Annotated in this window: 56 protein-coding genes, 1 tRNA gene and 3 pseudogenes (1 of these 60 only partly in view); 33 read left to right on the forward strand and 27 right to left on the reverse strand. The window is 71.1% G+C overall.

The window, feature by feature from the left end; genetic code table 11:
* Window positions 1-99 precede the first annotated feature (99 nt).
* Entirely contained in the window at window positions 100-1,371 is a 1,272-nt protein-coding gene (locus IE198_RS01880; RefSeq protein ID WP_189881897.1) for an ROK family transcriptional regulator, read from the forward strand.
* On the opposite strand, the pseudogene IE198_RS34880 reads toward IE198_RS01880, so the two are convergent.
* From IE198_RS34880 to IE198_RS01900, 3 genes and pseudogenes are all read right to left on the reverse strand, one after another.
* Window positions 1,372-2,077: pseudogene (locus IE198_RS34880) on the reverse strand (3-hydroxyacyl-CoA dehydrogenase family protein); the annotation flags it as partial.
* Between the two features lie 28 nt (window positions 2,078-2,105).
* Window positions 2,106-2,876, reverse strand: coding sequence for a CoA-transferase subunit beta (locus IE198_RS01895; protein ID WP_189881903.1), 771 nt, complete (start codon window positions 2,874-2,876; stop codon window positions 2,106-2,108).
* A 76-nt stretch (window positions 2,877-2,952) separates the two neighbouring features.
* Entirely contained in the window at window positions 2,953-3,870 is a 918-nt protein-coding gene (locus tag IE198_RS01900; protein WP_189882774.1) for a CoA transferase subunit A, read from the reverse strand.
* Window positions 3,871-4,004: 134 nt separating this feature from the next.
* Between IE198_RS01900 and IE198_RS01905 the strand changes: the two genes are divergently transcribed.
* Both IE198_RS01905 and IE198_RS01910 read left to right on the forward strand, forming a co-directional pair.
* A complete protein-coding gene (locus IE198_RS01905) occupies window positions 4,005-4,922 on the forward strand; it encodes a LysR family transcriptional regulator (protein ID WP_189881905.1) in 918 nt (305 codons plus the stop codon).
* A 106-nt stretch (window positions 4,923-5,028) separates the two neighbouring features.
* On the forward strand, window positions 5,029-6,252 hold the full coding sequence (locus IE198_RS01910) for an acetyl-CoA C-acetyltransferase (RefSeq protein ID WP_189881907.1): 1,224 nt from the start codon (window positions 5,029-5,031) through the stop codon (window positions 6,250-6,252).
* A 246-nt stretch (window positions 6,253-6,498) separates the two neighbouring features.
* Here the strand turns inward: IE198_RS01910 and xylB are convergent, their stop codons facing one another.
* Entirely contained in the window at window positions 6,499-7,986 is a 1,488-nt protein-coding gene (gene xylB, locus IE198_RS01915; protein ID WP_189881909.1) for a xylulokinase, read from the reverse strand.
* A gap of 167 nt (window positions 7,987-8,153) precedes the next feature.
* Between xylB and xylA the strand changes: the two genes are divergently transcribed.
* Window positions 8,154-9,323: a xylose isomerase gene (xylA, locus tag IE198_RS01920; protein WP_189881911.1), complete on the forward strand. Its 1,170-nt coding sequence runs from the start codon at window positions 8,154-8,156 to the stop codon at window positions 9,321-9,323.
* An 88-nt stretch (window positions 9,324-9,411) separates the two neighbouring features.
* Here xylA and IE198_RS01925 read toward each other — a convergent pair whose 3' ends face one another.
* The gene (locus IE198_RS01925; protein ID WP_229833683.1) at window positions 9,412-9,897 is read right to left on the reverse strand and encodes an ATP-binding protein; all 486 of its coding nucleotides are present in this window, start codon (window positions 9,895-9,897) and stop codon (window positions 9,412-9,414) included.
* Window positions 9,898-10,122: 225 nt separating this feature from the next.
* Here IE198_RS01925 and IE198_RS01930 point away from each other — a divergent pair, with 225 nt between their 5' ends.
* Window positions 10,123-12,939 carry an ATP-binding protein gene (locus IE198_RS01930; protein WP_189881914.1) on the forward strand — a complete coding sequence of 939 codons (2,817 nt, stop codon included), beginning with the start codon at window positions 10,123-10,125 and terminating at the stop codon, window positions 12,937-12,939.
* Between the two features lie 225 nt (window positions 12,940-13,164).
* Here IE198_RS01930 and IE198_RS01935 read toward each other — a convergent pair whose 3' ends face one another.
* The 5 genes from IE198_RS01935 to IE198_RS01955 form a co-directional block, all read right to left on the reverse strand.
* Window positions 13,165-14,214, reverse strand: coding sequence for a YeiH family protein (locus IE198_RS01935; RefSeq protein ID WP_189881915.1), 1,050 nt, complete (start codon window positions 14,212-14,214; stop codon window positions 13,165-13,167).
* Complete coding sequence (locus IE198_RS01940; RefSeq protein WP_189881917.1) at window positions 14,214-14,795, reverse strand: cysteine dioxygenase family protein; 582 nt, start codon at window positions 14,793-14,795, stop codon at window positions 14,214-14,216. The genes IE198_RS01935 and IE198_RS01940 overlap by 1 nt, the downstream gene beginning before the upstream one ends.
* A 96-nt stretch (window positions 14,796-14,891) precedes the next feature.
* A complete protein-coding gene (locus tag IE198_RS01945; protein WP_189881919.1) occupies window positions 14,892-15,797 on the reverse strand; it encodes a LysR family transcriptional regulator in 906 nt (301 codons plus the stop codon).
* Between the two features lie 105 nt (window positions 15,798-15,902).
* The gene (locus IE198_RS01950) at window positions 15,903-16,715 is read right to left on the reverse strand and encodes an SAM-dependent methyltransferase (protein WP_189881921.1); all 813 of its coding nucleotides are present in this window, start codon (window positions 16,713-16,715) and stop codon (window positions 15,903-15,905) included.
* A gap of 228 nt (window positions 16,716-16,943) precedes the next feature.
* A complete protein-coding gene (locus IE198_RS01955; protein ID WP_189882778.1) occupies window positions 16,944-17,849 on the reverse strand; it encodes a helix-turn-helix domain-containing protein in 906 nt (301 codons plus the stop codon).
* Between the two features lie 127 nt (window positions 17,850-17,976).
* Between IE198_RS01955 and IE198_RS01960 the strand changes: the two genes are divergently transcribed.
* From IE198_RS01960 to IE198_RS01970, 3 genes are all read left to right on the forward strand, one after another.
* A complete protein-coding gene (locus IE198_RS01960; RefSeq protein WP_189881923.1) occupies window positions 17,977-19,482 on the forward strand; it encodes an alpha/beta hydrolase in 1,506 nt (501 codons plus the stop codon).
* 192 nt (window positions 19,483-19,674) lie between these two features.
* Window positions 19,675-20,826, forward strand: coding sequence for a serine hydrolase domain-containing protein (locus IE198_RS01965; RefSeq protein ID WP_189881925.1), 1,152 nt, complete (start codon window positions 19,675-19,677; stop codon window positions 20,824-20,826).
* A 75-nt stretch (window positions 20,827-20,901) separates the two neighbouring features.
* Entirely contained in the window at window positions 20,902-21,555 is a 654-nt protein-coding gene (locus IE198_RS01970; RefSeq protein ID WP_229833684.1) for a hypothetical protein, read from the forward strand.
* A 15-nt stretch (window positions 21,556-21,570) separates the two neighbouring features.
* Here the strand turns inward: IE198_RS01970 and IE198_RS01975 are convergent, their stop codons facing one another.
* Window positions 21,571-21,987 (reverse strand): winged helix-turn-helix transcriptional regulator, encoded by a 417-nt coding sequence (locus tag IE198_RS01975; RefSeq protein ID WP_189881929.1) that lies wholly within the window; start codon window positions 21,985-21,987, stop codon window positions 21,571-21,573.
* Window positions 21,988-22,088: 101 nt separating this feature from the next.
* On the opposite strand from IE198_RS01975, the gene IE198_RS01980 reads away from it, so the two are divergent.
* A complete protein-coding gene (locus IE198_RS01980; protein ID WP_189881931.1) occupies window positions 22,089-22,934 on the forward strand; it encodes an NAD(P)H-binding protein in 846 nt (281 codons plus the stop codon).
* A gap of 103 nt (window positions 22,935-23,037) precedes the next feature.
* Entirely contained in the window at window positions 23,038-23,685 is a 648-nt protein-coding gene (locus tag IE198_RS01985; protein WP_189881933.1) for a hypothetical protein, read from the forward strand.
* Between the two features lie 289 nt (window positions 23,686-23,974).
* Here the strand turns inward: IE198_RS01985 and IE198_RS01990 are convergent, their stop codons facing one another.
* A complete protein-coding gene (locus IE198_RS01990; protein ID WP_189881935.1) occupies window positions 23,975-24,469 on the reverse strand; it encodes a hypothetical protein in 495 nt (164 codons plus the stop codon).
* Window positions 24,470-24,800: 331 nt separating this feature from the next.
* On the opposite strand from IE198_RS01990, the gene IE198_RS01995 reads away from it, so the two are divergent.
* From IE198_RS01995 to IE198_RS02005, 3 genes are all read left to right on the forward strand, one after another.
* Window positions 24,801-26,072, forward strand: coding sequence for a hypothetical protein (locus IE198_RS01995; RefSeq protein WP_229833685.1), 1,272 nt, complete (start codon window positions 24,801-24,803; stop codon window positions 26,070-26,072).
* A gap of 121 nt (window positions 26,073-26,193) precedes the next feature.
* Window positions 26,194-26,856 (forward strand): DUF4145 domain-containing protein, encoded by a 663-nt coding sequence (locus IE198_RS02000; protein WP_189881939.1) that lies wholly within the window; start codon window positions 26,194-26,196, stop codon window positions 26,854-26,856.
* A 180-nt stretch (window positions 26,857-27,036) separates the two neighbouring features.
* Window positions 27,037-27,891, forward strand: coding sequence for a tetratricopeptide repeat protein (locus IE198_RS02005; protein WP_229833686.1), 855 nt, complete (start codon window positions 27,037-27,039; stop codon window positions 27,889-27,891).
* Window positions 27,892-28,100: 209 nt separating this feature from the next.
* Here IE198_RS02005 and IE198_RS02010 read toward each other — a convergent pair whose 3' ends face one another.
* From IE198_RS02010 to IE198_RS02025, 4 genes are read right to left on the reverse strand one after another with little or no spacing between them, the layout of a single operon-like run.
* Window positions 28,101-28,496: a hypothetical protein gene (locus IE198_RS02010; RefSeq protein WP_229833687.1), complete on the reverse strand. Its 396-nt coding sequence runs from the start codon at window positions 28,494-28,496 to the stop codon at window positions 28,101-28,103.
* Window positions 28,497-28,522: 26 nt separating this feature from the next.
* Entirely contained in the window at window positions 28,523-28,786 is a 264-nt protein-coding gene (locus IE198_RS02015; protein ID WP_189881941.1) for a hypothetical protein, read from the reverse strand.
* A complete protein-coding gene (locus IE198_RS02020) occupies window positions 28,783-31,461 on the reverse strand; it encodes an SUMF1/EgtB/PvdO family nonheme iron enzyme (RefSeq protein ID WP_189881943.1) in 2,679 nt (892 codons plus the stop codon). Before IE198_RS02020 ends, IE198_RS02015 begins: the two co-directional genes overlap by 4 nt.
* The gene (locus IE198_RS02025; protein ID WP_189881945.1) at window positions 31,458-32,234 is read right to left on the reverse strand and encodes a class I SAM-dependent methyltransferase; all 777 of its coding nucleotides are present in this window, start codon (window positions 32,232-32,234) and stop codon (window positions 31,458-31,460) included. Before IE198_RS02025 ends, IE198_RS02020 begins: the two co-directional genes overlap by 4 nt.
* Window positions 32,235-32,668: 434 nt before the next feature.
* On the opposite strand from IE198_RS02025, the pseudogene IE198_RS02030 reads away from it, so the two are divergent.
* Window positions 32,669-33,969: pseudogene (locus IE198_RS02030) on the forward strand (hypothetical protein); the annotation flags it as partial.
* A gap of 257 nt (window positions 33,970-34,226) precedes the next feature.
* Here the strand turns inward: IE198_RS02030 and IE198_RS36020 are convergent.
* Entirely contained in the window at window positions 34,227-34,358 is a 132-nt protein-coding gene (locus tag IE198_RS36020; protein WP_268246455.1) for a hypothetical protein, read from the reverse strand.
* 10 nt (window positions 34,359-34,368) lie between these two features.
* Between IE198_RS36020 and IE198_RS02035 the strand changes: the two genes are divergently transcribed.
* The 5 genes from IE198_RS02035 (at window position 34,369) to IE198_RS02055 (ending at window position 37,893) form a co-directional block, all read left to right on the forward strand.
* Complete coding sequence (locus IE198_RS02035; protein WP_229833688.1) at window positions 34,369-34,938, forward strand: hypothetical protein; 570 nt, start codon at window positions 34,369-34,371, stop codon at window positions 34,936-34,938.
* 64 nt (window positions 34,939-35,002) lie between these two features.
* Window positions 35,003-35,302: a hypothetical protein gene (locus IE198_RS02040; protein ID WP_189881948.1), complete on the forward strand. Its 300-nt coding sequence runs from the start codon at window positions 35,003-35,005 to the stop codon at window positions 35,300-35,302.
* Complete coding sequence (locus IE198_RS02045; RefSeq protein ID WP_189881950.1) at window positions 35,299-35,697, forward strand: hypothetical protein; 399 nt, start codon at window positions 35,299-35,301, stop codon at window positions 35,695-35,697. The genes IE198_RS02040 and IE198_RS02045 overlap by 4 nt, the downstream gene beginning before the upstream one ends.
* A 1,142-nt stretch (window positions 35,698-36,839) precedes the next feature.
* On the forward strand, window positions 36,840-37,463 hold the full coding sequence (locus IE198_RS34885) for a hypothetical protein (protein ID WP_229833689.1): 624 nt from the start codon (window positions 36,840-36,842) through the stop codon (window positions 37,461-37,463).
* Entirely contained in the window at window positions 37,384-37,893 is a 510-nt protein-coding gene (locus IE198_RS02055) for a hypothetical protein (RefSeq protein WP_229833690.1), read from the forward strand. The genes IE198_RS34885 and IE198_RS02055 overlap by 80 nt, the downstream gene beginning before the upstream one ends.
* Window positions 37,894-38,030: 137 nt before the next feature.
* Here IE198_RS02055 and IE198_RS02060 read toward each other — a convergent pair whose 3' ends face one another.
* Window positions 38,031-38,360: a deoxyxylulose-5-phosphate synthase gene (locus IE198_RS02060; protein WP_189881952.1), complete on the reverse strand. Its 330-nt coding sequence runs from the start codon at window positions 38,358-38,360 to the stop codon at window positions 38,031-38,033.
* A 65-nt stretch (window positions 38,361-38,425) separates the two neighbouring features.
* On the opposite strand from IE198_RS02060, the gene IE198_RS36895 reads away from it, so the two are divergent.
* The gene (locus IE198_RS36895; RefSeq protein WP_444545421.1) at window positions 38,426-38,731 is read left to right on the forward strand and encodes a DUF397 domain-containing protein; all 306 of its coding nucleotides are present in this window, start codon (window positions 38,426-38,428) and stop codon (window positions 38,729-38,731) included.
* Between the two features lie 179 nt (window positions 38,732-38,910).
* Window positions 38,911-39,996 carry a hypothetical protein gene (locus IE198_RS02070; protein WP_189881954.1) on the forward strand — a complete coding sequence of 362 codons (1,086 nt, stop codon included), beginning with the start codon at window positions 38,911-38,913 and terminating at the stop codon, window positions 39,994-39,996.
* 421 nt (window positions 39,997-40,417) lie between these two features.
* On the opposite strand, the gene IE198_RS02075 is transcribed toward IE198_RS02070, so the two are convergent.
* Complete coding sequence (locus IE198_RS02075; RefSeq protein ID WP_189881957.1) at window positions 40,418-40,975, reverse strand: M23 family metallopeptidase; 558 nt, start codon at window positions 40,973-40,975, stop codon at window positions 40,418-40,420.
* Between the two features lie 349 nt (window positions 40,976-41,324).
* Between IE198_RS02075 and IE198_RS02080 the strand changes: the two genes are divergently transcribed.
* The 3 genes from IE198_RS02080 (at window position 41,325) to IE198_RS02090 (ending at window position 42,505) form a co-directional block, all read left to right on the forward strand.
* A complete protein-coding gene (locus tag IE198_RS02080) occupies window positions 41,325-41,849 on the forward strand; it encodes a nucleotide triphosphate diphosphatase NUDT15 (protein WP_189881959.1) in 525 nt (174 codons plus the stop codon).
* 108 nt (window positions 41,850-41,957) lie between these two features.
* A complete protein-coding gene (locus IE198_RS02085; protein ID WP_229833692.1) occupies window positions 41,958-42,287 on the forward strand; it encodes a hypothetical protein in 330 nt (109 codons plus the stop codon).
* On the forward strand, window positions 42,284-42,505 hold the full coding sequence (locus IE198_RS02090; protein WP_189881961.1) for a hypothetical protein: 222 nt from the start codon (window positions 42,284-42,286) through the stop codon (window positions 42,503-42,505). The genes IE198_RS02085 and IE198_RS02090 overlap by 4 nt, the downstream gene beginning before the upstream one ends.
* 78 nt (window positions 42,506-42,583) lie before the next feature.
* Here IE198_RS02090 and IE198_RS02095 read toward each other — a convergent pair whose 3' ends face one another.
* From IE198_RS02095 to IE198_RS02105, 3 genes are all read right to left on the reverse strand, one after another.
* On the reverse strand, window positions 42,584-43,288 hold the full coding sequence (locus IE198_RS02095; RefSeq protein WP_189881963.1) for an SMI1/KNR4 family protein: 705 nt from the start codon (window positions 43,286-43,288) through the stop codon (window positions 42,584-42,586).
* Window positions 43,285-43,734: a DUF6336 family protein gene (locus IE198_RS02100; RefSeq protein WP_229833693.1), complete on the reverse strand. Its 450-nt coding sequence runs from the start codon at window positions 43,732-43,734 to the stop codon at window positions 43,285-43,287. The genes IE198_RS02095 and IE198_RS02100 overlap by 4 nt, the downstream gene beginning before the upstream one ends.
* Window positions 43,735-43,884: 150 nt before the next feature.
* The gene (locus tag IE198_RS02105) at window positions 43,885-44,472 is read right to left on the reverse strand and encodes an isochorismatase family protein (protein WP_189881965.1); all 588 of its coding nucleotides are present in this window, start codon (window positions 44,470-44,472) and stop codon (window positions 43,885-43,887) included.
* A gap of 275 nt (window positions 44,473-44,747) precedes the next feature.
* Between IE198_RS02105 and IE198_RS02110 the strand changes: the two genes are divergently transcribed.
* Window positions 44,748-45,563: an N-formylglutamate amidohydrolase gene (locus IE198_RS02110; protein WP_229833694.1), complete on the forward strand. Its 816-nt coding sequence runs from the start codon at window positions 44,748-44,750 to the stop codon at window positions 45,561-45,563.
* 137 nt (window positions 45,564-45,700) lie between these two features.
* Here the strand turns inward: IE198_RS02110 and IE198_RS02115 are convergent.
* Window positions 45,701-45,820: transfer RNA gene (locus tag IE198_RS02115), tRNA-OTHER, on the reverse strand.
* A gap of 294 nt (window positions 45,821-46,114) precedes the next feature.
* Here IE198_RS02115 and bla point away from each other — a divergent pair.
* The 8 genes and pseudogenes from bla to IE198_RS34900 all read left to right on the forward strand — a co-directional run.
* Entirely contained in the window at window positions 46,115-47,044 is a 930-nt protein-coding gene (bla, locus tag IE198_RS02120; RefSeq protein ID WP_229833695.1) for a class A beta-lactamase, read from the forward strand.
* Between the two features lie 178 nt (window positions 47,045-47,222).
* Window positions 47,223-47,486 (forward strand): GlsB/YeaQ/YmgE family stress response membrane protein, encoded by a 264-nt coding sequence (locus IE198_RS02125; RefSeq protein WP_189881972.1) that lies wholly within the window; start codon window positions 47,223-47,225, stop codon window positions 47,484-47,486.
* Between the two features lie 180 nt (window positions 47,487-47,666).
* The gene (locus IE198_RS02130; RefSeq protein WP_229833696.1) at window positions 47,667-48,095 is read left to right on the forward strand and encodes a hypothetical protein; all 429 of its coding nucleotides are present in this window, start codon (window positions 47,667-47,669) and stop codon (window positions 48,093-48,095) included.
* Complete coding sequence (locus tag IE198_RS02135) at window positions 48,092-48,328, forward strand: helix-turn-helix transcriptional regulator (protein ID WP_189881976.1); 237 nt, start codon at window positions 48,092-48,094, stop codon at window positions 48,326-48,328. Before IE198_RS02130 ends, IE198_RS02135 begins: the two co-directional genes overlap by 4 nt.
* Entirely contained in the window at window positions 48,325-49,302 is a 978-nt protein-coding gene (locus IE198_RS02140; RefSeq protein ID WP_189881978.1) for an NAD(P)-dependent alcohol dehydrogenase, read from the forward strand. Before IE198_RS02135 ends, IE198_RS02140 begins: the two co-directional genes overlap by 4 nt.
* 681 nt (window positions 49,303-49,983) lie before the next feature.
* Complete coding sequence (locus IE198_RS34895) at window positions 49,984-50,268, forward strand: hypothetical protein (RefSeq protein WP_229833697.1); 285 nt, start codon at window positions 49,984-49,986, stop codon at window positions 50,266-50,268.
* 232 nt (window positions 50,269-50,500) lie between these two features.
* Entirely contained in the window at window positions 50,501-51,037 is a 537-nt protein-coding gene (locus IE198_RS02155) for a hypothetical protein (RefSeq protein ID WP_189881980.1), read from the forward strand.
* Window positions 51,038-51,159: 122 nt separating this feature from the next.
* Window positions 51,160-51,414 (forward strand): annotated as a pseudogene (locus IE198_RS34900) (hypothetical protein); the annotation flags it as partial.
* A gap of 38 nt (window positions 51,415-51,452) precedes the next feature.
* Here IE198_RS34900 and IE198_RS02160 read toward each other — a convergent pair.
* The 4 genes in view from IE198_RS02160 to IE198_RS02175 are tightly spaced (at most 4 nt apart) and all read right to left on the reverse strand, a layout consistent with a single transcriptional unit that may run on beyond the window.
* Complete coding sequence (locus IE198_RS02160) at window positions 51,453-52,349, reverse strand: galactokinase (protein WP_189881982.1); 897 nt, start codon at window positions 52,347-52,349, stop codon at window positions 51,453-51,455.
* 4 nt (window positions 52,350-52,353) lie between these two features.
* The gene (locus IE198_RS02165) at window positions 52,354-54,213 is read right to left on the reverse strand and encodes a class I SAM-dependent methyltransferase (protein WP_189881984.1); all 1,860 of its coding nucleotides are present in this window, start codon (window positions 54,211-54,213) and stop codon (window positions 52,354-52,356) included.
* Entirely contained in the window at window positions 54,210-55,379 is a 1,170-nt protein-coding gene (locus IE198_RS02170; RefSeq protein WP_189881986.1) for a glycosyltransferase, read from the reverse strand. Before IE198_RS02170 ends, IE198_RS02165 begins: the two co-directional genes overlap by 4 nt.
* On the reverse strand, window positions 55,376-55,963 hold the 3' portion of the coding sequence (locus IE198_RS02175) for an alpha/beta fold hydrolase (protein WP_189881988.1). Its footprint extends 228 nt past the window's final position; the window shows 588 of its 816 coding nt (coding positions 229-816); its start codon lies off the right edge, out of view; the stop codon is at window positions 55,376-55,378. Before IE198_RS02175 ends, IE198_RS02170 begins: the two co-directional genes overlap by 4 nt.

Raw genomic sequence — 55,963 nt, forward strand, 5'->3', positions numbered from 1 at the left:
ACGGGGTGGGGAAACGTCCCGCCGCAGGCGCACCGCCCGCGGCCGTGGGCCCCCGGGGGGCGGAGCCCCCGCCGCACATCCCATAGGCTCAGCCGCAGTATGAACGGCAACCGATCAGGCAGCGCCCGCCCCGGGACGGCCCGCCCCACCCCCTTGGGAACGAAGGCCGACCGGGAGACCGTGCGCAGGCACAACCTCAGCCTGGTGCTGCGGGCGGTCCGCGACCAGGGCGAGGCGACGCGCGCCGGGGTCGCCGCCCGGGTGGGACTGACCCGTGCCGCGGTCTCCTCCCTGGTGGAGCAGCTGCTCGACAGCGGGTTCCTGTCCGAGTCGGGCAAGACGTTCAGCGGCCACGCCGGCCGCCCCGGCACCGTGCTGAAGGTCGCCCGCACCGGGGTCGCCGGCATCGGGGTCGAGATCAACGTCGACTACGTGTCGGTGTGTGTCGTCGACCTGGCCGGCACCGACCGGGTGCGGCTCGTGGAGCATCTGGACAACCGGGGTGCCGCACCGGCCGAGGTGTTCGGCCGCGCGGCCCGGATCGCGGCGCGGGCCCTCGTGTCGGCGACGGAGCAGGAGCTGCGGCCGGTCGGCGCGCAGCTGGCCCTGCCCGGTCTGGTCGCCGGCGGCACGGTCCTCCAGGCCCCGAACCTCGGCTGGACCGCCGTCCACGCGGAGGCCCCGTTCGCCGAGGCGCTGACCGCGCTGCGGCCCGACGCGCCGCCGCTGCCGGTGCGTTCGGACAACGAGGCGAACCTGGCGGCGCTGGCGGAGCTGTGGTTCGGCGGCCTGGGTGACGTACGCAGCTTTCTGTATCTGACGGGCGAGATCGGTGTCGGCGGCGCCCTGGTGCTGAGTGGTGAACTGCTGCGGGGTGCGCACGGGTTCGCCGGCGAGATCGGCCATGTGTCCGTCTCCGACGACGGCCCCCGCTGCCGCTGCGGATCACATGGTTGCCTGGAGCAGTACGCGGGTCAGTCCGCGCTGCTGCGGGCGGCCGGCCTCGACGAGGACGCCGGCGCGGCGGGCGTGGCCGAGCTGGAACGCCGTGCCGGCGCCGGCGACGACGCGGCGCTCACCGCGCTGTCCGGGGCGGGCAGGGCACTGGGCCGCGCCTTGTCCGGCGCCGTGAACCTCTTCGACCCGGACGCGGTCGTGCTCGGCGGCATCTACCGTCCGCTGCTGCCTTGGCTGGCGGCCCCCGTGGGTGCGGAGCTGGAGATCCGCGTGGTCTCCGGTCTCTGGCCCGCCGCGGGCGCGCGCCTGAGGGCCTCCTCCCCTGCCGCGGACGCAGCGCGCGGTGCGGCCGCCCTGGTCGTCCAGGGCGTGCTCGCGGACCCGGTGGCGTACGCGCCGGGCGTCACCCACTGATCAACCGGCCGTGTGCGGCGGCGGGGTACCGGGCTCGGTGAGCGGCAGGCCCAGTTGCGCCCGTTCGGTGACCCAGCGGGTGGGCCGGCAGCGCGGATCGCCGGTCGTCGCGTACAGGGCGCGGTGCAGGGCGAGCATGCGCGCGGCACCGGTGTGCTCTCCCCAGGCGAGCGGATAGCCGGGGCCGAGGGTGACGGCGAGGTCGATGTCCGCGGGCGCCGCATGCCGCGCTCGGTGATCGAGGCCGCGACGGAGGCGAGCAACCGCTGGGCGATCGAGTCGGCGGTGTCGCGTACGACGGAGACGGCGGGCGGTTCGCCGGTGTCGACGGGCCGGGCCGGCACGGCGCGTGCGTCGTGTACCGCGTCCGGGTCCGCGTCCGAGCCGGGTGTCATGGACAGGACCCGGCGCGGGTGGGGAGGGAGAGCGGGTCCACGCCGGGGGTGCGCGCCGCGGGCCGGCCTGCCTGCGCGACGGCCGCCGCGACGGTGGTGCCCCCTACGGGCACGAGCACCAGTGAGTTGTCCGCCGGGCCCGTTCCCGTGCCGGGCACGACGCCGGCCTCGCCGAGAACACCGCGCAGCTCCTGCGCGTCGGGCGGGTCACCGGGCACGTGTACCGGCCGGTTTCCGTCGCCGGAGAACAAAGGCTCGTCGGCCAGGCCGGCGGTCACCGCCCACTGGGCGATCCCGCGGCCCATCTGTCGTGGCGACACATGGCCGGGCGTGTGCGCCTCAGCGCAGATAGACGCGACCGGGGTCCACGTCCTCGCGGAGCAGCCCGAGTTCGGCGGCGGTCGGCGGCTCGACGGTGCCGACCTCGTCGGCGGTCCGCAGGTCCCAGCCGGTGGCGGCGCGCACCTGGTCGACGGTGACGCCGGGGTGCACCGCGACCAGCTGCAGCTCCTCCCCCGCGCCGGCACGGGCGAGGATGCCGAGGTCGGTGATGACCCGGGTGACGCCCGCGCCGCGCGGGGTGATGCCGTCGGCCAGTGCGCGGTCGGGACCGGGCGAGGTGCAGAAGTCGAGTTCGGCCATGAAGGAGCGCGGGTCGTGGCGGCGCATGACCACGAAGACCTCGCTCGAGTTGGCCATGACCTCCATGGCACCGCCGGAGCCGGGGAGGCGGACCGTCGGCCGGTCCCAGTCGCCGATGACGGAGGAGTTGAGGTTGCCGTGGCGATCGATCTGCGCGGCGCCGAGGAAGCCGACGTCGATGTGTCCGCCCTGGAGTACCGAGCCGAAGAGGGTGGCCATGGAGAGCACGGCCTCCGCGCCGGTGATGAGCACCGCGTCGGCGATCGTCTCCGGCAGGTGCGAGGGGTGGGCGCCGCAGACCCCGGACTCGTAGACGATCTCGAGCGTGGGCGCGACGGTGAGGTGGGCGAGCGAGGCGGCCAGGGTGGGCAGGCCGATACCGGCGAAGACGGTTCGCTTCCCGGCGAGTTCGCGGGACGCGACCACGGAGAGCAGCTCCGAGGAGGTCGCGGTAGTGGTGGCTGTCATGTCCTTCTCCCGATGGCTCGGTCCGTCGTTCGCCCGTCGCTGCTTGCACCCGTCGGTGCGTCGAACTGTGGCACGGTCACAGCCGCCGTCCGTAGTTGACCGGAAGGCTCATGGCCTCGCCGACGGCCAGGCCGGCCCAGAACTCCTCGCCCTGCTTGGCGACGTACTCGGCGTGGTCGCGGGTCCCGTACACCCATTCGGCCATCCATTCCCGCAGCCGGGCGGGGTCCTTGCTGATGTGCGACCAGGCCCGGTAGAAGGCGTTGTCCCGGTCGTAGTAGCCCTGGGCGAAGGAGGGATGCGCGCCGCGCGGGCAGGCGACGACGGCGTGGACGGCGTGCGAGGGGATGACGGTGCGGTTGGGGTCGGAGCGTACGACCTCGTCCTCGACGATCTCCTCGACCACGACCACGGCCTTCTTCGCGGCATAGACGGCCTCGGCCTGTACCCCGGTGAGACCCCAGACCTGGGTGTTGCCCGAACGGTCGGCGCGCTGCGCGTGAATGATCGTCACGTCCGGGTTGACCGGCGGCACGACGTAGATCTGCTCCGGCTCGCCGTCCGCGCCGGGGTAGGGCGAGGTGACCTTGCGGATGCCGGGGTTGACCGAGGGGAGGTCGCTGCCCGCGTAGGAGCGCAGGGGATGGAAGGGGAGGCGCTGGGCGCCGGCGAGATAGCGGCAGATCATCCCGTAGTGGCTGTACTCCTCGAAGGCGAGCGGCTCGGGGTCCGCGTGCTCGATACGGCGCCGCAGTTCCCCGAGGGAGCCTGCGGAGGAGTTGCCCACGAAGGAGGAGACCAGCTTGGTGACGCAGCCGCCGGCCAGCAGCTGGTCCACCACGATGTCCGCCGTCATCCGGACCACGGTGAGGTTCCTGCGGCCCTGCCGGATGATCTCGTGCCCCGCGGCTGTCGGGATGAGATGGGTGAAGCCTTCGAGGGACACCGTGTCGCCGTCGTGCACGAACGAGGCGATCGCGTCCTTCATCGTCATGGTCTTGTCCACGGTCCACACGCTGCCAGCACCATTGATTACTGTCCAATACCGAATTAGGGTCGGATTGAGACGTCAGGACGAATAGATTCGGCGCTCATCCAGAAATCCGGACGGAACGGAACGGGACTCCCGTGGAACTGCGCCATCTGACCTCCTTCCTCGCGGTGGCCGAGGAGCTGCACTTCGGCCGGGCCGCCAAGCGGCTCCAGATGGCGCAGCCGCCGCTGAGCCAGCAGATCCGGCAACTGGAGAAGGAGCTCGGCGTGCAGCTGTTCGAGCGCAACACCCGCTCGGTGCGGCTCACCAGTGCGGGCCAGTCCTTCCTCAAGCCGGTGCGCACCGTCCTGGCCGATCTGGACATCGCCGTACGGGTCGCGAGGGCGGCGGGTCAAGGGGAGTACGGGCGGGTCACCGTCGGCTTCGCCGGCGCCTCGTCGCACGACACGCTGCCGCTGCTCACCCGGGCCGTGCGCGCCGCCCACCCAGGCCTGGAGCTGGTGATGCAGGGGCAGACGTACGCCGATGTCGCCCTGGCCAAGGTCGCGGACGGCTCCCTCGACCTCGGCTTCGTACGGCTGCCGGCGCGTCGGCCCGGCGTCGAGACGCGGGTGATCGGCCAGGAGGAGCTGCTGTGCGCGCTCCCGCAGGATCATCCGCTCGCGGACCAGGAAAGGATCTCGGTCGCAGATCTGGCCGCCGAGCCGTTCGTCACCTTCCCCGCCAACGCCGGATCCACTTTGCGCGACGCCACCTTCAGGGCCTGCGAGGACGCAGGGTTCCATCCGCGGATCGTGCAGGAGGCGCCGGACTCGTACACCATTCTGGCGCTGGTGGCCGCGGGCGTCGGCGTGACCCTCACCCTCTCCTCCTGTCTGCACATCCAGCAGACCGGTATGGTGCACCGGCCGCTCGCCGGGCCGCCGACCCGCCTCCAGGCGGCGCTCGCCTGGCGTACGGACAATCCGTCGGCCGCTCTGCGCAGCGTGCTGGCGGTGGCCGCAGAGGCGCTGCCGACGCCTCCGGGCATGGAGGCCGGGCAGCTGGATTGAGCTGCCTCGCGTCTCAATCACCAATCGATCGGATATTGGACCGGATGAGTCGGCCGGTGGAAAGGTCGGAAGACGTATCGTCCGCCCATACCGGAAAGGCCACGACATGCCAGGTCAGCCCGATGTCGTCATCTGCGAACCGCTCCGCACCCCCATCGGGAGTTTCGGCGGTGGGCTGGCGGGTCTGCGGCCCGCAGCTCTCGCCGCCCATGTGATCGCGGAGGTCGTGCGCCGCACGGGCATCGCGCCCGAGCAGGTCGACGAGGTGATCCTCGGGCACTCCTACCCGACCTCAGACGCCCCGGCGATCGGCCGGGTGGCGGCCCTGGACGCCGGTCTCCCCGCCTCCGTCACCGGCGTGCAGATCGACCGCCGCTGCGGCTCCGGCCTCCAGGCGGTGCTGGACGCGGCCATGCAGATCCGCGCGGGCTTCAGCGACGTGGTGATCGCCGGCGGCGTCGAGGTGATGAGCGCGGCACCGTACTACACGCACGACGGCCGCTGGGGCATCAAGGGTCCCGGCCTTCAGCTGCACGACTCGCTGGCGCGCGGCAGGGTGACCGCGGGCGGCGTCAACCACCCGGTGCCCGGGGGCATGATCGAGACCGCCGAGAACCTCCGCCGCGAGTTCGGGATCAGCCGCGAGGACCAGGACGCCCTCGCGCTGCGTTCCCAGCAGCGGGCCGGGCGGGCGATCCGGGCCGGGCTGTTCGCCGAGGAGATCGTGCCCGTGCCCGTACGCGCCCGCAAGGGCGAGACGCTGGTCTCCGCGGACGAGCACCCGCGCCCCGACACGACGGCGGTGAAGCTGGCCGCGCTGCGGCCCGTGACCCTCGGATCCGACCCCGAGGCGACGGTCACCGCGGGCAACGCCAGTGGACAGAACGACGCGGCCGCCGCCTGTCTGGTGACCAGCGCCGAGACGGCCGACCGGCTGGGGCTGACCCCGCTGGTACGGCTGGTGTCCTTCGCCAGGGCGGGAGTGCCCGCCGCGAGGATGGGGATCGGTCCGGTCCCCGCCACCCGAGCGGCACTTGAGCGCGCAGGCCTCGGGCTCGCGGATCTCGACCTGATCGAGGTGAACGAGGCCTTCGCCGCCCAGGTCCTGGCCTGCACCCGGGAGCTCGGCCTGACCGAGGCCGACCACGAGCGCATCAACGTCAACGGCTCCGGCATCTCGCTGGGGCACCCGGTGGGGGCCACCGGCGGCCGCATCCTGGCGACCCTGGCCCGCGAGATGCGCCGCCGCGAAGCGCGCTACGGCCTCGAGACCATGTGCATCGGCGGCGGACAGGGTCTGGCCGCAGTCTTCGAACGCGTCACGGGCTGACCTGTTCCGCCGGTCGGCCAACCCGGGCGACCCGGACGGCAGGCCTCTCACTGGGGCAGTCATTCAGTGTTGGACCCGTCTCGGTTCCGGCCGGCACCGTTACGCCCACAACGGGATGCCGGGGCGCCGGGACGGCGCCCCCTCCCACTCCCCCTTGATCACCGTCCCCAGCGGAGCCGCAGCACGAGTGCGTCCGCCGCACGCGCGCAGAGGAGAACCACCGACCGCGCAGCGGCCGGGCCCGCTTCACCCGCCGAGCAGCGACCCGCTCGCCCGCCCCAGCACCGACGAGACCCGCTGCCACGCCTCCACGTCCCGCTCCACCGCCGGCAGCTCCTTCCCGGACCCGGCCCCCCATCCGGCCGCCAACGCCACCGCGTCCTCCCCCGTCGCCGCCGCCGCGGCCAGCGCCGCGGCGCCCAGGGCCACGAGTTCGCCGCTCGACGGGATCAGGAGGGGGCGGCCCGAGAGGCGGCGGACGGTCTCCACCCAGTGGCGGCCCATCGCCCCGCCGCCGACGAGCCGGAGCGGACGCGCCGCCGTGTCCGGCGCGGCCGGGTCCTGGCCGCAGGCGCGCAGGACCTCGTCGAGCGCGCGCAGTACGGTCACGGCCGCGCCCTCGTACGCCGCGCCCAGGATCTGCTGACGGGTCGTCGTGTGCCGAAGCCCTGTCAGCAGACCGGACGCGCCCGGGAGATCGGGGGTCCGTTCCCCGTCGAGGTACGGCAGGAGGACCACTTCGCCGCCCGCCTCGGCGGCCTCCCGGTCCAGGCCGAGCAGGGAGGCAACCTTGTCGACGGCGAGCGTGCAGTTGAGGGTGCAGGCGAGCGGCAGGTACACACCGTCGGCTGAGGCGAACCCGGCGAGTGCCGCGGACGCCGGCCGCGTGCGGGTGGCGGCGAACACCGTGCCCGAGGTGCCGAGGCTGAGCACCGGATGGTCGAGCAGTCCGGCGCCGCCGAGTCCGAGCCCGACCGCCGCGGCCATGTTGTCGCCGGTGCCTGCGGCGACCGCGATCCCGGCGGGGAGGCCGAGCCGTTCGGCGGCCGCGGTGGTGAGGGATCCGACGCGTGTGCCGCCGGTCGGCGCGACGGGCGGGAGCAGTGCGGCGTCCAGGCCGACGAGGTCCAGCAGGACGGGGTCGTACGCACCGGTCGCGGTCGAGTACCAGCAGGTGCCCGAAGCGTCTCCGGGGTCGGTGGCGGCGACGCCGGCGAGGCGTTCGGTGAGGAAGTCGTGCGGCAGGCGCACCGCCGCTGCAGCGTCGGCGACGGCGGACTCGTTCTCACGCAGCCACTGCCACTTGGTGACCGTCATGGAGGCCACGGGGACGGAGCCCGTGCGGGCGGTCCAGGCGTCGTGGCCGCCGAGCGCCTCGGTGAGGGAGGCGGCCTGCGGGGCGGAGCGGGTGTCGTTCCACAGCAGAGCCGGCCGCAGCGGCGTGCCCGCGCGGTCGAGGACGACGAGCCCGTGCTGCTGTCCGGCGACGGCGATGCCGGTGACGGCGGGCGCCGCGACGCCCAGCCCGTCCAGTTCCTTGAGGCCGGCGGCGACTGCCTCGGCGAGGGCCGTCCACCACACCTCGGGGTCGGCCTCCCGTGCGCCCCCCGCGCCGCCGACACGGTGGGGTGCCCGGCCGACGGCGAGCAGCCGCCCGGTCTCGGCGTCGGTGAACGCCGCCTTTGTGGACTGAGTGGAGTTGTCCACCCCGATGACGACCGCGTTCGCCGGCATTGCCGCACCCTCCATCAGCCCTTGCGCGACCCATTTGGCCGAGCTGGAAACAAATTACGTCACACGCCCACGCGACAACAGGACCGGAGGGTCTTCTGTCATATGGAGTCCGCATGCATTATTAGTAAAGCAAGGAAACAAACCAGTGATCCAAGGCGGACATGGCCATGACGGAACGCTTCACCCCCACCCCCGAGGACAGGTTCAGCTTCGGCCTCTGGACGGTCGGCTGGCGGGGCCGGGACCCGTTCGGGGACGCGACCCGGCCGCCCCTGGACCCCGCGGAGTCGGTCCGGCGGCTCGCCGGGCTCGGCGCGTACGGTGTGACCTTCCACGACGACGACCTGATCCCCTTCGGTGCGAACGGGAGCGAGCGGGAGTCGCACATCAAGCGCTTCCGGCAGGCCCTGGACGACACCGGCCTCGTCGTTCCGATGGCGACGACCAACCTCTTCACCCATCCGGTGTTCAAGGACGGCGGTTTCACCGCCAACGACCGTGACGTGCGCCGGTACGCCCTCCGCAAGACCGTCCGCAACATCGACCTGGCTGCCGAACTCGGCGCGCGGACCTACGTCGCCTGGGGCGGCCGCGAGGGCGCCGAGTCAGGTGCGGCCAAGGACGTGCGCGTCGCGCTGGACCGGATGAAGGAAGCCTTCGACCTGCTCGGCGAGTACGTCACCGAGCAGGGCTACGACCTGCGCTTCGCCATCGAGCCGAAGCCCAACGAGCCGCGCGGCGACATCCTGCTCCCGACCGTCGGCCACGCGCTGGCGTTCATCGAGCGGCTGGAGCGGCCAGAGCTGTACGGAGTCAACCCCGAGGTCGGCCACGAGCAGATGGCCGGACTCAACTTCCCCCACTCCATCGCGCAGGCACTGTGGGCGGGCAAGCTCTTCCACATCGACCTGAACGGCCAGACCGGCATCAAGTACGACCAGGACCTGCGTTTCGGCGCCGGTGATCTGCGCTCCGCGTTCTGGCTGGTCGACCTGCTGGAGACGGCCGGGTACGCGGGCCCGCGGCACTTCGACTTCAAGCCGCCGCGGACCGAGGACCTCGACGGCGTGTGGGAGTCGGCGGCGGGCTGCATGCGCAACTACCTGATCCTCAAGGAGCGCGCCGCGGCGTTCCGGGCCGACCCCGAGGTACGGGAGGCGCTGCTGGCCTCGCGCCTGGACGAGCTGGCGCTCCCGACGGCCGAGGACGGGCTGGCGGCGCTGCTCGCGGACCGCTCCGTGTTCGAGGAGTTCGACGTGGACGCCGCGGCCGAGCGCGGAATGGCGTTCGAGCGCCTGGACCAGTTGGCGATGGACCACCTGCTCGGCGTGCGCTGAGCCGGGCCTTTCGCCGGTGGGCCGCTCCGACCGGGTCGGGGCGGCCCAGGGCCAAGTCCGGCCTCCGCGGCGGACATGGCCTGCTGTCTCACCGATGGTGCGGTTCGAACGCTTCGGCGGCGGCCCGTACGTCCGGCGCTTCCCCGTGGAGCGCGATCTCCGCCAGCACGACGCTGCCCTTCTCCATCCGCTGCGTCACGATCCGTGTCGCGTAGTGGTCGACCAGGCGCAGCCCCCGCCCGCACCGCACGTTCGCGTCGAGCGGTTCCTTCCGGCGGGTCACCCGGTGCTTCCAGCAGCCGCCGTCCATGACCTCGACCGTCAACGCGTTCCCCCGGACGCTGATCACCGTGGACACCCACGGGCTGCCGCTGTGCAGCACCACGTTGGTGACCAGTTCGGTGACGATGACGGACAACGCCTCGTCGCAGTGGTCGGCCAGTCGCCACCGGCGGGCGACTGCCCGGGCGAAGTGCCGTAGTGCCCCCGCGGCCTGCGGCGAAGCAGGCATGGCACAGTGCGCCAGGCTTCGTAGCGCGGAGGTGGGACGGGCCCGCTCGGAGGCACGGTTCACGGCACGTTTTATGGCAATCACTTGGGCTCCTGTTCGGCCGGGCGGCGTCGCCCTGACTCAGGTCCAGCGGTCCGGGAGCCTTGGTCACCGGGCCGTCGAAAGCCATGCAGATCTTCTGCGGCACCTCAACACTCATATCCGGACACCTCGGGTGCAATCAGGGACACTGAAACCCGTATACGTAAAGAATCGAAATGCCTTGGAAACACCGAGGAGAGTGGTTCGGTGGATACGCGGAGTGACGAGGCGGCGGACCGGTGGCTGGAGCGGGCTCTGTCCGACCCGCCCGCCGGAGGGCACGGCACGGGCGGCCCTGCGCTGCTGCTGGTGGAAGGGTTGGCCGGGACCGGCAAGACCCGGCTAGCGACCCGCCTCGTCGAGCGCGCAGAGGGGCGGCCTGTACGCAGCGTGACCGTCTCGTTCTCATCGTACGGCGTCGCGGTCGGTGTTCCGCGGCCCGCCGGTGCCAAGGCCCCGGGCGACGTACGGACACCGCGAACGCCGACGGCGCCCCCCTCCACCGCCGCCGATCCGCCGGCCGCTGACCTGCCCTCCGCCGTGGACGCGTTGCTCGAGCAGGACGACCGGTTCCTGCTCGTCGCGGAGGACGTCCATCGCGCCGACCGCGCGTCGCTCGATCTGTTGCGCGCACTCGTGGACCGGCCGCCGGACGGTCTGACCGCCGTGGTGACATACCGCCCCGAGGAGTTGCGGGAGCCGGGCCTCGCACTCGGCAAGGGCGCCCACTTCCCCGCGGCTCTCGCCGTGCTGCGGCTGCGGCTCGGCCCCCTCGACACCGGGCAGGTCCGCGCCCTGGTGGCGGAGGCGCTGGGCGAGAGCCGCTGCCCGTCCGACCTGATCATGCGGCTCTTCGAGTGTTCCGGCGGTGTGCCCCAGGTCGTCGCCGACCTTGTGGGGCTGCTGCGCGAGTCGGGCGACGGACGGGAACGCTTCTCGGTCAGGGACCTGGAGGCGGTGGGCGTGCCGCCCCGTCTCGCCGACCTGGCCCTCGGCCGTACCGCGGCCTTGGGGGAGCGAATACGGCCCGTCGCCTGGGCGGCTGCCGTGCTGGACGAGCCGGTGGAGGCCGAGGAGCTGTCGGCGGTGGCCGCTCTGAGGGGCGAAGAGGGCACCGACGCGCTGGTCGAGGCGCTGCGCGCGGGGGTGCTGCGCGAGGACGGCGAGGGCCGGTACGGGTTCTTCGTCCCGATGGCGGCGGCGGCCGTGTACGGGCAGGTGCCCGGCCCGGTGCGCCGGGAGATGCACCGCAGGGCGGCCACGGCACTCGGCCGCCGGAGTCCGGTGCCGTGGGTGCCGCTGGCCCGGCACCGCCGTCACGGCGGCCAGGTGAAGGCGTGGCTGCGGGCCGTGGAGCACGCGGCGCTGCAGTGCGCGGCGGACGGCGACCACCAGGCCGCGATCGACCTTCTGGAGCGGACCCTGTCCCGTCCGACGGTGCCGCTCTCCGCGCGGGCCCGGCTGGCGCCGCTGCTGGCGCACAGCGCGGTGCTGGGACTGCGCAGCGACCAGACGGTGACGGTGCTGCGGCAGATACTCGACGAGCAGTCCCTGCCGGCCGCCGTGCGCGGCCAGATCCGGCTCGACCTGGGGCTGCTGCTGTGCAACCAGGCGGTCGCCGGTATGCAGGGCTGGCTGGAGCTCCAGCAGGCGGTCGAGGAGCTCGAGGAGCGGCCGCTGATGGCGGCCAGGGCGATGGCGGCGCTGGCCATGCCGCTGCTGTCGACGGTCCCGCTGGAGCGGAACCTGTACTGGCTGGAGCGCGCGGAGAAGGCCGGCGCGGACAGCGGCGACGAGGAGGCCGCCACGGCGGTGGCCGCCAACCGGGCCGGCACGCTGATGTACATCGGGGACCCGTCGGCCTGGCAGGTGCTGGAGCAGTTGCCGAGGGAGACCGACGACCCCGCCTGCCGCCAGCACGTCGCCCGGGGCCTGTGCAACGCGGCGGACGGCGCGCTCTGGCTCGGTCAGCTCGGTCCTGCGCGCGGGCTGCTCGCCGAGGGGGTGGAGCTGGCGACCCGCAGCGGGGCCTCGTACGTCGAGCAGGGCGCCCGTGGGACCTTGCTGCTGCTCGACTGGGCCGAGGGCAACTGGGCGGAACTGGCGACGCGGGCGAGGGCGTTCGTGGCGGAGGCCGACACCATGCCGGGCCAGGGCGTCGACGGCCGTACGGTGCTCGGGCTGATGGCGCTGTCCAGGGGCGAGTGGCAGCAGGCGACCGCCTGGCTGGCCGGTGAGGGCTCGCGAGAGACGAACGGTTCCGCCGTACCGCACGTGGCGACGGCCTCCGGGGCGCTGATCCGCATGGCCCTGGTCCGCGACGACGTCGAGTCTGCCGTGGCGGAGGCGTCGATGGCCTGGGACCGGATCAGGGACAAGGGCGTCTGGGTGTGGGCGGCCGAACTGGCGCCGTGGGCCGTCGACGCGACGCTGCGCGCGGGGCGTCGCGACACGGCACGGGGCATGGTCCTCGAGTACGAGGTCGGTCTCGAAGGGCGCCAGGCGCCGGCGTCGGCGGCGGCCCTGAACTGGTGCCGCGCGCTGCTCGCGGAGGCGGAAGGCGAACAGCGGGAGGCCGCCGAGCTCTACCGGCGGGCGGCCATCCTGTATGCGGGCCTGCCTCGCCCGTACGCGACCGTCCTGGCCACCGAGGGGGCGGCGCGCTGCCAGTTGGCCTCCGGGGCCGACGCCGCAGCCGCGGTCGGCGAACTGACGTCCTGCGTAGAGCAGTTGACCGAACTGGGCGCAGTGTGGGACGCCGCCCGCATCCGTGCGGAGCTGCGGGCCCACCAGGGTGCGGACGAGCAGCGGCCGCGCGGCCGTCCCAGCTACGGCGATCAGCTGTCACCGCGCGAGCAGGAGGTCGCGGATCTGGCGGCGACCGGACTCACAAACCGGGAGATCGCGGCGACGCTGCATCTGTCGCCGCGCACGGTGGAGCAGCATGTGGCCAGGGCCCGTCGGAAGCTGGAGTCGCAGTCCCGGCAGACTCTGTCACGGACGCGCTCCCAGCGCCCGGACTGACGCCTGCGGACGCGGGCGGGACGGCGGCCCGATGCCTGGCTGATTCTTTGCGTATAGGTAAATCACCGGTTCCCTATTGGCGGCGCCGGTCCCGCGGCCCTAGCTTCCCTGTCGTGCCCGGGACAGCCGGGATGCCGACCGACCACGGCTCAACCCCACATACGGCCGTGATCGTGAAGCCATGGGAATCCCGGTCCCGGGCACCGCAGCAGCAGGGCCCGATCATCACGCCACCAGCAGCACCCCGGCGTACGAGACGCCCGCCACGACCAGCCACGCGGACAGGCCGAGGGCCGCCACACGGCCGCCGGTGCGGGTGAGCGAAGGCAGGTCGACGGCGCTGCCGAGCCCGAACAGGGCGGCGGCCAGCAGCAGTTCCTGACCGGTGTGCGCCACCTCCAGCGCTTCGACCGGAAGCAGCCCGGTGCTGCGCACGGCCACCGCGGCGAGGAAGCCGACGACGAACAGTGGCACCAGCGGCACCCGCCTGCGGCCGGCGCCGCGGGATCCGGCCTCAGCCTTCCTCCTGCGCCGCACGGACAGCGCCACGACGGCGACCAGCGGGGCGAGCAGCGCCACCCGCATCAGCTTCACCAGCACGGCCTCGCCGAGCGCGGGCCCGCCGGCGGTCTGCGCGGTGGCGACGACCTGGCCGACGTCGTGCACGCTCGCCCCGACCCAGCGGCCGAACTCCTCGTCTCCGAGCCCCAACGGGCCTTGGAGCAGCGGAAGTACGACGATGGCGAGGGTCCCGCAGAGCGTCACGAGCGTCACGGCCGTGGCCGCGTCCCTCTCGTCGCTCTCCGTCGCCTCGCTCACGGCGCCGATCGCCGAGGCCCCGCAGACGGCGTATCCGGTGGCGACGAGCAGCGGCTGGTCGCCGGGCAGTCCCAGACGCCGGCCGAGCCACCAGGTGCCGAGCATCGTGGCCACCACGACGACCAGCACCATGGCGACGGTCGCCCAGCCCAGGCGGCGTACGTCGTCGAGGCCGAGTTGCAGCCCGAGGAGCACGATGCCGGCGCGCATCAGCCGCTTCCCCGCGTACGACAGGCCAGGTCGGGCGGCTCCTCGTACGGCCGCCCTGAGCAGTGGCAGATGTGCGGCCAGGACGCCGAGTACGACGGCGGCGGTGAGCATGGGCACAACGGGCAGCAGCCGGTGCACGCACCAGGCGAGGGCGACGCCGAGCACGGCGAGCGTGAGCCCGTGGCGCCGTCCTGCCGCCGGGGCGCTGCGCGACGGGGCGGCGGGCCGCTCCCGCAGGAGGGCCATCAGCGGTCGGCCGGCAGGTCGTAGACGCGCCGGACGCTGGTGCGGAGGCGGGATATGTCGGCGCCGTAGACGTGCAGGGACACGGCGGCCCGGGGGCCGGCGTTCCACACGCGGTGGATGTCCCCCGGTGGTGCGAAGCCGCAGAACTCGCCCTGTGCGTTGACCACGTCGGCCGTGGCGACGAGCCGCGCCGTGTCGCCCGCGCCGGTGGCGGGGACGAGCCGGTAGCGCCGCTCGCGCTCCTGTCCCTCGTGCACCCCGGTGGTGCACCAGGAGACGTGGTCGTGCACGGACGTCCCCTGCCCGGGCAGCCAGACGAGCGCGACGACGGAGAAGCTGCCGTCGTGTTCGGCGTGCAGGAGGTGCTGGCGGTAGCGGGTCGGATCGCTCTCGCGCTGCTCGGCGGTGAGCAGGTCCGGGGCGCCCAGATACGGCGCGAGGCGTTCGCCGACCAGGTAGGCGGTCGGGTCGGGCGGCAGTCCGCGCCCGACGGCCTCGCGCACGTCGGCGATCAGGGCGTCGAGGCGTTCGGTGGTGCGGGCGGCGGTGAAGGCGCCCGGGGCGGTGGAGGCCGATGTCATACGGGCAGCGTCCAGCCGGTACAACCATTACGTCCAACGACGTTTTCTTCGCACTTCCCAAGCAGTGCTTATGGATGCGGGCGGGTACGTGGCAGGTCAGCAACCGGTCTTGTTCGCGGCGACCGTCCTCAGTTCGTCGAGCACGAGCGCCGTCGCGGGGACGCGCAGATGCTCCTTGAGCACGTACGCGGAGATCTTGCGCCTGGAGGCGGGCTGGAGCGGGCGTCCGGCCACCTTCGCGTGGCGCATGAAGTTCAGGACGAGCGCCGGGATCATGGCGACTCCCAGCCCTTCCGCGACCAGACTCTGCACGGCGAGGTTGTCGTCGGTCATGAAGGCGATGTCGGGTACGAAGCCCGCCTCGGCGCATTCGTGGAGGAGGTTGGCCCGGCAGCGTGGGCAGCCTGCTATCCAGCGTTCGCCCTCGAGGTCGGTGAGCCGTACGGCCCCCCGGCGGGCCAGATGGTGCCCGGCCGGCAGCAGTACGGTCAACTGGTCCTCGAGGAGCGGTATCTCCACCAGTTCGTCCGGCACCTGTTCGTGCAGGCCGGGGTAGGTGAAGGCGAGGGAGATGTCGCACTCGCCCCGTGCCAGACGCCGCAGCGACTCGGGCGGTTCGTTCTCCAGCAGGTCGACACGTATGGCCGGGTGGGCGGCCGTGAGCCGGGCCAGCGTCTCGGGTACGAGGGTGGAGTTGGCGCTGGGGAAGGCGCAGATGCGGACCCGCCCGGCGCGCAGCCGGGTGAGCGCGTTCATCTGCTCCTGGGCGGCCGACATGGAGTCGAGGATGGTCGTCGCGTGCCGGGCCAGCGCCTCGCCCGCCTCGGTGAGCCGCATCCCGCGGCCCACCCGGACGAACAGGGCGGTGCCGACGTCCCGTTCGAGGGCCTTCATCTGCTGGGTGATCGCCGGCTGGGTGTACCCGAGGGCGCGCGCGGCGGCCGAGTAGGAGCCGGTCCTGACCACTTGGTGGAACGTCATGATGTGCCGGGAATCGAACACCGGTGCATCATAAGCGGAATTTGGAGGCCGATACCGCCGGACCCGCCCTGCGCTGCTCGCCGGCCCCCTCACCGGGCCCTGCTCGCCCGGCCTCACGGGAAGCGACTACGGCTTGAGGGCCACCGCGCCGTACAGCGAGATCACGGCGTTCTCGTCGGCGCTCTCGTCCACGCCGAGCTCGGGGTGCCAGTCGGTCAGCGGGACGATCCCGGGCTCCACGGGCTCCAGGCCGTCGAAGAACCGAACGATCTCCTCGCGGGTCCGCGGCGCGAGCGTGACGCCCCCGGCCGCGTACATCGCGACGCCCTGCTCGACGGCGACGGGGTCGAAGTCGGCGGTGAGCTGGGACAGGACCAGGTAGCTCCCGGAGGGGAGGGCGTCGACGAGCCGGGCCACCAGCTCGTGGGGCCTGTCTTCGTCACCGAGGAAGTGGGTCAGAGCCACCAGGGAGAGCGCGACCGGACGCGTGAAGTCAAGGCTTCTGCGGGCCTGTTCCAGGATGCGGTCGGGGTCGCGCACATCCGCCTGGACATAGTCCGTGACGCCCTCGGGGGTGCTGCGCAGCAGCGCCTCCGCATGGGTCAGCACGATCGGGTCGTTGTCGGCGTAGACGACGCGGGACTCGGGAGCGACGCCCTGGGCCACCTGGTGCAGATTGGGCTCCGTGGGGATGCCGGTGCCAACGTCGAGGTACTGCCGGACCCCGGCCTCGCGCGCGAGCCAGCGGGTGACGCGCTGCATGAACCAGCGGTTGGTCCTGGCCACATGTTTGGCCGTCCCGTCGAGGCCCATGATGTGCCGGCCGAGCTCCTCGTCGACCGGGTAGTTGTCCTTGCCGCCGAGGAACCAGTCGTAGACCCGGGCCGGGTGGGGCCTCGTGGTGTCGATCCGTGCGGCGGCCGGCTCGCTCCCGGTCATTCGAGGCTCCCTCGTGCTCGACGTCCCGTCCCTTCGGTGTGGACGATCCCATGATCCTCGCAGCAGAGCACCGGATGCCGCAAGCAACTACCTCACTGCACCGAGCAGTTGGCTCGAGCAGATGGAGCACTCGGGGCCGCCCCCGCAAGCCCTTGCCCGGGGTCCTCGCCCGGGCGATGCGACGCCGGCCAGGCCCGGCCCCATGGGCGCGGCGCGCGGGTGCGGGGGTCAGGCTGCGGGACAGTCGGCCCGGGAGTCGAGGGCGGCGCAGAGCCAGTCGTGGGCGGCGCCCGGGGTGGGCTCCGACGGGCCTCGAAGTTCGGCGGTCAGCTGCCAGTAGCCGTCGATACGGGGATCCGCGGCAAGCCGGCCGGCGAGGCCGTGGCGGAACGCGGGAGTGTCGCCGGCGCCGCACGCGTGGGCATAGGCGGAGACGAAGCAGTCGAGTGCTTCGCCCTGGTGCGGCGGCCGCTGCGCCAGCATCTGCGCCGACGCCAGCGCGTAGGCCTCGGCGAGACCGTCGTAGAGCACGGCCGCGCGGAAGCCCGTCTCCGGCCGGTGTGCCGCGGGCTGGCAGGGGCCGGTGCCGGAGCAGTCGGCGGTGGTGAGGGCGTGCAGCCGGGCGAAGGCCAGTACCTGCTCCGGAGCGGGGTCGTCGGGAGGCTGCGGGACCGCCTGATCGACGATCGCGGAGACCAGCCGGGCCGGGAGCCGCGCGGGCAGCAGCCAGCGCCGCCAGAAGCGTGCCATCGGCGCGGTGCTCGGCGGGACGGACACCGCCCCGATCAGGCGCAGCCGGTCCGCGCGTTCCCCCGGGGTGCAGTCCCTGAGCAGGTGGAGGGCGGCCTCCCGCCAGCGCAGTGCCGCCAGTTGCGAGCCGACCTCGCGCAACCGCCGTGCAACGACGTCCTCCAGCGCATCCTCGTGGTCGAGGATCCGGCCGACGTCCGGGACGGGCAGGTCGAGGGTGCGCAGCGAGCGGATCAGCCGGAGGCGGTCGACCGCCTCCGGCCCATACCGGCGGTGGCCGCCGCCGCTGCGGGTCGCTTCGGGCAGCAGGCCACGGTCGGAGTAGAAGCGGACGGTCTTGACGGTGACGCCGGCACGCTCGGCGACTTCTCCGATGCTCCACATGCCGTCGCGGGGTGCGCCGTCGTCGAACAAGGCTTGAACCTCCCTCAGGGGGAGTTCCTACCGTACCGGCGACGGCGGTCGGCCAGTGGGGCCGGTCGCGCGGACCGAGGTATGCAAGGAGACGTTCATGACGGCATTCGTCCTGGTGTCGGGCACCTTCACCGGCGGCTGGGTGTGGCAGGAAGTGGCCGCGCGGCTCCGGGAGTCCGGGGCGGAGGTCCATCCGGTGACACTCACGGGGATGGGCGACCGCCGGCACCTGGCGGGCCCCGACACGGACCTGGAGACGCATGTCGACGACGTGGTGCGGCTGATCGACGAGGTGGACGCACCCCAGGTGGTGATCGTCGGCCACGACTACGGCATCCATCCGGTGCTCGGCGCCGCCGACCGGCGTCCGCAGCGGATCGCCCGGGTCGTCCATCTGGACGCGGGCATCCCCCAGGACGGCGAATCCGCCGCGCGGTTGGTGGCCGACGAGACGGTGCGGGACCGCCTGGTCGGGCCGGCCGGCTCCGACGACGACGGGCGGATCCCGCCGCCCGCGGCCGACGGATGGCAGCGCTGGGGCAGCACCTCCGGTGTCCCCGAAGACGCACTGACCCTGCTTTCCGACCGTGCCGCACCACAGCCGCGGGCCACGCTCACCCAGCCGCTGCGGCTGTCCGGAGCGGTGTCCGAGCTGCCGTCGACCGGCGTCCTGTGCACGGCGAACGGGTCGAGCATCGCCGTCGTCCAGGCCATGGTGGGACTGGGTCACCCCCATCTGAAGGCGCTCACCGACCCACGGGTGACGTTCTTCGAACTCGCCACCGGGCACTGGCCCATGCTCTCCGCCCCCGGTGAACTGGCCGAGGTGCTGCTGCGGGCCGCCGCAGGCGAAGGGCACCGACTGACCGAGGCGGCCGGCGAACAGCCCTCGCATCTACGTCCGTTCATCCTGGACGTACCCGAGCGGCACCGCGAGCGGGTGGGCCAGGTCGACCTCCATCTGCCGGACGCCGACGGGCCGCGGCCCGCGGTGGTGTTCGTCCACGGCGGCCCGGTCCCGGCCGAGACGCGGCCGACACCGCGTGACTGGCCCGGTTTCGTCGGCTACGCCCAGTACGTGGCGAGCCTGGGAGCGGTCGGCGTGACGCTGGACCACCGGCTGCACGGCGTCGGCGACTACGGGCGGGCCGCCGAGGACGTCACCGCAGCCGTCGATCTCGTACGGGCGGATCCGCGCGTCGACGGGGAACGCGTCGCGCTCTGGTTCTTCTCCGGCGGCGGACTGCTCTGCGCGGACTGGCTGGCATCGCCTCGGCCGTGGCTGCGGTGTGTGGCGGCGACCTATCCCGCACTGGCGCCCCTGCCGAGCTGGGGGGTCACCGATGCGCGTTTCCGGCCGGCGACCGCGGTACGGGAGGCGGGGCGCCTGCCGATCGTGCTGACCCGGGTGGAGCTGGAGGTCGCGGAGCTCGCGGTGACGGTCGAGGAGTTCCTGGCCGCGGCCGAGGACTGCGAGGCGGCTGTCGAGATCGTCGACGTACCGGGCGGCCACCACGGGTTCGAGACGATCGACCACACCGAGCAGGCACGCGATGCGGTGACCCGGGCGGTGCGGTCCGTGCTGGGACACCTGCGGAGCTGAGGTGCCTGCGCGGCCGGCGGCGGCCGGCGATCCGCTGCCGGCCGCCGTCGTCCACTGCCGCCGCCGACTGCCGCGGTCCGGTCGCCACGGGAATCGTTGCGCGCCTGTGCAGCCTTTCCGGGCGGCCCCGACCGATGAGTCCTTGCCGTGGTGTCGGTCCTCCCTTCGACCGCACACGCGAGAAGGTGGCCCATGAGCAATCTGCGCACTGTTCTGAGCAAGCATGTCGAGAGCGGGTCGCTGCCGGGCGCGGTGGCCCTGGTGGCCCGCGGTGGCCAGGTGGAGGTGCAGACCGTCGGCCACACCGACATGGACGGCACCGCCCCGATGGCCAGGGACTCGATCTTCCGTATCGCCTCGATCACCAAGCCCGTGGTCGCAGCGGGGGTCATGATGCTCGTCGAGGACGGCGTGATCGCGCTGGACGACCCGGTGGGCGCGTGGCTGCCGGAGCTGGCGGCGCCGATGGTCGTCCGCACACCGCAGAGCCCTGTCGACGACGTGGTCCCGGCGGTCCGGCCGATCACCGTGTTCGATCTGCTGACCTCCCGCGCCGGATACGGCTTTCCCTCCGACTTCTCGCTGCCCGCCGTCGCACCGCTGGTCAGCGAGCTGAAGCAGGGCCCGCCGCAGCCCCGGAACGTCCCGGCACCCGACGCGTGGATGGCGGCGCTGACCCGGATCCCGATGCTGCACCAGCCGGGCGAGGCCTGGCTGTACAACATCTGCTCCGACATCCAGGGCGTGCTGATCGCCAGGGCCTCGGGCCGCACGTTGCCCGAATTCCTCGCCGAGCGGCTCTTCGAGCCGCTCGGCATGACGGACACCGCCTTCCACGTCGCTGCGGCCGAGCTCGACCGCTTCACCAGCTACTACGTGCCCGGCCCGGCAGGTGGCCCGGAGCTGGCGGACGCGCCGGACGGACAGTGGAGCACCCCGCCCGCGTTCCCGTCCGGCGCGGGCGGGCTGGTCTCGACCCTCGACGACTACCACGCCTTCGCCCGCCTGCTCCTCGCCGAGGGCACCGCTCCCGACGGCCGCCGCCTGCTCACCCAGGAGTCGGTACGGCGGATGACCACCAACCACCTGACCACGGACCAGCGCAAGGCCGGCGGCCTGTTCCTGGAGGGTATGGGCTGGGGCTTCGGCGCCGCCGTCGACGTGGAACGGGTCGATCCCTGGAGCGTCCCCGGCCGCTACGGCTGGGTCGGTGGCACGGGCACAGCCGCCCACATCACGCCGTCCACGGGTGCGGTCACCATCCTTCTCACCCAACTGCAGATGTCCGGACCGTCGTTCCCGGAGTCGATGCGCGACTTCTGGCAGTACGCGGCCGAGGCGTGAGGAGCGCGTCGTCGAGCGGGAGCCGTAACCGTAATCCGCATGCGGTGCGGCCGGGTCATGCCGCACACTCTCCGGGTGATCGCCTTGCAGCCCGTCCTGGAGACGTACGCACCCGCCGGTTTCGACCTCTGGCCGGTGGCCGACTCCGAACCGTACGGCTTTCTGCCGCTGAACGGTGCGCTCGACACCGCCCAGGTCGGCACGGCCGTGATGCGTGTCGCAGCGTGCAACGACATCGATCCGGAGCACGACGACCGCCGGCCGCGCCCCCGCGACCCGCTCGGACGCTTTCTGCACGGTCTGCTCACCATGGACCCCCTCTTCGCGTCCGGTGGCCTGCGCATCACCGACACCGCCACCGGGGCCACACTGGTACCGGGCTGCTGCAGCGGGCTCGAGGACTGGCGCGAATGGTTCGGCGTCGTCGACGGCGAGGGTGACGGCGGCTCCGGCTGGTTCGGCCACGACCCGAGCCCGCTCGCCGAACGCGTCGGCGACGTCGCCCGGCTGACCGTCGACATGGAACGGGACGACAGTCCGGTGATCGAGCTGTCCGTCACCGAACTGCGCCGTCTGCTCGTGGGCGCCGAGCGCGATCTGGCCGACTTCCTCCGACTGGCCGCCGGTTGGGCGGCCCTCCACCTCCCCGACCACGCCCTCCCGGTCACCGCCGCACTGGCCCGTGGCCTGGACATGCCGATGCCCGTGCCGGTCACGCCTCGACGCTAGGGCCCGTCCGGCCTGTCAGGTGCGGCGGCGCCCGCCGCCACCCCCCTCCCGCGCGTCGTAGTCCATCCGGGCCTGCTCCACGGTGCCCAGGTACTTCGCGGACCACTCGGCCAGCGTGGCGAACAACGGCGCCAGGCTGCGGCCGAGTTCACTGATCTCGTATTCCACCCTGGGTGGGACCTCCGGGTAGTACGTCCGTATGACGAGCCCGTCACGCTCCAACTGCCGTAGCCGCTGCGTCAGTACCTTCGGTGTGATCGTGCCCAGGCGGCGCTCCAGCTCCACGAAACGCTGCCTCCCGTGCTCGTGAAGCGCCCACAGGATCGGCGTGGTCCAGCGGCTGAAGACGATGTCGACCACGGGAGCGATCGGGCATGCGTACTCCGGGTCGGCATCCGCGCCGGCCTCCTGCCACCGTGTGCTGTCGGTCACAACTTCCCCCTGCCCCCATTACTTTCCTCTAGGTACCTACTATCCCCACGACGGTAGCTTCCTTCACGTTCACAACGAACGAACGGACAAGGGGAGCGAACATGATCGTGGTGACAGGGGCGACAGGCAACGTCGGCAGGCCGCTCGTCAAGGCACTCGCGGAGGCCGGCGAACAGGTGACGGCGATCTCTCGGACGCCCGTGGTGCCGACTGCACCCGGCGCCCCGTCAGGCGTACGGCACCGGCAGGCCGACCTGAACGATGCGGCCGGCCTCAAGGCCGCGTTCGACGGCGCCGAGGCGCTGTTCCTTCTCCTCACCGGCGAATGGCTGGCCGCCGGTGGCGACCCGAACCTCATCCTCGACGCCGCACGCAGCGCCGGCGTCCGACGCATCGTCCACCTCTCCTCTCAAGGTGTGGGGACGCGGCGCCACTCGTCCCACCTGGAGGACGCCATCAGGCAGAGCGGCCTCGAGTGGACCATGTTGCGGCCCGGCGGCTTCAGTTCCAACACGTTCCAGTGGGCGGAGACTGTCCGGACGCAGCGCACGGTCACGGCGCCCTTCGCCGATGTGGCACTGCCGGTCATCGACCCGGCCGACATCGCCGAGGCCGCGGCGGTGACGCTGCGGGATGCCGGCCACAGCTCCAGGACGTACGAACTGACCGGGCCGGCACCCGTGTCCCCCCGGCAGCAGACCGCCGCGATCGCGGAAGCTCTGGGAGAACGCGTGCGGTTCGTCGAGCAGAGCCCCGAGGAAGCCCGCACGCAGATGCTGCGGTTCATGCCCGAGCCGGTCGTCGACGCGACCCTCGGCATCCTCGGCACCCCGTCGCCCGCCGAACAGCGCGTGAGCCCGGACATCGAGCACCTGCTCGGCCGCCCGCCCCGCACGTTCGCGCAATGGGCGGTGCGGAACGCGGCTGCGTTCAAGCAGCCCGCCTGAATCTCCGATCCTGGTTGTCAGTGGCAGCGCGTACGGTCTGTTCCGTGCACGGGCGCACCGCCCGCCCGGACCGGACCCACGGACAGGAGAGTGACCGGACGTCATGACCGTGAAGGCGTTGGCCCACTCCCCGCTCACGACCGAAGCCGTACGGGAGCTGCTGGAGATCCCCGGGTCGCCTCCTGTTCCCGACGACGACTTCATCGCACACAGCGAGAAGGTGCTGGGGTGGGGCTTCACGGACCTGGTGTGCGACGCCGACCTCACCCGGCACGGCCACGTTCTCTCGTACGACGTGGACAATCCGCTCGGCGATCCGGAAGCCGCGTTCCACCTCGTCTTCGGCGAGGCATACCCCTACCGGCCCGACATGCCGGACGAGGCAGAGAGCCTGACGGACGACGTCCGGACCTGGGCGGAGACTCCCGGTTGGCATTTCCGCACCGACCCCGGCCCCGACGGCTGCGAGTCCGTATTGGCTGAGGCGGCGCACACCGTGTCGGCGGTGCTCGGATGCCCGCCGCAGCGGACCGTACGCACGGACGACCACTTCAGCATGGGCCCGCATGCCCTGTGCCGAATATGGCGCACGAGCGGCCATGCCGTCGTCCTGACGCCCCTGGCGGACGAAGGCCGGTACGGCTACCTCACACACTTGGCGTTGGCCCTGATCCCGTGCCCTGCCGAGGAGGAGCTGCCGGCCGACGACCCCGCCCTCAGGGACTGGGTCCTCAAGCGGATCGACTGGTAGCACGCGGCATCGCGCACGACAGAGCCGGTGTGCTGCGGCCACTCGTTGTGTGCGGCCCGCCTGTGCCGCCGTGACAGCATCCGCACCGGCTCGCTGTGCCGGTTCGACTCCGCTGCCGACGGTTCCGGTGAGCAGCAGCAGAAGTCCCAGGGTGACCAGCATGTTCCGGCGCGCGACGAGGTGACGTCGCTGAACGGGCAGTTCGGCGGGCAACCGCCGGTACGCGTCGTGTTCGAAGCCCACGCGGACGCAGCGCATCTCGTCTCCTGCCTCGTAGCCGGCGAGGGTCTCAGGTCAGTAGCCGGATACCGGGAGACTGGGCGTCGGTGGCGACCGGGGCAGCGCAGTGCGCACATACCTGGCTCACTGGGCGGACCAGGTTGCTCTGGGTACTGAAGGACCCCGCTTCCCGCGACTGCCTGCACCAGTACCCGAGATACAGACGGACCCACGGGGTGCATGTCAGCGCAGTTGCCGGCCGGTCCCGCTCGGTGTCGTGGAACGGTGCCCACCAGTAGTCGACGACGGACCGGAGTATCAGCCGGCCCTGCCCTCTGGTGACATCGAAGCCGGCGATGCGGGCAGCGGCGGGGTGCTCCGCTCTCTCGTCTCCTGTACACACCGCCCGTTCCTCGCCGTACTCGAAGTGAGTGGTGCGGCCGGTGCGCCCGCATACGAAGCAGTCCAGGCTCAGTTCGAGTTTGTCTTCCCAGTAGAGGTTGTGGAACTGCTCGCTCGGGAGCGGCAATGTCAGTTCGGCGGTGATCTCAACTGTTCGCAGCACCGGCCGATCCTTCCAGACGGAGTGCCCGGCCGGGATCGGCCCGCGGATCAGGTCGCCGACGGTGGGGTCGCAAGCGCGTTGGGCGCAGGGACCGGCCCGATGGTCGCCCACACGGTCTCACGAGCAGGCGGCTTTGGACCGACGCACTCCAGCGGTCCGCGAGCACGGACATCTTGAGCAAGCCGCCTGAGCTGCATCGGTGTTCTCGCCCTCCGTCTCGGAAGGGAACGGCAAGGGCTGCCGGTCGGCGGTGATCACAGTGCCGAGGAAGATCCGTATCCTGAGGCCTGCCCGGCACATGACCATCCGTTCCGCATGGAGGCGTCCCCCGTTGACCACGGACCTCAGTTCCGTCACCGGTGTCCGGCAGACACTGGCCGTCGTCCTGCCGGTGCGGCTGACCGCCCCGCCCACTTGGCCGACCGGGCCCATACCCTTCGACCTCGGCAGCCGTCGCACCGATGCCACCACACGTCAGACCTACTTCACTCCGGCCGCGGCCCGCGCTCTCTACGGCACCCCGGAACGGCCTTGCCGCTGGCACCGGTTCATGGAAGTACAGCACGAGTCGCTGCATCTCCAAGGGATCGAGTTACTGGGTACCGCCACCGCACGACATCCCCACCACGCCGTCGCCGTACTGCACTTCGACGTCGAGGGACCGGCCCTGCTGAAGACGCTGCGCGCCATCGGCCACCGCAGTCCCGCAGTCCCCGACCCCCTCGACGGCCCCCTGTCCCCCGCGGTGCTTCTCGACGGTGTCGCTGAACCACGCGGAGCCAGCGCCCCGTTCGCCATCGCCCGCCCGTACACGGTCGCCTTCCTGACGCCCGACGCCCACCACACGCCCGTGCTGCGGCAGGACGGCCGTCTGCCGGAGACGGCCGACCGCTGGCTCTGGTACCTCGCCTCCCGGTCCACGGACACCGACTTCCCCACACCCCTCGAGCAGTGGCCGGAGCGGACCGGGCACGCGCTGCGCATCTCCGCCGACTGGAGCGCCCTGGTGCTGCGCCACGGTGCCGCATTCCTCGGCCATCGCGCCGACCCGGGCGACGGCGACTTCTACGCCTTCGCTCAGCTGCACTGTCGCACCGTCTACCTGGACGCCCTCTTGCTCGGCACCGTCCAGCGCGACCACATCGACGAACTCACCGACGGGCTCTCCGGTGTCTTCGACGGCCCCAAGCTCGCCCGCCGGGTGTCCGCCCTCGAGAGGCACATCGCGGCTTTCCGCAGCACCTACTGGCGCCAGCACCTCACCGCTCATGGCCCGGCCAACGAGCTGCTGCTGAGCTTCCAGGCCCAGTACCGTCTCCCGGAGCGCTTCAGCGAGATCCTCGCGGAGGCGGCCGACTACGCGCGCCTCGTGCAGACGCAGGAGAGCCAGCAGATCGCCGGCGCCCTCGGCGTCCTGACCATCCTGGGACTGCCGGTGGGCACCGCGCTGAGCATCCTCCAGGTGCTCGGCGCCAAGGGAGCCACCGCCGTCGTCGTCGCACTCGTCGCCGCTCTGGCAGCCACGGCCCTGGTCCTCACCACACGCTACGGACGTCTCGTCCTGTCCTCACTGCGCGGCAGGGACCCCCGTGACCACAGATGAATCGTCCACGCCACCGGCAGGGGGCGGCCATGACAGCGACCGGATACCACCTGTACCCGCCCTTGATCATGCTGCTAGCTTTCTGCCCGCGAACCTGAGAGAAGAGGGTGCGGGACACGGGGTGACGGGCAACGAGGGGGAGCCGCTCCGGCTGTACAGAAAGGCTCTGAGGTACGCGGAATCGGACCCCGAGGTCTTCCTCGGCACTGCGCGGAGAGCAGCGGAGTCGATCCTGTTGGACATCGCCATGCGGGAGGCCGTCGGCTCCAAGCCGACGCTCGAGTCCCTGCTGACCGTACTCTCTGCGAAGGGCCTCGTACCTCCCAAGGTCGTTCTCGCCGTGCGTACGATCCAGAACTACGGCAACTACGGCAGCCACGCGCAGGATTCCTCTGCCGAGGAGATCTCGGCAGAAGACGTCAGACCGTGCCTCAACGCCCTGACCCAGCTGGCCGTCTGGTACGGGCAGACGAGCAGATCACTCGCCGAAGAGGCTGTCCGGCACGAACTCTCCGATCACCGGCGCAGTACGGGCACGACACGCCTCGCCGACTCGACCCTCGTCGTGGTGAAGGCGGTGCTGCTGGGCTGCGGCCTGGAGAGGACGCTGGCACAGCGCAACCACCGTGTGGTGCCGGTGCAGCTCCCCTGGAGCGCCGGCCCTCGCGAGCGGACTCGGAAACGGAGGGAGAAGCAGGTGAAGGCCGGGAAGGCATCTGTACGTTCACATCACTCAGCGTGTGTGGCGGATCACGGCGCCGACCAGTACGTCGGCCGGTACTGAGGCGGCCGGTACGGGTACCGCCAGGGCCGGTACCAGGGTGTCCCGTCGAATACGGCCCGTCCGTAACCTGGTTGCTGATCGGCCACGGCCACAGCCCCGGCCACTCGCCGACGCACCCACCGCCTGCTTTCACCCCTCGAGTCTGTCCTGGCCAGGCATCGTCACGTAACCTCACGGCCTGTGAAGATCGCACGGATGATACGGGGCCGCTCGCGGGAAGCGGCCGCCCTGGAGTGCCTCCATCAGCTGTGGAAGGAAGGCAAGTACGAGGAGGTCGAGGCCCGGGCCAGAGCGCTCGAGGCGGAAGCGGAATCGGGGCGTCGGCGCAGGCGAGGTAGGGGTATCGCTGTGGCGCGGCACGCCAAGGTGCTGGCCACGGCGGCCGCCTGTGCCCACGGGCGCGGGGCACAGGTGCTGACCGAGCTGGAATCTCTGACTGCAGAGCTGCACGAGATGGCTGGGCCCGGGCGGGTGCTGCTGTTGATGATCCGGAGCAATCACATGCTGGTCCTCAACAGTGAAGGGCGCTGCGGAGAGGCGGAGGCCGAGGGGCTTGACATACTGCGTGAGCTGACTCGCCTCAAGCATCTGGCACCGGTGTGGCACGTCGAGTTGTGCGTGTTGGACAACCTGGTCGACGCTCTGTGCGGGCAAGCCCGCTACGAGGAGGCCGAGGCCATCGCCCGGGGGAATCTACCCAGAGCCGAACGGGGCACGATCGCTGCTCTGCACTGCGGCCTGGTGCGCAGCCTGAATGGGCAGGGGCGGTACGACGAAGCGCTCACCGAGGCGCGCCGGTTTGCCCCACGTTGGGATCGGGGCCTGAGCGGGAGCCTGGGTTTGGGCACGGCCGTTGCCCTGCATGGTCTGGGGCGCCGGAGCGCTGCGGAGACGGCAGTCCGGGAGGCCCTGACCGACTGCGAGCGGTTTCTGCATCCGGACCACCCCCGTATCCGGGAAGCCCGCACGCTGCTGGCCCGCATCACAGCCGACGAACCACCGGCGCCAACAGCTGAAGAGGCCGCACTCGACTGATCATTCCAGGCGAGACCGGCTTCAGCCGGTCTCGGGACCGAAGAGTCCCGGTGGCGGTCAGGGCCGGGTTCGTCACCCTCGGGTGCGTACGACGATGGTGGTACGTGATTCTCTCGTGCTGATCCTCACGGCCGTGGTGTGGAGGGTGTTCGCACCGGGGCCGTGACGCCGGTGCAACCACACATTCCGGCTCACGCTCCGCCGCGCGGCTACGGCTTGCTGCCACCCCGCGGCGACTGCAGGACGACTCGCCCGTACGGGGTCGTCAACACGCCTGCCGTCGCGGCGACGGACAGCCCCAGCGCCAGCAGCAGGTGCGTCACGGAGTTGTCGCCGAGGACGCGGGCCGTGGCTGTACGCAGCAGTTCCGTCCCGATGAGATGCAGCCCGTCGTGTTTGACGTCCAACGGGCTGTGCCACCGCCTCGGCCGGCCCGGCGCTCCGTACAGGACCCGGGCGGAGGCAGGGGCGAAGTACGTCGAGCGTGTCGCGGCGTCGGTGCGCCGGCTGCCCAGCTCGAACGGGAACGGCCCCTCCGCCCACTCGGGTGTTCTCCGGAGCCGTACGGGCAGGACGACGGTCAGCTCCTGCCGCGCACCCGTCACATGGCCCAGTGCCGGCGTGACGGCGGTTACCCGTAGTACTCCGAGGGGTCGGGCTGGTCGAGGCGGATCACGAACTCGGCCCGGCCGAAACCGTCGGCGGACACATGGAAGCGAACGCGCTCGCCGGTGCGGATGGTACGGAAGCCCTCGGTCACGATCTGGCGGTAGTCGAAGGTGTAGTAGCGCTGGTCCTCGTCGTCCTGGACGGTGTAGGCGCCGACGGTGCCGTTGAGGCCTCCGCCGCTCGCCCGCCGCTCGACGATCGTTCCGTAGCGCGGCCCGCCGTTCATACCTCGGCCCTTCCTGTGCCCGGTGTCTCCGTGAGGTCTTCCACGCAACGGAAGCCGACTGCGTTGCTTGCCCCGCGCTTGCGGTACACGCCCTTGCTGCTGGTCTGCACGGCCCGCATCGGGTTGTCGTAGCTGCCGCCGCAGATCACCGCTTCGCCCACGTCGCTGAGGCTTGTGGAAGTCCATTCCCAGCAGTTGCCGGCCATGTCGGCCACGCCGAACGGCGAGCGGTTGCCTGGCCGCCGGTCGACGGGGGTTACCCACGCCCGCCGCACGGCGTCCTCGGCGAAGTCGCGGTACCAGGCTTGGTACGTGACGAGCGGCCGTCCCACCCAGACGTCGGCGCAGTTGACGTCCGCCCCGGAAGGGTCGTCGCCCCAGGGGAACAGCCGGCCGTCCGTACCGCGTGCGGCGGCCTCCCACTCCAGGGCGGTCGGCAGACGTTTGCCTTCGAAGGCGGCGAAGGCGTAGGCGCTCCACCAGTTGACACACACTGCCGGGTAGGAGTCGTAGCGTGGGTCCTCGTAGTAGTCGGGTTTGCGGAGTCGATCGGTCCAGGGGCGGTGGGTGAGGCCGGCGGGCTGCTCGGGATGGTCCCAGGGTGACGTGCCGTCGATGTCGAGGGCTTCCAGGAAGCGGCGGTAGCGGGCCACGGTCACGGCGTGCCGGTCGAAGCGCACGGGCCGTTCGACGCGGCGCAGCAGCAGCCGCTCGGCCGGGCCGACGAGGTAGGTCCCGGCGGGCAGGACGCAGTCGCCGCTCCCGGGCGCTGCCGCAGCGGCGGGAAGGGAGGCCAGGAAGGCCCGCACCTGCTCGGTGACGAAGGCACCGCCCGGCAGCGCTGCCGCAGCGTCCCGGTGCGCGGGGTCGGCGAGGTACCGGGCGGCGAGCAGTTCCTGGTACGCGCTGTGGACGAAGGCGACATGGTCCGCTCCGGCCGGGCGCAGCAGCGGGGCGAGTACACAGGCGTCGAAGTCGAGGCGGCCGTCGGTGAAGGCCGTCGCGCCGAGCCCCCGGTGCAGGTCGAGCAAGGAGAAGACGGTCCGCTCGGCGAGGAACGCCTGCCCGAACGCTGCGGGCAGTCTCTGCTCGATCTCTCCGGCATCCTGGCCGGCGAGGGTGCGCGTGATGTGCGCGGCGAGTATGTCGGCGAGCGGACGCCCGCTGGGCAGTTCGAGAGCTGCGGTGAGGCGCTTCTCCAGCGGGGTGGCGTCCGGCTCAAAAAGACGCACCAGATGGAAGTGCGGGACACGCGCCGGGTCGACGCCGTTGGCGTACATCTGCTCCACCAGTTGCTCGGAGCGGCCCGCGCCGCTGTCGAGAAGCTGTCGCACCTGGGGCGAGTCGGCGAGGAACGACACCCGTGAGCTCATGACGACCGCGGACTCCGCGGACAGGACGGCCGCGAGGTCGGCGAAGAGGCGAAGGAAACCGGCGGGGCTCGGCTCGTCCACGCCCTCGTCGACGGCGTCCAGCACACAGAGCGCTGTGCCGGAACGGATCAGATACAGGAAGAGGTCGTAGGCACGGGCCCGGTCGGCGACCGCCATGGAGGGCGCGAGGAGGCGGGCGGCGTACTCGGGGAAGGGTTCGTCCTTCGGTTTGAGACCGAGGTCGAAGTAGAACCGGAAGCGGCGGGCCCGTGGGTCGGTGGCCAGGGCGCGGAGCAGGGTGCTCTTGCCGCTGCCGGGGCGCCCCGTGACGAGGACGTTCGCACTGCCACGCGCGAGGCTGGTCAGCAACGCGCCCGCGTCCCCCGACTCGGTCGTGGCCGACTCGCCCGTGCGCGGATCGATGGACAGTACCGCCGCGGGCACGGCCGTGCGGGCGGCCGGTGACGTGTCGGGCGCGGTCCTGTCCGTGAGGGCATGCAGATGCGCGTCGAGGTTGACGAGGGTGTCGACGAAGCCGTCGTAGCGGACGATCCGGAAGTCGTGCCCCAGCATCTCCCGAAGGGCAGCGGAATCTCCGCCGGGCTCGTCCTCCACGATGACGAAGCGGGTGAGCTTCGGCAGGCGTGTGCGCAGCAGTTCACCGCCGCTGGAGGACAGCACGGCGCCGAGGTCGTCCGCGTCGCGGGAGAGCATCAGCTCCACGTACTCGAGCCGCATTCCGGACTCGCGGCAGAACAGCTGGTAAACGGTGTCGGGGCTGAGCACGAAGCGCTTGGCCTGGCGGTAGCCGAGGGTGACATACAGCCCGGCGAGGAACTCGCAGCGGCGGGCTACCTCGGGCGCCATGTCGGGTTCGCCGCCGAGAAGGGCGGCGCTGCCGGTGTCCGTGAACCAGACGAGTACGTCCACGAGTCGGCGGACGGCCAGCAGGCCGTCCTCGTCGCTGATGTCGTATCCGTCGTGCGTGGACCGGTTACGGAGCCGCCGGATGTCGTCGAGGGCGTCCATCACCGTGCTGCTGCGGATGTGCGGACGGCAGCGTTTGACGAGGTCGTTCAGCGCCTTGGTGGACGGATCGCCCTCGATGCCATGGTGCCGCCACAGCTCCTTGAGGAGCTTTTCGGTGAGCTTGCCGATGAGGGCGACGGCGTTCTCGGGATAGCCGTCGTTGAGCGAACGCAGCGGGCGTTCGAGGTCGAGTCCGAGCCGGTCGGCGATACGGGAGTGGTCGTCCAGTTCGCTGCGTAAGCGCCGCAGACGTTCGTCCACCACAGTGCTCATGCCTTTCCACCCCGGCGCTCTGCGAGCACGAAGGCGAACCGGTCCGGGAAGACCAGAACGGGCTCGGGGTGAGCGGCACGCATCTCCTCGATGCCCTTCTCGATCTCACTGTCGGTATAGGTGGAGAGCAGGGACATGTAGCGGGCGCGGACCATGCCGAGGTACTTGTCCTTATCGATACGCAGTTCGTGCTCACCATGGCCGAGTCCGGCATCGAGTCCGGCGGCCCGCAGGTGGCCGACGATGTCGTTCGGGTCGGGCTGCAGTTCCTCGAACCGGGTGAGCGCGGCCTCGAACAGCGGGTACTGGATCGTGGCCGGCAGCATGACGACCAGCAGCCTGCCGCCCGGGGCGAGCCGGTCTGCCAGCCCGCGCAGGGTTCGCGCCGGGTCGGGCAGATGGTGGACCGACTCCTTGAGCCACATCGCGTCCAACTGCTCGTACGGGAGGTCGACGCGGTCCTCCGCGATGTCCTCGGCGGAGGCGACGAGCGGCGTCAGGCCGGGCGGGGGTGGTGAGCCGAGTTGTTCGAGCATCGCGGCGGAGGGGTCGACGCAGAGGATGGGGTGCTCAGGTCGCAGGGCGGCGGCCACCTCACGGGCGAACAGCCCCGTACCGGAGCCGATGTCGGCGATCCGGTCGGTGGACGTGAGTCGGAGGGTCTCCGCGATACGGGCCGACATCCAGGGGATGTGATCGGGCCCGTAGACCCAGTGCTCGTCGTACTCGGCGGCAAGCTCCTCGTAGTGCCCCCGCACATCGCGCTGCTCCACGATCCCCCTCGTGTGTCACCAGTTCTGTTGTACCTACCACGAGCCAGGCTATCGCGCGGTGGCGGAACGACAACAGCGCGTAACTTGGGGGGTTGCTTTGAGCTTGGGCAGCGGGACGCGCTGGGACGGGCCCGGCAAGAGATCCAGTGCAGAAGCGAAATCAATGCACGGCACGACATCGACGATCAGCGCCCACGAGGCCCAGAGCGGTTGCAAGTTCCGGGATCACGTAGATTGCTGTGTTCAGGGGGAGTTGGTGCGGCAGCGGTACAGGCACGAGACCAGTGATCACCAGGGTGTCTACGTCAGCTGATCACATTGACGTCCCGCGCCTACCGCTCAATCCTCCCCGGATCCCCGATGCCCTACACGAGGTTCATGCCGTTCTTGCCGGACGTCAGCCGTAGGCTGTTGTCGGAAAACAAGGGGAGACGATGACTGACGACCGCAAGGCAATCGTTCCGGTGTGGACGCTGGCGACCGGTGACGTCCGGGTGCCCGCATTGGCCGGAGACGGGCCGATTACGGCTGAGCGCTTGGCTGAACTGCGCGGTGTGCTTGCCGGCCTGGCCGACAAGCCGATTGCCACACTTGAGGTACATCCGCTGCCCGGCAAGCTCGACCGCAGCCGAGGTATTCCGCTCGATGCCGCGAGTCCCTTGGCGCAGCACCTGTCGCAGCTCATCACGCAGTCAGCGCGTTCCTCTGCGGCAGCTACGGCGACAGCTGCCGGCGAAGGCCTGTATCGCATGGTGGTTCCGGCGAAGGTTGCCGCCCAATTCGGTCAGGGCATCGTTCGCCCGATGGCGTCGAAGGCGGCGGCCGGTGGCATCCACGGTGCACTCGTGAACTCAACGGGCATCGCCGCCAATGCGACGTTCGTGCCAGTCGGTGCAGCGGCAGCAGCAGGCGCAGTCGGTGGAGCCGGTGCAACAGCGGCATCGCGGTCGCCGGCAGTGCGGCGCTCACCGTGGCCGCGCCTCTCGTGCTCATGGCCGTAGCCGTGGGGGGTGAGCGCGAATGCCGACCAGAAGCGCCAGCAGGCTATCGAGCACATCACAGAACTACTGGAGCAGCTGCACGAACAGAAGCTAGATGACGAGCGCAACGAACTCGACGGCTGCCGCGATGCCATTGATAAAGCCACCGCCATTCTGCTCGACCAGGGCAAGCTCGGTGTCTCGCTAGGACTGGACTCGGCAGTGCATGCCATCGGCAAGGCGCTGGCCGCCGCCGAACGCCGCCTTGCCCAGTGGCAGAGCGCACTCGACAAGCTGCCCGACGGCAAGGCTGTCGAGATCGGCACGTTGAGCAAGTCGTTCCCCGGCGTCGACGACCATGGCGGCACGTTCCGCACCCACCTCGAACTCGCTGCCTTGACCATCGCGCTGAAGCGGCGGGTCATCGTCCTGCAGGCCGTCGAGCATGCCCAGAGCGACCCTGGCAACTTGTTCGAGAACTTCGCCCGCGCGCTCAAGGCCGACCAGCAGCGCCTCGACAAACTGGAGTCGACATCGCCGGTGTCCTGGAACGCCTGTCGGCGCTGGAGCTGGCACGCCCGCAGGGTTTGCGGCCCGTCTTCACGACCGGTGAAGTCGATCGCCTGATGCGCGCGGCAAACCGGATTCACAGGCTGGGCGACGGCGTCATGGTCAACAGCGGCACGACAGACGTGGCGATTGAGATTGCCCGCAACAAGGACGGCTCGGTGGTTGTGTTCTCCCTGCGCAGCGCGCGTAGGCGTAGGCGCGCTCGCACTCACTGGCGAGTGGTGCAGGGTTGCCCGAAACCTCGAACGCGGTTATGGCTCCGCGACTTCGTGAGTGATGTTTCCCCAAGGATTTCCTTGACGACTTCCCTGGATATGAGCGTCATCCTGACACTTGACGCTGCGGGTGCGCCGGGTTGGGGTGCGGCCGTCAGGTGACGGCCGGGAGTGTGGTGAGCCGCTGCCGGCAACCACAAATTGGGCGCCACCGGTCAGGGGTGGTCTCAACGGGACGGGGTCACCTCGACCTTGAACCGGGCGCGTCCAAGAGCGTCGGCGAACTCCAGGGCTCCCGGCTGGATGTCGGGCACCATCAGAGAACGCCGACCGGTTGTCGCCTGCCGGTCGATCGCCATGGCGGAAGCCGTGCTGAACCAAGGCGACTACCGGTACTACTCCTTCGACGCCGCACGGTCGGAGACGGAAGAGGTCTTCGCCATGCGGAAAGGCAGCGGAGACGAGTTCGACATCCTGTTCTCGCCCGCCGGCGTGTACGTCCGCGGCTTCGACCGCGAGTCGCCGATGAGCCCGTACGCCGACGACACGGTCTGGCCGGGCGTGCTGGATGCCGTCCCCCACGTGTTCCGCGAATGCGTCGATGAGCCGGCCTTCATGGACGACGACATGCCCAGGGTGACCTTCTGCCTGTGGCGCCAGGCGAGCGACGACCGCTGGCACGCGGGCCGGATCGACTTCGCTGACGACAGGGACGACCCCGACGGCTCCGGGTGGATGTTCGACCTTCCCGTCGACCCGAGGCCGGAGGCCTTCCAGTCGTTCGCCGAGGACTACTACGAGTGGCCCGTCGACCTGGACGCCGTGCGCCACATATACGAGCAGCGGCCACTGACGCAAGGCGTGGTGGCTCGGCTGAACCCGGACGCCTCCTTCGCGGACGTCGTGAAGGAGGCAAAGGACATGGGCTACCCGGTCTGACGGCGTCAGCGGGTCGCTCCGCCCGAGCTGGCCAGGCGTCCGCCGCCTCGGTATGGTCGATGGTATGGCAACCAAGAAGTACACCGTGACGCTTCCCGAGGAGCTGGCCGAGGCCATCCGCGCCGAGGTCGGGCCCGGCGGCTTCAGCCGCTATGTCACGCACGCCATAGAGCGTCAGCGCGAAAGAGAGCGCCTCGGGGAAGCCGTCGACTGGTGGGAGTCCGAATACGGCGAGGTCACCGACGCGGAGATGGCAGAGGCCGCTGCCGAGCGCCGGGAGATCGAGCGAGCGCACGCGCAGCTGGCCGGGGAACGGCAGGCTGCCGCTGATGGGGCCGCTGACGGGACCGGGCAGGCGGCGTGACGAACGAGGCGATCTACCTCCTCGACAGCGAGGGCCTGTCCCAGTGGGTACGCGGTGAGCGACGGATGGGCCTCCGGCTCAAGGAGGCCCATCGGCTCGGCATCCGGGTCATGACCACGTCCATGACCCTCGTCGAGGCGTACGACATGAAGACGTACCGCCCGTCCTGGCACTGGGCACTGTCACGCATGAACGTCGAGCCCGTGACCGAGGACGTCGCCAACGAGGCGATCGTCCTGCTCCGGGAGGCGGGGCTGCACGGCCACAAGTACGCCATCGATGCGGCTCTCGCGGCCGTCGCCCTGCGTCAGCCCGGCCCCGTCACCGTCTTCACCTCCGACGAGGACGACATACGCAAGCTCTGTGGCAACCGCGTCGTGGTCGTCAAACTGTGACGGCGTCTGCGCCGCCCCGTCACACCGCCGCGATCTCCCGCTCCGCGCCCACCAGCTCGCGTAACTTCTCCCGCTCTCCGGATGTTCCCCTGACCTCGACCGTTCATCCCCTCAAGTCGACGGTGACCGAGGGAAGTTGGCCTACCAACCAAGACCTCGTGATCTCTCTGCGATTGGCCCCCGGCGCCGTCCTCGGCACGACAGACTGTGATGGGACGATGAGGGGGCCGCACCGGTGACGGGTCGGACATGCGACGGATGGGTCCACAGCCCCGGAGACGTGGCGCGGTCAGTGCCATGGGGGCGGGAAGTTTCAACAACGTGGAGCGCGTTTACAGGCGGGATGTCCACGGTGTCTCGACCGGCGCCTCCTGGGTGGGCCTGAGCGCGCAGGCGGCGAACGACAGGTTCTCGGTGACCCTCAAGGAGCTCCAGGGTGCACAGCGTGAGGCGAAGGCCGTCGCCTCCCTCCTGCGCGAGGCGTACACGCAACTCGTGGACCTCCGGAGCAGGATCAAGGCCGTGCGCGCCGACGCCGTGAAGGACGGCATGCGGGTCTCCGATCAGGGCATCGTGGCCTTCGACACGGAGCGGCTCACCCAGGGCGAGCGCGCTGCCTACGTGCAAGATCCGAGCTACCAGGCAACGGGACACGCCAAGGCAGCTGAGTGGGCTCAACGGCTTGACCAGGCGGTCAAGGCGGTCAGCGACGCCGATGACGGTCTCCGGCTTGCGCTGAGTGCTGCCGTTCTCGACACCGACTTCCTGGACGGCACGATCGGAGGCTTCAACAGGAACCCCACAGCCAGCCCCTACCCGTCCCTGGAGGCGGCCGGCAAAGCGGCCAACATGCCCAAGGACAGGAAGGCCGTCGCCGAGTGGTGGGCCGACCTCGACCCGGTCACCCGGGCCGTGCTGCTCAGAGAGCGCGGAGATGAGTTGAGGGCAGCAGGGATCACGGACCCCTTGTACGAATGGAGGTCTGCCGACGTGGGTTCGGGCCCTTCAACGTGGAAGAGCCCACGCCCCGGGACCTGGGCTTCCACGCAGTGGCACTCTGCATCGCCACGTCCGGCGACGTCGTCGGACAAACCGCAGCCTCCCGCAACATGCTGCATTACCTGGGCGGCACCGGTGACACCTTGGATCTCGACGTCGACCGGATGCTGCACGACGACGGCGCGCTGCGGTCCAACGTCGAGAACATGCACATCACCCCCAACAAGGACAAGTGGCGCGAAGAAGCTCTCGCCGAATTCAACAAGGCCGGAGGCGACAAACCGGTTGTCATTCCCGTCGAGAGCGGGTCGTTCGGCGGAACGTTCACGCCGGACACCGACTGGTACAACGCAGTGGGCTCCCATCAGCAGAACGTTTCCGGCTTGGTCACGGTCAAGCCGGGCGAGGCCGGCAAACCAGAGGTGTCACTCGAATACCAGGTCAACGTGTGGGACCGCTACAACTGGAACAAGGGAAAGTCCGCTACGTTCCCTGGAGGAATCGTCATCGAGGACGCCGACATGGGACGTCTTCACACCGTCGGCATCGCCCAGGAGTTCGACATGCGCGGCAGCAGCTCGACCTTCACCCACGACTTGAACGGCAGTGCGGGTCCCGCGGTGGAGCCGAGTGACCCGGGCCGCGAGGGCGGTCGCGGAGACGTCTCCCGGGCGACGAGGAGAACCGGTGAATACGCGAGACAAGTGCGGGGGTGTGCTCGCCGTCCTCTTCTCCGCGCTGCTGATCGTGTCCTGCGACACCGGTAACCCGGACCGCGTCTCTGGCAACGGCCCCTACCCGTATTGGAAGAAGGGTGCCGGCGCGGCCGAGGCAGCCGGATTCATGAAGATCCAGGTTCCTGAGGGTGCTACGGAGGTGAAGGGCGCCGTGCAGGTCAACCCCCAGGAGGACAGCTACATCCTCACCTTCAGCACCGACAGAACCACCGCTGCGCAGATCGCGAAGGACCTACGGCCCGAAGAGCCACTGACTCCGTGGAAGAGCAGTTTCTCGCCGAAGCGTGAGCTCTTCGGACATCTCGGCCTCACAGAGCCGCAGACGCTGAAGGGCCCCCTTCGGGCAAGCGTCTGCCCGCCATGCGTGGAGGACGACCGACGGCGCAAGGTTGCATGGATCGAGATCTACATCGAGAACCTGAGCTCCGACCGAGCGCGGGTCTATCTGCACGCATTCTGACATCGCCTCCGGCCACCCCGGAACGACGACAGCACCAGCCGGCCGTTGCGGGTCGTGAGCGCTCCGCGGTGACAAGAACGGACAGGCCGAGCGCCAGCAACAGATGCGAAGGAGACTTGTCACCGAGCCCGCCCCGGTCACGGCACGTCGCGGCGTACGAGCGCGTGCGCGAAAGGTTCGCCGGTCCGCTTCGCGTACGCCATGCGCTCGCGCACCTCCCGCACGGTGCGCGGCCGGTATCCCGGCCCGCCGCAGCAGCTCTTGTGGAACCGGACACCGGCGTGGAGCAGGAGTGAGAGCGTCCGCCAGGCCGCCCTGTCCCGGCGCGGGGGCGCGGCGAAAGCCGACCCCACATGCAACAGGGGCTCGGCGCAGCGGGGGCAGATACGCTGCCGCTCCCGGCCGTAGGGCTGTTTGTAGGAGGCCCGGCAGGGCAGGCAGACATAGGAAGTCTTCGCGTGGGCCATGGCGACAAGCTTAGGCAACCCCGCCGGGTTCGACGTGTGCCCTCCATCGGGCCGAGTTCCTCCTCCTGACGGAACACGCCCATACAAACGCAGCCCCATCGCACTCGGACGCGCCGGGTTCACCCGCAGCGGGGCCCGAGGCCACGACGGCGCCCGACAAGGGGGATACGAATTGCACCCGATCACCGCATGGCACAAGAGCTCCCACAGCCTCAACGAGGAACTTCTGCGTGGAGGCCGCAAGGTTTCCGGATGACCGCACCGGTGTCCGCGACTCCAAAGTCCCTGACGGTCCCGTTCTTCTGATACCGACCGCTCAGTGGACCGCCTTCATCGAGCACCTCAAGCGGCTTCATCCGTCCTCGCCGTGAAGGGAACTTACGCGCCGGCACCGGCTCGCGTCGGCCCCCGCCTGCCTCCGCCTTCCGCCGGAGGCGGTCTACCGAAGGCCACTTGGCTGCGCCACACTTGAGCGCCGCCCGATGCCGACCGCGTGCCGTGACCGGGCGGCGCGCAGCGAACGCCCGCGTGGTATGAGGGGGATGCCGTGATGGCCGACGCACCGTCCGACGAGGAGATCCTTGCGGCAGTGGCCGAGCATCTGGGGCGGCCTGGGCCTGCGGAGCGACTGCGGCTGGCAGGTACCGCCCGCATCAGCGGTCAACCCGTGCTCGAGTGCACGATCACCCGCTCCGTCGAGTCCCGAGCAGAGCGCGAGCGGAGCGAGCCGGCCCCCTTCGACCTCTCCCGCAAGCCGGTCTACGAGGACCTCGACGCCTATGACGCGGCTGGGCCGAAGAACCCCCGCAAGCACCAGACGCTGGAACTCGTGCAGACCGGTACGGTGCGCGAAGTCTCGTGTGTGAAGTGCACCGGCGGCCGGCAGCAGTGCCTGAAGTGCGGCGGCCGGGGCCTGACGCGCTGCGAACCGGACGTGCCGTGCCCGAACTGCCGTAACGTCACGTCCTGTACCAAGTGCCGGGGGAAGGGCGGCTCGCGCAGGACACCGGTCAAGCCCGTCCCGCCGAGAAAGGTCAAACGGCCGGGCGAGCGCGTGGACTGCGTCGTCTGTGAGACTCCCGGCACCGCCTGCCCGGGATGCGAGGGCAGGGGACACACCCTGTGCCGGAAGTGCGACGGCAGGGGCGAATACACCTGCGACCGCTGCGGGGGCAAGGGCCACAGCACCTGCGGTGCCTGCGCCGGCCGAGGGCTGCTGGTCAAGTGGCGAGGCGGCACCATCACCCACACTCCGCACGCGGAAAGGGTGCCCGGCCCCGAGCCCTCCCCGCCTCTGCTCCTGCGCCGGCGGTTGCACGGAGGCGCCTGGCGGACACACGTGCTCTCGCTGGACCAGTCCCCGCCCGAGGAGCTGCCGGCCTCGCACCGGTCGGTGATCGAGGCGCGCCTGGGGCGACGCGAGGGCGAGGTGGCCAGGCACGTCTCCATCAAGTGGCTGCCGCTCGCGCGAGTGGAGATCGAGGAGGAAGTGAACCGGGTCTTCTACGTCTTCCCCGAGGGCTCCGGTCTCTCGGTCGTGCCGGTGCCGTCGCGTCACCGGGTGAAGCGGGCGGCGGTCGTGGCCGCCGCGTGCCTGGCCGCGCTGGTCCTGGTCCTGATCGTCGCCGCGCGCTGAGCGCAGGTCCGCGACCGGGCGGTCCATGTCGCTGCCCCGTACCGAGGCGCTACCCCACGCGTCCAACCCGCTTGGCGCCGGTTCCGGCCTGGGCGGCCGAGGGCCGGCACTGCTGCCGGCGAGCGCCTCGAAGAGGCCGTCAGCCTCTGCCGAACATCCGCTCACCCTAACGGCGGTGTTGAAGGGAGCCGGTACGGCTCCTCGGGCCACCTGGAGCGCCGACCGCTGCCGACGGGTGACGGCTCGCCACGCACAGGGCCGTGCCCGAAGGCGGCAGGTCCGGTGTTCAGGTGCGGCCGCAGCCCTGCGCCTGGTGTGGCGCCCACCAGGGCACGGCCGGGCCTGACGTGCCCTGGTGGGCGCGGCAGGTCCGGCGTGAGGGGCCGGCGTCCGGAGGGGTGGGCGCGGCCGGAAGAGGTGGTCAGGCGCGGGTGTTCACGCTGACGGGCCATGTGCCGGTGTACGGCACCCAGCCCTGCAGCGTGGCCGGTATGCCCACCCGGGTGTTGCAGTTGATGACCTGGAAGTGCAGATGCGGCGCCGTGGATGCTCCGGTGCTCCCCGACCAGCCGATGATCCGGCCCTGCGGCACCCAGTCACCGGTGTTGTAGATCGCGCGGTTCAGGTGGGCGTAGTGGGTGCACTGGCCGTTCGAGTGGCGGATGATGACCTCGATGCCGTTCTGCCAGTACGGCGACCAGTTCGACACGAGCACGGTGCCCCCCTGCGCCGCGGAGACCTCGTAGCTCGCGGGGAGGCCGAAGTCCCAGGCGTACTCGTTGTACGGGCCGGTGTGGGAGTACGCGCCCTCGGGCCCCTGGGTCACCTGGTACGCCTCGCCGGACGGATAGGGCAGTTCGTAGTAGTAGTCGACGGCCGCGGCGGGGGGCGCTGCCGCCAGCCCGATGCCCGAGATCGTGAGCACCGCGCTCGCCACCGCGGCGGCCTTGCGCAGAACGGTTCTCTTTCTCTTCACCATGCCGGCTCCATTCTGAAACGGACGGGGATCGTCCGGTCCGTTCGCTCAAACCCCTTGTTTTGCAAGGCAGTTGCTGAACCATGCCCAGCGCGGGACCGAAACAAGCGCCTCAGATGACAACATGCGCCTCACACGTCCGCTCAGGTACTTTGCGCCGCTCCTGCCCGCCGCTTCTCACACGCCGCTCGTCATCGGCCGGGTCGCCACGCGGCCCGAGGGGCTCGCCGCCGCCCCGCCGCCACCAGCGGGCCCTGTACCGTCGGCGCACGATCGTCACCGACGACCACGGCGGGCCCTGTGCCTTCGGCGCTGCGGACCGACCGGAGACGTCCATCACCAGGGAGCCCATGTGACCGACGCCCACCACCCTGCCGAACGCCTGGAGCGGGCGTTTCCCACACCCAGCAGCCTCACCGGGGTGGGCGTCGTGGTCCTCGGTGAGGGCGGGACGTGCGTGCTCCTCGGGCTCGGCCACGACGGGCGGTGGGAGCTGCCGGGCGGGAAGGTGGATGCCGGGGAGAGCTTCGAGCAGACCGCCGCCCGGGAGTTGGCCGAGGAGACGGGACTGCTCGCCGAACCGGCAGACGTTCGTGTCCGGGCGGTGCTCGTGGACGGGGAGCGCGGAATCACGCGGGTGACGGGCGCGGCCGTCGTCTCGCGGGTGGCCGGTGTGGCGCGGGTGCGGGAGCCGGACAAGATCGTGCGCTGGGAGTGGTTCCCCGTGGACGCCGTGCCCGCCCCGCTGTTCGCGCCGTCCGCCGCCGTACTGCACAGCTGGCGGCCCTCGTCCGTACCGGCCGTGGACGGCGGGTTCCACTGCTACGTCCTCGGCGCCGCGAACCGGAACGGCGTTGTGGACGAGCAGCTTCCATGACCAGGGGCCACGTGCCTGCCGGCTGGGGTGACGGGGCCGCCCGGAGGGTCCTGGAGCAAACCGTGCAAAGCCGTCGGCACGTCCCGCTCGCTGATCTACCGTGACCGCATGACCTCGAAGCCCCTGCCTCACCTCACCCCGACGGGCACGTGCTGGTGCGGCTGCGCCACCAAGGTCGGCACCGGCTCCTTCTTCGCCCCCGGCCACGACAAGGTGGCCGAGGCCGCTCTGCTCGCGGCCGAATACGGTTCGTCCGTCGCACAGTTGCTGCACGGACACGGCTACGGTCCCGGGCACTCGGTCAGTGCCCGTGCCGTCTCGGAAGGCGTGTGGCAGAAGTGCCCGTCGTGTGCCTACGTCGGCGCCCCGGCGAGCATCGCCAACCACAACAAGAGGGCCCATGCCGCCGCCGGACGGACCGAGGAGCAGCCCCGATGAGCGAGCACGCGCCCAGCCAACGCGCCGACCTGGAGAAGGCGGTACGCACGTACGGCGGATGCTGGGACACCGGGCGTGGCCTGCGTGCACTGCGCGACGCGGGTCATGAACCCCAGGAGAAGCACACTCGCAGGATCCTCCGCGACCTCGCGAGCGAGGGTCTGCTGGTCAAGGTGGAGGACCGGCCCGTCCGCTACCAGGTGGCACAGTCGGACTGAGGCGCACGAGCACGCTCACCTCCGGCCTGCGTGCGCCTCGGGCGCCACGGCGGCTGCTCGCCCTCGTCCACCCGGGAGTCACCGCCCGCCGGCGGCTGTCCCCTCCTGTTCCCAGGCGAGGCGCTCGGCGACGCAGAGCCAGTGCAGATACCACTCCGCGAAGGACAAGTGGCCGGCCACGCCGACCCGTTGTATGGGCACCACGCCCTCCCCCACGGCCCGGACGTCTTCCCATACGGTCCCGCGCAGGGGGCCCGTGACCACGAGGAGCGAGTAGTAACCGCATCCACGGTCGCTGATGCACAGAGTGCCTTCGGTCAGGGCGTCGTGCAGCTCGTCCCAGCGGGCGTCCCAGGCGGCGTAGGCGGCGACGAAGGCGTCGTCGTCCGGGTGGTCGGCCCGCCGGGGCTCCGCGCACAGATGCCGGTCGAGCTCGGCGGTGAGTTCCGGGCGGAAGGGCAGCGTGCAGTGCCCTGTTGCGGGCGGAGTGTCCGGACCCGGCGGTCGCCTCGGAAACAGACCGTAGTCGGGTCCCGCGCCGCCCGCGCCCACCTCCATGAGGAACGTCCGGTACTCGTCGGGCAGTTCGGCTCCCAGGCGCCGCTCCACCGCGCGAAGCTCCTCCTCGGTGAGTACGGGCAGCAGCTCGAACCCATGGCCATGACGGTCCTCCCGGGCGCCGGACACGTCCGGCCACCGCGGCGCCTGCCGCAGTGCGAGCACCCGTTCCCGCACCCCGTCCCACATCCCGAAGCGCACCGCCCCGCAGTCCTGTGGGCTCAACTGCCATACAGCCAGGTGTCGTACGGGGCGTTGTCGACGAGGTGGTGGAGGCCCAGCGCGCCGGGGAAGAGTACGAGGGCGAGTACACCCGTGCGCACCAGCGCGGGTGCCATGATCGTGACCCCTTCCGTCTGCCCGGTGACGGTGCGCCAGTCGCGCCAGCGCCTGATGTCCCCGGAGCAGACCGCCCAGAAGAAGGCCCCGATGACGATGCCCACCCCCGCGGACACCGCGGAGAGCCCCGCCGCCACGGACAGGAACGTCTCGCGGTCATGGTGATCGGTGGCGAAGAGCATCGCCACGGCCAGCAGAGCGACCGCGGCGATCCCCTGCACAGCCCCGCGCACAAGGACGTCCCTGAGGCGCAGCCTCGGCAGGCGGACACCCTCCTCGTCCGCGGCATGGCGAGGAACCGGCTCCGATCCGGTCCGCTGGGTCGCTGTCATGGGCGGCACGCTATCGCAGGGCGTCGCGGCCGCCTCAGCCGGACGTCGGCGGAACCGCGCGGCGGCGCGGCGGCGCGGCGGCGCGGCGGCGCGGCGGCGCGAGCGGGCCGTTGGGTCGGGCCCGTTCGACCGGGCCGTTCGACCGGGCCGTCAGCAGGGCCCCGAAGGAGGCAGCGCCGCGAAGTGGACGTCCGCGGCACGCGCGGTGATCTCCACATCGCTGCCGAGGCCCCATTCGGCGACCCGCGAGACGACGGCGGCAGGAACGGCGTCGCTGATGCCGGGCGCCGCCGGTATGTTATGCGTCGCATGCGCGTCGTGCGGCAGGACGACCCGGTATCCGCGGGCGAGGGCCGTGCGCGCGGTCGCCTGGACGCACATCTCCGACATCAGGCCGCAGACGGCGAGCGCCTCGACCCCCGCGTCGGTCAACAGGCTTCCCAGCGGAGTTCGTACGAAGCCGTCGTCGTCGGACTTGCGGATCACGACCTCGGTGGGACCGGACTCGACGGGGTGGTGGAGCTCCCAGCCGGGCGTGTGCGGCTCGTCCTCGGCACCGGCCGGTCCGTCGTTCTGCAGGTGGACGACGAGCGCACCACTCCTGCGCGCCCTTGCGATCAGATCCGTCGTGCGGTCCACAAGCCGTACCGCGTCGGGCACCGCTCCGTCGCCGGTGACGAAGGCCGACTGGATGTCGACGACTATCAGTGCTTCCACGGGAAGCAGATCGTTGTTCATGCCGCCATCCTGGCCATCGGCGCGGCGCGCCTCCACAGCTTTTGGCGCCGTCACGCGCACCGCGCTCGGTCTGCCGACTGTAGGCTCCGCCGGTCGTCCGACCGGGCTCCCCGGCAGGTCGCAGCACTCCCGACTGGTCGTCGTAGCCCGGCGTTAGAGTCGCTGCCGGGTCGTCCCCGCCTCGCGGCGAGGGCCGTACCCGCCGGTGGGAAGGCGTGCTCGCCTCTCCGGGTTCGATGCAGACAACTCCCGACAACTCCAGTGAGGAACAAGGCGTGAACGAAACCCCGGCATCCTTCCGGCTCTTCCCCGGCGCCCCGGACTCCCCCGTGATCCTGCACGTCCCGCACTCGTCCCGTGCCGTTCCCGCCGACGTCCGCGGCGACATCGTGCTCGACGACCGCGCGCTCGAGCTGGAGCTGGACCACATCACCGACTCGCACACCGCCGGGATCGCGGCCGAGGGCGCAGCAGCCGCCGGGGTGACGCCCTGGCGGTTCGTCAACCAGCTGTCACGTCTGGTGATCGACCCCGAACGCTTTCCCGACGAGCGCGAGGAGATGCTGGCGGTCGGCATGGGCGCCGTCTACACCCGGACGACGCACTGTGAGGAACTGCGCCCGGCGGATACGGATCCGCAGCCCCTGATCGACCGGTACTTCCACCCGTACGCAGCTGCCATGACGGAGGCGGTGGACGGACGGCTCGACGCCGTGGGGCGGGCCGTCGTCATCGACGTGCACTCGTACCCGACCGAGCCTCTCCCGTACGAGCTGCACGGTAAGGGCCCGCGCCCGCCGATCTGCCTGGGTACGGACTCCTTCCACACCCCGCCGGAGCTGCTCGCTGCCGCCCGGAAGGCGTTCGCCGGTTTCGGGGGCACAGGGCTGGACAGCCCGTTCGCCGGGGCGTACGTGCCGCTGAAGCACTACGGCGAGGACCGGCGGGTCGGCGCGCTGATGATCGAGATCCGCCGTGATGTCTACATGTCCGAGCCCGGAGGCCCGGCAGGCGCGGGCGCGGGCACACTGGCGAAGGCGCTGGCCGAACTGGTCGACGCGGTAGGTGCCGGGACACCCGCCGGAACCTGACGAGAGCGGTAATGTGTTCCGGTCCTGCGCCTCCGCGGGCGGCGGACGGGCGACACGCCGCGGCCGATCGCCGCAGGTCCTACGAAGCGGGCGCATCCCCATCTCGTCCACGGCGCACGTGTCCTCGTGGTCGGCTGCGGAGCCGGCGGGATTCGAACCCGCGGACGGGGAAGGGCAGGTCCGCCCAGGCCCCCATCAATCGGCGCGAGGGGGACCTCCCCCACGCCGAGCGCAATGGGCCGCTCTGCCACGGCCCCGCAGCCTGCGGGACCGCGCGGTCCCGGTCCGTCGAGCGTAGCGACGGGGGCCACCGGGGTCGAGGCATTTCGCCTGCCGCCGGGCCCGGACGAAGGTGAGAGCCGGCGCGGGTCGTCTCCGCGGGCGACGTCAGCTTCCGGATCGGCCTGGAACAGCGCGTGTCCGCATTGGACCTCCCGTCGGCCGAGGGTAAGGGTGGTCCTGGCAATTCACGACCACGTACCGGGACGGGGGCCATGGCGCTCCCTCCCCCTGTTCGCCCTGTCCGTCAGGGCTCTTCGGAGGTTCGGACCGTGCACTGCACCCGTGCCCGTCGCGTGCTTGTGGGCGCGCTGGCCGCCCTCGCCCTCGCCCCACTCGCGGCCTGCGGCCAGGACGCCTCGCCGGCCTCGTCGTCGTCACCGGAGGCGACGACGACGAGGCCGGAGTCCGACGCGAAGCCGTTCGCCCATGAGCTCAAGGCCCTCGAGGGCAAGTACGACGCGCGGCTCGGTGTGTACGCCGTCGACACCGGCAGCGGGCGCGAGGTCGCCTACAACGACGGCGAACGGTTCGCCTACGCCTCCACCTTCAAGGCGCTGGCCGCCGGTGCCGTGCTGCGCAAGTACTCCCCGAACGGCATGGACCGGGTGGTCACGTACTCGGCGGACGACCTGATCGCCCACTCTCCCGTCACGGAGAAGCACGTCGGGACCGGCATGAGCCTGCGCGACCTGTGCGAGGCCGCCGTCCGCTACAGCGACAACACCGCGGCCAACCTGCTCTTCGACGCGCTCGGCGGTCCGGGGGGCCTGGACGCCGTCCTCGAGGAAATGGGTGACGACATCACGCGGATGGAGCGCAGCGAGCCGGAGTTGAGCCGATGGGCCCCGGGCGAGACGCGGGACACGACCACGCCGCGGGCGTTCGCGAAGGACCTGCGCGCGTTCGTCCTCGGTGACGCCCTCGGCAAGGACGAGCGCGCACAGCTCACTAAATGGCTGCGGACCAACACCACCGGCGACGAGCTCATCAGGGCCGGGGTGCCGAAGGGCTGGGTGGTCGGCGACAAGACGGGGACCGGCAGCGGCTACGGCGCCCGCAACGACATCGCCGTGGTGTGGCCGGCCGACAGTGCCCCCATCGTCATGGCCATCATGTCGAATCGGGGCGACAAGGACGCCGAGCACGACAACAAGCTGATCGCGGAAGCGGCAAGCGTGGTCGCCGGCACACTGGCGTAACCGGCAGTGTGCGCCCGTCGAGGACACCCGGTGCGGCCCGCGATCCCTCGGCCGGTGCGACGCACGGTGAACCATGGCGTGTCCCCGGGGCAGGCGTGACTCTGCCGGTCGGGGGCACTCGTACACCGGCTCGGCGGACAAGGAATCCGCCGGACGGAGAATCCGAGAGGGATGTCCCATGGAGATATCCGGCATCATCAGCGCGATCGTGATCGGCATCGTCATCGGCGTACTGGGTCGACTGGCCGTGCCGGGACGCCAACACATCGGCGTCCTGTGGACGATCGTCGTCGGCATCGTGGCCGCACTCATCGGCACGGCTCTGGCTTCGGCCCTCGGCGTGGCGGCCACCGACGGCATCGACTGGATCCAGTGGCTCATCCAGATCGCACTCGCCGCCGCGGGCGTGGCAGCGCTCAGCCGGGCCAAGGCCCTGCGCTGACCGGCACGCACGCACGTCGGTGACGCGGCGGCCCCGGCGGCTGCCGCGTCACCGACGTCGACGAGGTCGGGTACCCGAGAGCAACCGCTCTGTGGCGAAGCCGTTTCGACCAGCGGACCGCCACCGTCGGGCATGTCAAGAATCCTTTACATGCTGTCTGGTGTGCTTTACATTCCTCGTGTGACACACGAAGAAAAGCGAGCGTGGATCATCGCGGTACTCGCACTCGGTACGTACGCGGCCTACCTCGCCGTTCTCCTCGTTCGAGCCGCCGGCACCCCCGTGGCCGAGGTGCCTTACGCATCGACGCTGCTGTGGGCCGTGGGCATCTCGATCGCGGCATCGATCGTGCTCAGCGTCGTCGTCTCGGTCGGCGCGCCCAAGGGGGCGAACAGAAGGGACCAACGCGACCGGGAGATTCACCGGTTCGGTGAGTACACAGGCCAGTCGTTCGTCGTCCTGGGCGGGGTGGCGGCCATGGGGATGGCGCTGGCCGAGATGGACCAGTTCTGGATCGCCAACGTGCTCTACGCCGGGTTCACTCTCTCGGCGATCCTCGGCTGCGCGGCGAAGATCGCCGCCTACCGCTGGGGTTTTCAGCCTTGGTGAGGGAACCGACCAAGGTCACCAACTCGATCCGGGCCCTTCGGTTCACGCACGGTGAGATGACACAGGCGGAACTGGCCGACCGGATCGGCGTGACCCGACAGACCGTGATCGCCATCGAAAAGGGCCGCTACTCACCCTCTCTCGACATGGCCTTCCAGATCGCCCGCGTGTTCAAGGTCCCGCTCGACGACGTTTTCCAGTACGCGGACGAAGAAGAAGGAGACACAGCGTGAAGGCGATGGTTCAAGAGGTCTACGGCCCGGCCGATGTCCTGGAACTCAAGGAGATCGACAAGCCCGTGGTCGGCGATGACGACGTCCTCGTACGAGTGCGCGCGGCCGGGGTCGATCCGAGCGTCTGGCACCTCATGACGGGCCTGCCGTACCCCATTCGCATCATGGGCTTCGGGCTGCGCACACCCAGGCTCCGGGTGCGCGGCTGGGACGTCGCCGGGAGCGTCGAGGCGGTCGGCAGGAACGTGACCCGGTTCAGACCCGGCGACGAGGTCTTCGGCACCTGCGAAGGATCCTTCGCGGAGTACGCGTGCGCCCATGAGGACAGGTTGGCGGCGAAACCGCCGAGATCCACCTTCGAGCAGGCAGCGGCCGTCCCGATCTCCGCCTTCACCGCCCTCCACTCGCTTCGCGATCAGGGGCGGATACGGCGTGGGCAGCGGGTCCTGATCATCGGCGCGGGCGGAGGCGTGGGGACGTACGCCGTACAGCTGGCCAAGGCGGTGTTCGAAACGGAGGTCACCGGCGTCTGCAGCACCGACAAGACCGAGATGGTCCGCTCCCTCGGTGCGGACCACGTCATCGACTACACCCGTGACGACTTCGCCGCCGATGGCCGTCGCTACGACCTCATCCTCGACACCGCGGGCAACCGACCGCTGTCCCACCTCCGGCGGGCCCTCACGCCTCGAGGAACCCTCGTCCTCGTCGGAGGCGAAGGGGGAGGGCGCTGGCTCGGCGGCCTGCACCGCGCCCTCGGGGCACTGGCCCTGTCCCCTTTCGTGGGCCAGAACCTGCGCGCACCGTTTGTGAAGGAGCCCAAGGAGGACATCCTCCGGTCCCTGGCCGAGTTCATCGAAGCCGGCAGCGTCACACCGGTCATCGACCGGACGTACCCCCTCAGCGAGGCCCCCGAGGCCATCCGTCACTGGGAACTGGGCCACACACGCGGCAAACTCGTTCTCACCGTCTGATGAGGGCCGCATGAGCAACCACGCGATTCCCGCTGCGGCCGTGATGGCAGCACCGCTTCCTCGATGATGAAGCTGAAGGCGATCGGCGACCCGCGGAGTAAGCAACTGGTGGGCGCTCCATGCGGACCGCGAGGCGTTCGCCGAGCCACAGAGGCGGGCGAGCGGGTGAGCCGTTCGGCAAGCTGCTCCTGCGTCAGCAGGGACCACACCCTGAACACCTTCGACGCCGCTCCGAACGCCTCGAGGCTCCAGGACGGTTCCGCTGCACGGCGGTTCGCCATGGGCGGCGACCCCTTGGGGGGCTCGTCGCACTCGCTGAACCCGTACAACGAGCCTACGATCACGTGGGGTTACTCGTACAGTCCAGAGCGCGCGACCCGTACGGCGGCGCGTGTACGAGCGGCCCGTCGGCTCCGGCCGCGACGGGGCGAAGGCGGCGGACGGCGCGGCCCCGGCCGGATCCGCTTCCGGCCGGGTCCGCCCCTTGCGCGGAGGCCGCCCCGCGCTCGCCAGCCGCGGCAACCGTCGCCGCCTCGCCACCGGGGCCTCGCTCCCCCGCCGACCGACCCCCGCAGGTCCGGGCCGCCGCGGCACTGACTCCATCGGGCCCGTCGGAAGGCTGTGACAGGAGGAAAGTGATCGGCTGGCCGGTGGCCGCCCAACCTCCGTGGTCTGGAACCGATGCCGATCAAGCCCGGCTCCCCGACGGTTCCCGTTCCGGGCTACGACGTCCGGATCCTCGACGAGGCGGGTGCGGTGCCCGAGACCAGAGCCCGGAGCCGGGATCGGCGCTGTTCCGAGTTACTGGCCGCGATGCGGTCACGGCTGCGGCGACTGGACGATCAGATGGAAAGGCTCACTCAATCCCGCGACGCTCTTGCCGACTACATCGATGCGGCCGAGCGAATGGGCAGCGTGAGCTATCCACCCTTTGACGATGCCGACGTGGAGCCCGTCACCGCCTGAGCAGCCGGGGTGCCCCGTCTTGCGGAACCGTCTCGACCAGCAGCACCGCCGGCCTGCTCAACGCTCCTCAACGACCCGGGGCAGGCCGAAGGAGCCGCAGCCAACCCGAAGCAGTCGGCGTCCGTGCCGCCTGGACCGGCTCGGGAACCGTTCCCCCGGATACTGCGTGACCCCTTGACGTGTTGTCGGCTGGTGAGGGGGGACCCGAATGAAAGCTCGGACGATGGTGAGCGTGGCGGTATCGGCCTGTGTGGCGCTGGTGGCGTGCGCGTGCGGTCCGGAAAATTCGAAGGAGGACACGGACGCGAAACCTTCGCAGCCGTCCGCGTCCACGCACGCCGAAGAGCCGTCGGCCACGCCGTCCGTGTCCGCTCGGACCGAGAAGCCGTCGGCCGAGCCGACCGGCGACCAGCCCGCACCCAGGACGAAGGACGGCGCGATCCAGCGGTACGAGCAGTACCTCCACGCCCTGGGCCGTGAGGACATCGACACGGTCTGCGAAGTGGCCGGGCCCGCCGCGAGGAAGGCACAGGACCAGGGGTCCGGCCCGTGCACGTCGACGTACGCCGTCGTGTTCCAGATGATCTCGCCCGCGCAGAAGAAGGCCCTGCAAACCGCGACGGTCGACCCGCAGCGCATCGCCGTGCGCACGCCTGACAAGATCGAGATGCCGGTCGAAGCGGTCAGGGCGTCCGCAACCTTCTCCGAGAGCGACCTCGGCAGCTACACCCTGGAGTACCTCAAGGACGATTGGTACATCACCGACTGAACCCGGCGCGCCGTACGCGGAGCCGCCCGACGCTCCGCGCGCACGCCGCCCGGCGGCCGGTCGACCTACCGGCGCCCGCCGACGACCTTCAGCACGCACCGTCCTTTCGGCTGTTCCGCCCCCGTGTCTGGCCGCGCCGATGTGCCGGCGATCTTCCGCTTCCATGCGGAAGATGAGATCGACTTCGACGTTGACCTGCGGGAGTTGCGGCCGCAGCCGCGGATTGATGCGTTCTGCGACCTCCTTCGGGAGATCGGGCGGCGGTTGGGCAGCCGGTGCTGATGGATGCCGAAGGCGGCCATGGCCATCCGGCCGCGTCCAGATCGCCACCGACACTGTCATCGACGGCCTCACCCTCTTCCGCGACCCTGGCCTGATCCAGGGCAAGTGGAACCCCGAGGGCGGCGCCGGCCGTTCACTCCTCGCGGCGGGCCGCGCCCGCCACGGTGATGTTCACCAGCCGCGGTACGCGCAGCCCGCGGTCGCGGAACTCCTCGGTCACGGCGGTACGCACATCCGTCAGCCGCTCCCGCGGTATCAGGACCATGGCGCTGCGCTCCGGCCGCCGCCCGGGCGACCAGGCGGCCGTCGCACCGGCGCGCCGGGCGCAGGCCACCGCGCGCTCGACCTCGTCCGGCGCGGGCTCGTCGCCACGGGTCACCAGCAGCGTCAGCCGCGAACCATGTGCGTCCGGGTCGAAGCGGACCCGGCGCCGAGTGCCGCGGCTGAGCATCAGTGCTTGTCCGGGCCTCGCGAACAGTGCCGCCTCGCGCAGCACTTCGTCACCTTCGGGGACGGCCGCCCGGGCCAGGGCGGCCAGCCGCCCGCGCGGCAGCCGTGGTCCGGGGCGGCCGGCGTGCAGATCGGCGACCGCCAGCGCCACGGCGCACTCCAGCGGCTCGGCGCTGGACAGCCCGGTCGCGGCGGTCAGCGTGGAGTGGATGTGGAGATCGAGGCCGCCTCTGCCGTATCCGGCGCCGGCCATGGCGCGCAGCAGGGCATAGGTACGAGCCGCCCACTCGGGGTGCGGCAGCGGCGGTCCGGTGAGCGGGAGTTCACAGCTGTGCGCGGGATGGGCGAGGGAGCTCAGCCGTACGATCCCGTCGTCGCGCGGCGCGGCAGCGGCGGCCACGGGCCACCCGGCCGCGGCAACAAGCCGCGGTGAACCGAGGTGGAAGGCGTGCGGAGCGCTCCACACGGTGGCCGGTGGCCGGTCGTGGGCGGCCTCCAGGGCGTAGGCGACCAGCCGGAAGAGGGGGTCGGCGGTGTGCTGCCGGGCGATGCCGAGCGGCCCGACCGGCTCGGGGCTCACCTCGTCACCTCGGCTCGTGGAGCGTCGGTGTGCGGCGGGCCAGCAGGCGGTAGGCGTTGCCGCCGTTGGTGACGCGGGCCGCGGCCGCGCGGACCTTGTCCAGGACAGCCGCGGCAGCGAAGCACGGCAGCGAAGCCGTCCAGACGCCACGGCGGATCGCCCGGCTGGTCAGGGTCGCGCTGCCCGGGCCCCACGGGGCGTACGGACTGGGCGCGATCCGGTTCGCGACGAGCAGGACCGCGCCGACGAAGTCGCAGGACTGGTGGGCCGCGCCGTGTTCCTCGGCCAGCACCGTGAAGCCGCGGTCGGCCAGCGCATCGCGGAGGTTGCCGACCGGGATCAGGTGCTGGTGCTGGGGCTGGAACCACGGCAGCCAGTACGGGCCGAGCATGCGGCCGAGGCGTGATTCGGGGTCCGGGAGTTCGATCAGAAGATGCCCGCCGGGCGGCAACACCTGTGCGGCGGCGTCGAGTTCGGCGAACGGGTCACGGGTGTGTTCCAGGTAGTGGTACATGCTGATCGTGTCGTAGCGGTGCACCAGCCCGGCAGCCAGCTCCGGGAACTGCCCGCAGTGAGCCGTTCCGATCCAGCCGCGGGCCTGGGCGCCCCGCACTTCCGCGGCCATGTCGAGGCCGTCGAAGCGCGTGTCGGGCCAGACGTCGCGCGCGCTGTTGCAGAAGTGACCGTGCCCGGTGCCCACATCGAGCCAGGCGGACGGGGTGCCGTACGGCTTGAGCATTTCCGCACGGGCCAGATACGACCGGCTCATCCGGCCGAACACGTGGGACGCGCTGCTCACGCTGAGGCCGTCGTAGAAGTCGCGGTAGTAGAAGTCGAGTCCGTCCAGGGACAGGCGCGGGTTCTGGAACACATGCCCGCACGCCCCGCACTCCTCGAGGGTGAAGCTGCCCGGCTTGGCCTGGAACAGATCCGGCATCCGGGTGCGTACGGACAGGTCGGCGGAGCCGCACCAGGGGCAGTCGGGGCGGCGCGGTTCGAAGAACCGATCGGTGCCGGCCTTGAGTTCGGCCGCGTAGAGGGGCCGCAGCGCCTCCATTTCCCGAGTCGGACCGGACTGGGAGGGGCCCCTGCTGGTGGCCGTTCGCAGCACGGTGTGGACGCAGTGCAGCGGCCGCGCCGCGGTGGCGCGCGGAAGATCGGCCGGTCGCAGCGGGCTGTCCGGACGGCCCAGGATCAGCGAGGGCTGCAGCCAGTACAGCGCGAGCGCCGCCGCGCCCCACCGGCCGTCCTTGACGGCCGCGCGTGCCAGCAGGGCGAGACCTGCCAGCTGGGCCGCGGTCACCACGCCCGGCGGCAGCCCTTGGGCGCGTAACTCCGCTGCCCGCCGGGCGGATTCACGGGCCGCGGCGGCCAGTCCCGGAGCGATGGCGATGCCGGTGGAGACCGGTGCGAAGTCCTTCAACCGGCCGAGCAGAGTGTGCAGTTCGGTGGGGGTGAGCTCGTCGTCGGTCTCGATTCCCGCGCGCGTGCGGACGTCCTCCGTGACCAGGACGGCATGGCCCGCGCCGCGTGGCTGCGCCGTGCGGGCACAGCGCCCGTCGCTGATGTCCAGCAGACGCAGGAGGCCCAGCGCGCGTTCCGCGTCGAGGCTGCCCGGCAGCAGGTCGAGGACTTCGAGACCGGTTCGTTCCGCGTGGGCGACTGCGGCACGCACTGTCGCTTTGTCGACTTGGACGCCCCGGGCCGCGATCACGTGCCAGCCGTCCGTGGGCTGACTCTCGACGGTCAGGTCCAGGACGGGTACAGCGGCCAGCCGGCGGCGGGCGCGCACCGTGCCCGCGGTGAGGCCCGCCAGGACGGCGACGGCGGTCCAGGGGACGCGGCGGGTACGAGACGGTGTCATCTGAGCTTCTCCAACCTGTCGGCCGCGGCCGCGGCGCCGCCGGCCGCCGCGAAGGATGCTTGGATACGGCGGGCGGCCCGCCGGTGATCCGGATCGTCGAGCACCGCGGTGAGCGCGGCCTGGATCTCGTCGGCGCGGGGCCGGCCGAAGCGCACCCGGACTCCGCCCCCGGCCGCCGCGACCTGCTGGGCGATGATCGGCTGGTCGTCCCGGACCGGCGCGACCACCAGCGGCAGACCGTGGGCGAGGGTCTCGCAGACGGTGTTGTGTCCGCCGTGGCAGATCACGGCGTCGAGATGCGGCAGCAGGGCGAGTTGGGGCACGTACTCCTGAAGCAGGACATGGTCCTCACGCACCTCGCCGACCACCTCCGCGGGCGCTGCGACGATCAGCTGCACCTGCTCGGCCAGCCGTTCCGCGGCCTTCAGGACAGCGGCGTAGAAGCGGACGCCTGCCTCCCGGTTGAGCGTGCCGAGCGAGACCAGCACCCGGCGCCGTGCGGGATCCAGTCGCTGCCACGGGAACGACGCGGCGTCGGAAGGACGGCAGCCCAGGGCGGGTCCTACCCAGGCATGGTGGTCGGGGAACGCGCCGTTCCCGCCGACCAGTTCACGGGTGGAGAAGACCAGGACCAGCCGGTCCGAGAACCGCGGATCCCAGTCGGCGGGCACGCCGCAGTCGGCCAGGAATCCGGCGATCCGGTCCGTCACCCACTCCCCCACCTTCGGGAATCCGGCGAACGGCCCGGTGAACTCGGCCGTGGTCGTCGCGGATGTCACCCATGGCAGTCCGCGCCGCCGCGCGACCACGGCCCCGGCCGGCGCCTGCTGGTCGACGACGAGTACATCGGGGTCGTACGTGTCGATCGCCGCCTCCACTCCGGGAACCATCGCGTGGGCGAGCGGGATCAACGCCTCCTGCCAGAGGAAGCGCAGTGCGGCGACGCCGCGCAGATCGCGCCAGCGGCCGTGCAGCGCGCCATAGCCTCCGGGGCCGGTGTGGTCGCCGGACGGGAGGAGCGTGACGTGGGCGGGCAGCAGCCCGGACAGGACTTCGGCGGGGCCGGTCCACGCGACCTCGTGTCCGCGTGCGGTGAGTTCGGCGGCGACGGCGACGGTGGGGTTGACGTGCCCGGCGAGCGGCGGCACGACGAACAGCGCCCTCATACCGTCACCGCGTCGGGCTGTGGGCGGGCCGCTGCGGCCAGCCGGTCGAGCACGACCCGGCGGAGCTCGTCGGTGCCGCCCTGCAGTACGTCGTGACCCAGGCCGGGCAGGACGCGAATGGTGCAGTCGGGTGCGTGGCGGGCCAATTCCTCGGCACCGGGGACGAGTTCGGAGTGCTCACCGCACACGGCCAGCACCGGACAGCGCAGCTGGGCGAAGTCCTCGGCCGTGAACACCCGGCCCGCCGCGATGTCGTCGATCAGCGACGTCCGGTTGAGGAGTTCGTCGGCGGTCGCCGTCAGCCGGGCCGCCTTGCGCGCTCCGAGCGAGGCGAGTTCCTTCGGTACCTTGCTGCCTTCGAGGTCGAGAGCCGCGACGGAGAGCGTGTCCAGCATGTTCTCGATCCACGGGCCGCTGAGCGGTGCCTCGATCAGGATCAGCCCGGCGACGAGATCGGGCCGCGCCAGTGCGGTGCGCAGCGCGATCGTGCCGCCGTAGCTGTTGCCGACGAGAGTCACCGGGCGGGTGTCGAGTCCGAGGGCCCCGAGCAGGGCGGTCAGGTCCTGTACGGCCGTGGCGGTGTC

Origin of the sequence: Streptomyces xantholiticus (genome assembly GCF_014651015.1) — a bacterium.
In the GTDB taxonomy this organism is placed as follows: Bacteria; Actinomycetota; Actinomycetes; order Streptomycetales; family Streptomycetaceae; genus Streptomyces; species Streptomyces xantholiticus.

Bases quoted from the DNA above. Each gene is read 5' to 3' on its own strand.
- IE198_RS01910 (WP_189881907.1), top strand. From the start codon at position 5,029: ATGCCAGGTCAGCCCGATGTCGTCATCTGCGAACCGCTCCGCACCCCC.
- IE198_RS01895 (WP_189881903.1), bottom strand. From the start codon at position 2,876: ATGACAGCCACCACTACCGCGACCTCCTCGGAGCTGCTCTCCGTGGTC.
- IE198_RS01950 (WP_189881921.1), bottom strand. From the start codon at position 16,715: ATGACCGGGAGCGAGCCGGCCGCCGCACGGATCGACACCACGAGGCCC.
- IE198_RS02070 (WP_189881954.1), top strand. From the start codon at position 38,911: ATGGCCGACGCACCGTCCGACGAGGAGATCCTTGCGGCAGTGGCCGAG.
- IE198_RS01880 (WP_189881897.1), top strand. From the start codon at position 100: ATGAACGGCAACCGATCAGGCAGCGCCCGCCCCGGGACGGCCCGCCCC.
- IE198_RS02060 (WP_189881952.1), bottom strand. From the start codon at position 38,360: ATGGCCCACGCGAAGACTTCCTATGTCTGCCTGCCCTGCCGGGCCTCC.
- IE198_RS01900 (WP_189882774.1), bottom strand. From the start codon at position 3,870: ATGACGATGAAGGACGCGATCGCCTCGTTCGTGCACGACGGCGACACG.
- IE198_RS02105 (WP_189881965.1), bottom strand. From the start codon at position 44,472: ATGAACAACGATCTGCTTCCCGTGGAAGCACTGATAGTCGTCGACATC.
- IE198_RS02170 (WP_189881986.1), bottom strand. From the start codon at position 55,379: ATGAGGGCGCTGTTCGTCGTGCCGCCGCTCGCCGGGCACGTCAACCCC.
- IE198_RS02165 (WP_189881984.1), bottom strand. From the start codon at position 54,213: ATGACACCGTCTCGTACCCGCCGCGTCCCCTGGACCGCCGTCGCCGTC.
- IE198_RS02125 (WP_189881972.1), top strand. From the start codon at position 47,223: ATGGAGATATCCGGCATCATCAGCGCGATCGTGATCGGCATCGTCATC.
- IE198_RS02085 (WP_229833692.1), top strand. From the start codon at position 41,958: ATGACCTCGAAGCCCCTGCCTCACCTCACCCCGACGGGCACGTGCTGG.
- xylA (WP_189881911.1), top strand. From the start codon at position 8,154: ATGACGGAACGCTTCACCCCCACCCCCGAGGACAGGTTCAGCTTCGGC.
- IE198_RS36020 (WP_268246455.1), bottom strand. From the start codon at position 34,358: ATGGCGATCGACCGGCAGGCGACAACCGGTCGGCGTTCTCTGATGGTG.
- IE198_RS34895 (WP_229833697.1), top strand. From the start codon at position 49,984: ATGCCGATCAAGCCCGGCTCCCCGACGGTTCCCGTTCCGGGCTACGAC.
- IE198_RS01955 (WP_189882778.1), bottom strand. From the start codon at position 17,849: ATGTGGAGCATCGGAGAAGTCGCCGAGCGTGCCGGCGTCACCGTCAAG.
- IE198_RS02020 (WP_189881943.1), bottom strand. From the start codon at position 31,461: ATGAGCACTGTGGTGGACGAACGTCTGCGGCGCTTACGCAGCGAACTG.
- IE198_RS02100 (WP_229833693.1), bottom strand. From the start codon at position 43,734: ATGACAGCGACCCAGCGGACCGGATCGGAGCCGGTTCCTCGCCATGCC.
- IE198_RS01985 (WP_189881933.1), top strand. From the start codon at position 23,038: ATGACCGTGAAGGCGTTGGCCCACTCCCCGCTCACGACCGAAGCCGTA.
- IE198_RS01935 (WP_189881915.1), bottom strand. From the start codon at position 14,214: ATGGCCCTCCTGCGGGAGCGGCCCGCCGCCCCGTCGCGCAGCGCCCCG.
- IE198_RS01940 (WP_189881917.1), bottom strand. From the start codon at position 14,795: ATGACATCGGCCTCCACCGCCCCGGGCGCCTTCACCGCCGCCCGCACC.
- IE198_RS02075 (WP_189881957.1), bottom strand. From the start codon at position 40,975: ATGGTGAAGAGAAAGAGAACCGTTCTGCGCAAGGCCGCCGCGGTGGCG.
- IE198_RS02015 (WP_189881941.1), bottom strand. From the start codon at position 28,786: ATGAACGGCGGGCCGCGCTACGGAACGATCGTCGAGCGGCGGGCGAGC.
- IE198_RS02090 (WP_189881961.1), top strand. From the start codon at position 42,284: ATGAGCGAGCACGCGCCCAGCCAACGCGCCGACCTGGAGAAGGCGGTA.
- IE198_RS01960 (WP_189881923.1), top strand. From the start codon at position 17,977: ATGACGGCATTCGTCCTGGTGTCGGGCACCTTCACCGGCGGCTGGGTG.
- IE198_RS02040 (WP_189881948.1), top strand. From the start codon at position 35,003: ATGGCAACCAAGAAGTACACCGTGACGCTTCCCGAGGAGCTGGCCGAG.
- IE198_RS01980 (WP_189881931.1), top strand. From the start codon at position 22,089: ATGATCGTGGTGACAGGGGCGACAGGCAACGTCGGCAGGCCGCTCGTC.
- xylB (WP_189881909.1), bottom strand. From the start codon at position 7,986: ATGCCGGCGAACGCGGTCGTCATCGGGGTGGACAACTCCACTCAGTCC.
- IE198_RS01965 (WP_189881925.1), top strand. From the start codon at position 19,675: ATGAGCAATCTGCGCACTGTTCTGAGCAAGCATGTCGAGAGCGGGTCG.